A 48,107-nucleotide genomic window follows, 5' to 3' on the forward strand; every position below is an offset into this window, starting at 1 on the left:
ACGCATCCCACGTCGGAAACTGCGGGATGGGGACCATGAAGTTACGCCGGGCATAGCCCACGAGGCCCTCGACATTCCCCTTGTCATTGCCCTTTCCGGGACGGCCATAGCGATCCCGGATCAGATAATGGGACAGGAACCCGCTGAACAGTGTTGCCCGCTTGCGCGTGCCATCAGGCAGGATCTTCGCCACAAGGCAGCGGTCATTGTCGTAGACGATCGACTGCGGCACGGCCCCGAAGAAGGCGAACGCATGGACGTGGCCATCGACCCAGGCCTCGGCCACCGCCGCCGGATAAGCCCGCACGTAGCAGCCGTCGCTATGCGGAAGATCGAGCACGAAGAAACGGGCTTTCTGCTCGACACCGCCGATCACGACCGTCGCCTCACCGAAATCAGCCTGCGCATGGCCGGGCGGATGCGACAGCGGCACGAACACTTCCTGACGGCGCTGTTCCCGCTCCCGGATATAATCCTTGATGATCGTATAGCCGCCGGTGAACCCGCATTCGTCACGAAGCCGGTCGAAAACACGCTTGGCCGTATGGCGCTGTTTGCGAGGTACGTGTCTGTCTTCGTCCAACCAGTGGTCGATCGTCGAAACGAACGCATCCAGCTTCGGCCGCCGGACTGGTGATTGTCGCTGATAGCCAGGAGGCGTCGAATACGTCAGCATCTTCGCTACGCTGTCGCGGGATATGTTGAAGTGTTTGGCTGCCTGACGTCGGCTCATCCCTTCCGAGACGGCCAGACGAACCTTCAGATAAAGTTCCACGGTGTAGATCCTCTGTCCCTCCTGCGCTCAGTGCAGAAGGAAAATAGGTGGCCGGTTTTTACGCCGCCCGCGACCGAATTATTCCGCCGCTTCCGTGGCCGACTTTTGCACCGCCGTTCTCAGTCAGAGCCCTTGTTCCACGCCTAATCACAACCAGGCCCAATCAGGTTTGGGCAATGCGCCGTCCGAATTCACCGCTTCGGCATGCCCTTTGGACGCATGTGGCGCTTCTGGGCGGCGGTGCGGAACTGGGCGTTTGCCGCGCCGTAACCTCGGTATCCGTTTCGTCGCTCGACGATCTCGAAGAAGAAGCCTTCGCCGTAGATCGGACTGTAGAGCTGGAAATATTCCGCCTCGCCATCGCGATCGTAGAGAATGCTCGCGGCCTGGAGGCGGTCGAGGAAGTCCTCATCGAGGCCAAAGCGGGCATCTAGGTCGTCATAGTAATTCGGCGAGATGACGAGCGCTGTGAAGCCGTTCCTGGCCAGCGCCTCGGCCGTGGCGAAGATGTCGTCCGTCTCGAAGGCGAGATGCTGCATGGTCGATCCGAAGCTCTCAGCAAGAAAGTGACCGGCAAGCGTGCGGCGGTTCTCTACCCCGTTTAGCGTCACGCGCAGCGCGCCATCGGGTGTCTCGATGGCCTGGCTGTGGACCAGGCCGGCAGGATCGACGACGTCGACCATCGGCATTTTCACCATGTCGAAGATTGACGTGTAGAACAGCTGCCAAGTCAGCATCTCCTTGCTGTCCATCGTCTGGGCGATGTGGTCGATGCCTTTGAGACCGGCATCGTGCGGGATGGTATCATCGACCACCGGCTCGAACTCGATGTCCCAGACCCGCGCGAGATCGCTTTTGGCGTCGATGAAATGCATCAAACCGCCGCCAACGCCGCGTATGGCCGGGATATGCAGTTCACCCGGGCCGACGGGTTGCTCGAAAACCTCCGCACCCAGAACGCGGGCGCGTTCAACAGTGGCATGGGCATCGTCGACCTTCAGCCCGATGTCGCAGACCGATGTTCCGTGCAGGATATAAGCGGAATGGGCAAATCCCTGACGTTCGGTGTTGATGACGATGTTGATATCGCCCTGACACCACAACTCGACCTGCTTTGAAACGTGCCTGCCGGCGCGGGCAAAACCGAGCGTGTGCAGCATGCCTCCGAGTTCCTCTGCCTCGTCGCGGTTCGCGGCGAACTCGATGAACTCGACACCGCCTGCCGAAATCCGATCCGGCATTGACGGGACGTTAATGCGAATATCGGGTTCGTCGCGACGGACCCTGTCCATCAGGTAGACGAGGGAGCGATGGCCATCCACTGATATGGACTTCGGTGAACCGCCACGAAACTGGTCGTTGAAGATTTCCAGCGACAGCACCCCGTCATAGCCGGTAGCAGCGACCGCGCGCATGAACCCGGCGACGTTAAGGTCGCCTTCGCCCGGCATATTGCGGAAGTGGCGGCTCCAATAGAGCAGATCCATGTCAATCTTCGGCGCGTCGGCGAGCTGGACGAAGAAGATTCGGTCACCTGGGATCGAGCGGATCGTCTCCGGGTCGATCTTTCTCGCCAGCGTGTGGAAGGAATCGAGGATAAGACCGATATTGGGATGCTCGGCGCGGCGCACGACCTCCCAGGCGTCACGATGATCACTAACGTGGCGACCCCAGGCAAGCGCCTCGTAACCAACCCGGATCCCGTGTCGGGCTGCGAGCTCACCAAGTTGACGAAAATCCTCGGCAATCCTGTCGATTCCGCCGAGTGCAATCGGCGAGACACTGGAGCAGACGAGCATGAGGTCGGCCCCCAACTCGTTCATAAGCTCGAACTTGCGCTCGGCCCGGTCGAATGCGCGGGTACGCTGTGGTTCGGGCATGCCCTCGAAGTCGCGGAACGGCTGGAAAAGCGATATTTCCAGTCCGTGATCGCGCACCATCCGGCCGACTTCGCGCGGGCTTTCGTCGAAGGCAAGGAAATCGTTCTCGAATATCTCGACGCCATCAAAGCCGGTCGCTGCGATGGCGGCAAGCTTTTCACGCAAATCACCGCTGATTGAAACGGTCGCTATCGCGGTTTTCATGGGGGGCTCAACTATGTCCTGAAATTGGTCGAGGCACATAAGGCTCTTCGAGGTAGGCGATCTCCTCAGGCTCAAGCGACAGATCCACCGCAGCGAGAGCAGCCTCAAGATGGTGAGGTTTGGTGGCCCCAACGACAGGGGCGGAAATGCCGGGCTTATGGAGAAGCCAGCTCAGAGCAATTTGCGCGCGTGATCGTTCCCGGCGCGCGGCAAGTTCGCCGACTCTCGCAATGATCTCACTATCGGCTTCGCCGGCCTTCGCGTAATATCGCGCACCAACGTTATCAGCGGCATATCGCGCGCTTTCTCGATTGTCGTCTTGAGCGCGCGTCAGGCGACCGCGAGCCAGCGGGGACCAAGGGGTCACGCCAATCCCCTCCGACCGGCACAGAGGAAGCATTTCCCGTTCCTCTTCCCGGTACAAAAGGTTCACATGATTTTGCATCATGATGAATTGCGTCCACCCGTTCGCGCGTTGGAGCCCCAGGGCTTTCATGAATTGCCAGGCATGCATCGAGGATGCACCGAGATAGCGCGCCTTGCCCTGACGGACGACAACGTCCAGAGCCTCAAGCGTTTCCTCAATAGGCGTTTCGTGATCCCAACGATGGATCTGCAATACATCGACAAAATCGGTTCCAAGACGTCTTAGGCTGGCATCCACCTCGGCAAAGATTGCCTTGCGGGAGAGCCCACCGCCATTGACGTTGGCGCGCATCTTGCCATGCACTTTGGTACCCAGAACCACATCGTCCCGCACGGCGAAGTCTTTGATTGCTCGGCCCAAAACCTCTTCGCTGGCGCCATCAGAGTAGATATTGGCGGTGTCGAAAAAATTGATCCCGGCATCGAGGGCCGCTTTCAGGAACGGACGACCTTGCTGCTCGTCCAAGACCCACCCATGTTCTCCTTTAGAAGGGTCGCCATAACTCATGCAACCAAGGCAAATCTTCGAAACTTTCAGCCCCGTGGCTCCGAGATTGATGTACTTCATTAGTTCAAATCTCCACAAAATAGCTCCGGCGCCATCGCTTGCGGGGGGGTGGGAATCAAAGGTTCAAACCCCATTTGGTCCAGAACGTCCGTCTTAAGATCAATACCGGGGGCAATTTCCTTGAGAACCACGCCTTGCCGCGTAAATTCGAACACCGCACGTTCAGTGACCAAAATTGCGCTATGGCCGCGCTCAAGGGCGCTTTGGGCTGAATAAGTCACCTGCTCGACCTTATCGACAAGCTTGCGAACCGCGCCCGTGCGCTCCAGTTTCAGCGCGCCCCTGAGGATTTGCGACTTGCCGCCCTTGGCATCGAATGTGCCACAAAACACCACACGCTTCGCATTTTGGGCAATGTCCATAAACCCGCCAGGCCCGACCGTCAGCCCGCCCAGCTTGGAAACATTGATATTGCCTATGGCGTCGCACTCGCCGAAACCCAAAAACGCGATATCGAGCCCGCCACCGGAGTAAAAGTCAAACTGTGATGGACCATCGATCATGGCCGATGCGCCCCGCGCGTAACCAAATAGGTCCCCCACCATCAACGCGCCGCCGTACGTCCCGTGCTCGATGGTTTGGTAATAGCGGTCCTGCTCACCTTTTTCGGCAATCAGGCTGGCCACGCCTTCACCAATCCCCACGCCAAAGTTGATAACAGCCCCTTCGCGCAGTTCCTGGTAGGCGCGACGGGCAATTAAAGCGCGTACATCCTGGCCGAGCGATGGCAAAACGTGATCAGCGGGAGGACGGATTTCTCCCGACACGGCGGGGTCGTAGTCCAAGGCATAGCTCATTTTCTGGTCGGGATCGACAACGACAGCGTCGACGATGGCTCCGGGTACTCGCACGGCGCGCGCCGACAGGGAGTTGCGCGCCACTGCCGTTCTTACCTGAGCAATGACGATGCCCCCCGAATTGTGCGCCGCCAACGCGGCTGCGTAGACGTCTATGTTGGCCGCTTCCTGATCGAGAGAGATGTTGCCATCTGCGTCGGCGAACGAACCGCGAATGATTGCGACATCAATCCCGAAGGACTTGTACCAGAGCAACTCCGATCCCCCGACCTGGACGACCTCCACCAAATCATCCTTGGCGGCCTCATTCATCTTTCCTCCGTTTTGACGCGGATCGACAAACGTTCCCAAGCCGACATGGGTGAACAGCCCCGGACGCTTCGCGGCAATTTCCCGATAAAGCTGCATGACGCAACCGCTGGGCAAGACATAAGCCTCGATGGCGTTGTCCCGCGCCAGGCGCTGCATTTGAGGCGACCAGACCCAATGCCCGCCGATCACCCTTTTGACCATTCCCTGATGGGCAAAATGGTTCATGCCTTCGGTCTTTTTGTCGCCAATCCCCAGTGCGTGAACCACGGTCAAGGCTGCAGGGCGGCCTTCAGATTTGAACCTATGGGAGATAGCCCGAAACACCCTGTTCGGCTCCATCAACCCGCCGCCCCCGCCAATCAACGCCACAGTGGCGGCGTCGGGGATCATGGCTGCGGCTTGATCTGCGGTAACAAATTTGTCGCGCACCATTAATTCTCCTCCGACAGGAGTTCCGGGCGCCGGGGGACCATGAGGTGATGCTCGCCTTTCTGGACGACTTCGTCGCGCTGGTTAACCAGATCGACGGCAATGGCAAAAATGCCCATGTTCGGTCTGCTCTTTGATATCCGCTTGCTGATTATTTCGAGGCGAACGCGGACTGTATCGCCAGCGCGAATGGGAAGCTTGAATGTCCACGACCAGGACAAAGCAACGCCTACGCGAAATAACGTGGCCTGAACCTTGAGCCCGTCGGTCAAACTCAGGCCCAAGAGACCATGTGCGATCCGCCCACCGAAATCTGTGCTTCGCGCGAAGGTCTCATCGACATGCACGGGTGAGAAATCTCCGGTGATCCCTGCGTAATTCAGGATATGGGTTTCCGTCACAGTGATCCCTGGCGTCCAGTGGACAGAACCTTCATCGATGTCGTCAAAAAACTGTCCAGGCAACATGCCTTGAGCCTCATTCTCTGTCTGTCAAAAGTTACTAGTGAAGGATCTGACCCAGAAAATCGCGCAACCGCGGATTGTCCGGATCGTCGAAAAACTGGGGGGGAGGCGCATCAACAACGATTTCGCCATCGGCCATGAATATGACCCGGTCGGCAACGCTGCGCGCAAAGCCCATTTCATGGGTGACACAGAGCATGGTCATGCCTTCCTCCGCCAAGCCCACCATTGTGTCGAGCACTTCGCGGACCATTTCGGGGTCCAGCGCCGAAGTCGGTTCGTCAAACAGCATGATCTTGGGAGACATGCACAACGCGCGAGCGATTGCGACACGCTGTTGTTGCCCGCCGGAGAGCTCTGCGGGATACTTCCCAGCCTGTTCGGGAATTCGGACGCGCTCGAGAAATTTCATGGCGATCTCACGCGCTTCCGCATTGGTCTTCCTTCTCACCTTCAGGGGCGCCAACATACAGTTCTCAAGCACAGTAAGGTGGGGGAACAGATTGAACTGCTGGAAAACCATGCCCACTTCGGCACGGACGGCGTCGACGTTGCGAGCCACCGAGGTGAGTTCATTTCCGTCGACCGTGATCAGGCCTTTTTGAAAAACCTCAAGGTGATTGATACAGCGAATGAGCGTCGATTTGCCCGAACCCGACGGTCCGCAGATCACCAGTTTCTCGCGCTCGGCGACTTTGAGGTTGATATCCTTGAGGGCGTGAAAACTGCCGTAAAATTTATTGAGTGCCTCAATGGAGATGATGGTTTCGCCCGGCCCACCCAACTGGTGCCGGTCTCTGGTTAAGCTCTGATCTGCGCTAGTTTGCATGCTAAGCCTCAAAGGTTGGCTGCGGGGCGGCAGGTGTCCTCCCCGCAGTATGAAACGTTTGGGTTATTTGACGCTGATCGGAAGAGCGTCCGGGCCTTCGCCGGTGGTGGGCAAATCCGCAAGCTCGCCGCCAATCCATTGGCTATAGAGTTCAGCAAGCTCCCCGCTTTCGATCTTGCGAGCCACAAAGTCGCTGAGATAATCCGCCAGTTCCCGATCTTCGGGCCGAACGGCAAAAGCGTTGAAGGCTCGAGCGACGACGAACTTTTGATCGAACCGGTCGGGACCGGCAACCTGTTCGATATTGCCAAGCTGCGTAGATGCGCCGCCGATCACGTCGACTTGCCCGGACAACAGTGCCTGGACGGTTGTGGCATCATCATCAAAGCGTTGGATGACCGCGCCTTTAGGGCTGACTTTGGTCAGCCCTATGTCCTGCGGCGTGCCACGCGGAACTCCGACACGAAGCCCCGAAAGTTCGTCATAACCCGAAACATCTATATCGGCGCGGCCAATAAAGACAGTGTCGTTGTTGACGTAGGGGCGCGAGAACAGGACTACCTTTTGACGGTCCTCAAAAATGCCCATGACCGCAGCAAGAGCATCGACCTGACCGGTCAAAAGCGTCGCGACCCGGTTGGATGATGTGACCGGCGTCGTCTCGAGCTCCACCCCAAGATCTTCGGCCGCCATCCGCGATAGTTCAATGTCAAAGCCGGTAAGCGTGCCGGTCGCATCCGTGAAGCCCCAGGGCACCTGAGAAACCTGGGAGCCAATACGCAGCACGCCCGAGTCTTTTATCTCCTGCACCGTTTTTTGCGCCGCCGCTCCTGACGCTAGCCCCAGGGTCGCAATGCCGACAATGGCAAGTGAGACGACGTGAGGGCGCGCCTTTGCCCAAACGTTTTTAAAGATGCATGTAGTCATAGGCTTTTCCTCCAGTTTTGCGGATCATCCGCTTAAGAAGCTTGGTTGTACTTCTTGGCCAATCGGGCGCTGAAGTAGGACAACGGGAAGCACAATGCGAAATAGAAGATACCGGCCACGCCATAGGCGAGCAGAGGTTGGTAAGTGGTGTTTGAAACGATCTGGGCCGAACGCGTCAGATCAACAAACCCAATGATGGCTGCCAGAGACGTGCCCTTGATCAACTGAACCGAAAATCCCACGGTTGGCGCTAGTGACAACCGGATCGCCTGGGGCAACACCACGCTCTTGAGCCGATGGAAGTAGGACAACCCCAAAGCGGACGCCGCCTCTGATTGCCCCTTTGGCACTGCTTGGATCCCGCCACGCCAGATTTCCCCAAGATAGGCGCTCGCATGCAGCATCAAGCCTACCGTAACAGCGACCCAGGGGCTGACCCTTATGCCCAAGAGCGGTAGGCCGTAGTAGGCAAGAAAAAGCTGAAGCAGCAACGGCGTACCCTGAAAAAAATCGATATAGGCCGTCGCCAGTTTTTCGAGCAGTCTGGCACCACTGGTCCGCAGCAGGGCCACCACCAGCCCCATCAGTCCGCCAACGCCAAAGGCAATGAGCGAGAGTGCGATCGTTGACCACAGCCCAGAAAGGATAAGGAGGACCGCCGATGCATCGAATTTTTGAATGAAAACCATGCCTTGCGCCTCACTTTACGGGTACGAGAAGAATATTTTCGTTATAGCCTTGAATACAGAGGCGAAAACGTAGGATAGTCCGAAGTATAGAAGCGTGATCACGAGATATATTTCGAAGCTCCTGAATGTGACGGTGTCGATGGACTGGGCAACGGAGGTCAATTCCTCAGCCGATATTGAGGACGCGATGCTGGTCGTGAGCAGGGCGAGAATGAACTGGCCCGCCAGTGCAGGAAAGATGATCCGCAACGCGGGCTTGAGGACAATGAACTGGAAAATCTGGGGCGCGCTGAGTCCAAGCGCACGGCCGGCCTCCAATTGCCCGCGCGGGATAGCGGCAATGCCTTGTCGAATAATCTCGGAGGAAAACGCGCCACAATTCAAAGACAACGCCAAAACCGCCGCCGGCCAGGGATTGAGGCTGATACCAACGGACGGCAAGCCAAAGAAAATAAAGAATATCTGGAGCAGAAAAGGCGTATTGCGGATCAGCTCGACATAGCCGATCGCCAGCCACCGAAGCGGTGCAACCGAACTGTCGCGAATGACAGCCGTCAACAGCCCAACCAAAAAACCCGAGACAACCGATAAGGTCGCGAGCCACAACGTCATCAAGCAGCCCCAAAGGAGTTGGGGCCAATAGGGCCACAAGACCATAAAATCGAAGTGGTAATTCATTGCCGGGCCCCCATATGTTGCGCCTCATTCGTCAACCCGAAAAACGCGCTGTACATCTTGATCTGAGCATCCAGCATATGAACGCCGAGGTGGACGCCAAGCCCTCGTTCCCGCGCGCGCTTGAGCAGCGCGGTTTCGCGGGGCTTCATGATGACATCGGCCACCAAGCCTCTCTCAATCTGTTCAACCGGGATTGGCAACGGATCGTCGGGATCCAAACCGAGCGGGGTGGCATTGATGATCAGATCATAAGCCAAGGGACCGGATAATCCGTCCAACGCACGGACCGAAGTCGCGGTGTTCGAGAGCCGCTCGGCAAGCCTGCGACTCCTGTCGAGCTGGACGTCGAACAAGTCGATGGACTGCGGCTTTACGCCGAGCAAGCTAGCAGCGATCGAAGCGCCGGCGCCACCGCAACCCGCAATCAGGATTCGTTTGCCGGCAGAATGAAAATGGCTAGCTGCGAGCCCTTCGACAAAACCCGCACCATCGAAATTTTCTGCTTCCCAGCCTTGGCTGGTGCGGCGCAGGGCGTTCGCACACCCTGCCTTTTCCGCCGCTGAGCCGACCCTTGATACGTGGCGACAGACAGCAAATTTGTGGGGAATCGTGACAAGGATGCCATCAAGATTTTCCGAGCGCATCAAAGCTGGCAGCAGGTCGTCCAACTGAACCTGATCGACGTGCAGGGGAACCATGATGGCGTCGATCCCGGACTGGACGAATAAGGGGTTCAGGCGTTCGGGGGCCCGGACTTGGGTGACGGGATCTCCGATGACAACGTAAAGCCGCGTCCGCCCCGTCACCTCTCGGCCTTCTTGTGCCATCTTCAACCCTCCCTTAGAATCTGGAACATGTTCCAAATCACATATCATTTATCTTATGTCAAGCCACTTGCCGTTTTGTTCCAATTGAGACAATGTTCCACTAAACAAGGAGCGAACATGTCATCACGCGACCGTGCCCTATCCATCATCGAATTGTTGGCGTGCCACGCAGACGGGCTGCCTCTGGCGGACATATCCGGGCAGCTGACGATCGCCAGGAGCGCAACCCATCGGCTGCTCAATGATCTGCGTGAAATGGGTTATGTGCGCCAGGAGCACGAGCGCGGTCTCTACAGCCTAACAGTCAAACTGTCTTCGCTCGCGCTTATTCACCAGATTGGCACCGGCATAACCGATCTCATCTTGCCGATCTTGGACCGGCTCGCTGAGGAATCGGGAGAGCTCGCAATGCTATGTGTCGTGGAAGGAGAGCGGCTCATGCGAACCGCAAAAGCACGAGGATCACGCCGAGGACTGCAGTACAATCCTGAAGAAGAGCCCGAAGTATATCTGGGTGCTACCTCGAACGGGTTCGCATATCTTTCCACGATGCCGGAAGACCTGGCACTTCAGCAAGTTGCCAAGCAAGGTATTCGGCCTGGCCATGGTCCAAAAGCGCCAAAATCACTGGCAGAGGTAATGAATTATGTCGCAGACGCGCGGCGATTGGGGTACTCCGAGATACACGAGGTCTTTGAACCGGGAACTTCAGCAATAGCGGTCCCGGTTCTGCACGTATCGAGCAAGCAATGTATCGGTACTTTGAGCGTAGCGGGCCCCTCAGTGCGCATGACGAAAGCGCATATGGCAGAGCTGGCACCTGAGGTCAAAAAAGCGGCAGGCGACATTGGGATTGCAGCTCTACGCTCGCCTTTTTTTTACCATTCGATCAAGTTCGATTCAGTTTAGCAGGCTGTTGCAAAACGGTTGGGTTGGCTGTTTTGGTGGCGTATTCGGCTGGGAATTGCGTTTGATGCGGTTGCTGACTTCGGTCGCCTGTGTTGGCACTTGGTCCTTGGTGGCTGGGCGGCGGCCTATGCGGCGGCTAGTGCAAGAAGCTTCAGCAGTCTGACAAGGTTATAGGCCGCGATGGCGAATCCAAAGACGGCGGCGACTTTCGGCCTTCCCCGGACCTTTACTTTGGCGAAACCGGCCTGCGCCTTGATCCTGAACACCTCTTCGGTGCGCTTGCGGCAGCGCAGGCTTATGCCGTAGCCGAGATGGTGCATCGTGCGCTTGTCGACGGCGGTTTTACGGAGCTTGACGGTCCTGGAAATACTGCCGTTGATGGCGATATGCGGCGTGACCTTGCGGGCGCGCGAGCTCCCGACAACGGCTTCGACATCATAAGCCTTGTCGGTGGCAAGCGTGATGCGTCGGCTTTTTGTGCTTCGCCGGTCGAGCATGGCAAGGGCTGCCTCGCGCTCGGCCAGCCCGGTCGCCAGCGTCAGTTCGGCATCGACGACAAGCTTCGGCCACATCAGGCAACGCCGACGTGCTCACAACAGGTTCGGCTTAGCCTTGCAACTGTGCGTCGTGCGCTATCCCGGCCGGGTGCTGGCTTCGGGCGAACTGATACGGACCGAGGTGGTGGAGTTCATCGGAGCACAACTCTCCCTTGGTGCCGACGATCTCGTTGATTATGCCTCTCGTGAGGAAACGCGGCACGAGCATCTTGCCGAGTTGCGGTCGCTCTATGGATTCCGCTAGTTCTGCGGACACGGAGCACGCGAGTTGAAGGACTGACTGTTCCGGGAAGCCGAACTAGCGGTGTCAAATGAGGACATTGTTCGTCGCTTCATAGCCAAATGCCGGCGCGCCCGCACGGTTCTTCCCGCAACATCCACGACCGAGCGGCTTTGCGCCAGGCTCTGGTCGATGCCGAGCGTCAAATCGAGACACGGATTGCCGATCGGTTGCCCATGCCGATCCGGGAAAAGTTGCTTGCATTGCTCGAGGAGACAACTGACGATCGGGTGACGCCATTCGTGTGGCTGCGTCAGTTCGAGCTTGGTTCGAACTCTTTGTCGGCCAACCGTCTTCTTGAGCGGTTGGAATACCTGCAACATGTCGATCTTCCCGAGGATCTGCTGGCCGGTGTTCCTGACCATAGGATGACACGTCTGCGCAGGCAGGGAGAGCGGCATTATGCCGACGGCATGCGCGGTGTTTCGTCTCAACGCCTTTGAGAGCCGGATTTAAAAGTTATTGAGTGATATCAGAAGGATGTGATTCAACCACCTCTGCCAAGAACGTGGAGGATCGCATGCCCTGGACTGATATCACCCGCCTGCAGCATAACCGTGATCGCCTTCGCTATCCAACCGATTTGACGGATCGTGAGTGGGCTGTAATTGCTCCACTGATACCGTCGGCCAAGCCCGGTGGGCGGCCACGGAAAACGAACATGAGGGAGGTGGTGAACGCGATCCTTTATATTGCGGGCAGCGGCAGCCAATGGCGGGCCCTGCCGAAGGATTTTCCTCCGGTCTCCACGGTGCGAGGCTATTTCTATGGATGGCGCGATATCGGCCTTTGGCAGACCATCAACCATCTGCTTGTCTGCGCTACGCGCGAACTGGAGGGGCGTGAGGCCTCGCCCACGGCCGGTGTCATCGACAGCCAGAGCGTCAAGACCACCGAAAGTGGCGGGGTTTCGGGCTACGACGCCGGCAAGAAGATCAAGGGCCGCAAGCGCCACATCATCACCGATACGCTCGGTCTGATGCTGTTCGTGCTTGTCCATGCCGCTGATATCCAGGACCGTGACGGTGCGCCCGATGTCCTGAAAGCCATCCGCTACCGTTTCCCCTGGCTGCGCCATGTCTTCGCAGATGGCGGCTATGCCGGGCAAAAGTTGCGAAAGGCGCTGCGCGGATGCGGCCAATGGAACGTTGAGATCATCAAGCGCTCCGACACAGCGAAAGGCTTTGAGGTTCTGCCCCGCCGATGGGTGGTTGAGCGCACCTTCGGCTGGTTCGGTCGATGCCGTCGACTGGCCAAAGATTGGGAAAAGTCCATCGCAAGCGCCACAGCATGGGTCAACATCGCAAGCATCAGGGTAATGACCAGACGCCTCGCACGATATTGTTTCCCATCATGAACTTTTGAATCCGGCTCTTAGACAGATTTGGCTTAATGTATAAGGGAGCGTTTTGGCCCCTCTCCGGCTAACTTCGCGAAGATGCCATCAAACACACTCAGCCGGATCCAGCGGATGAAGCGATTATAGAACGTCTTGTATGGACCGTGACGGACGCCCGAAAGCTTCAGACCGTACCCATCCGCTCCACATTTGCCGCCACTGCCAAACACGCCGAAAGCGATCTGGCGGTGGCTGCGGCCATTTGCGGCAGGATCATCCATTCGAGCGACCAGGCCGCGCCGGAGCGCTCCTGTTCGTGAATCAGGGCCTGGTGCATGCCGGAAACCTGCACCGCGTTGAAGCGGGCCAGCGTCACCAGAAGCTCGGCCAGAACCGGGTTCTGCTTGTGCGGCATGGCCGAGGAACCGCCGCCACCGGAAAGCGCGATCTCATCGATGCCCTGCTGCGCCATCAGCGCGACATCCTGACCGATCTTTCCGAGCGTGCCCGACACGAGCGAGAGAAAGCCGGCATAGTCCACAATACCGTCGCGGCCCACCTGCCATGAGCGTGTCGTTGGATGAAGCCCGAGACTTGCGGCCACGTGATCGGTCACGACCTGCGCCTTTTCACCGAGCGCCCTGCGATCGCCGGCAGCGCCGCCGACCTGAACGCGCTCGACCCTCGGGCGTAGCGCGGCGAGGCGCTCGGCATGTTCGGCAAGCGGTTCGCGCCATGCGGATATCCTGTCGGCGACCGTGATTTCCCGTGCAGCCTGCATCCGGGTGCGGCCCATGAGAGGATTGCCGCCAAAGCGGGCCTCCAGTTCGCCAAGCGCATCAGAAAGCGCAGACATCTGGGCCGCGATCAGATCGGAGGTTTCCTTCAGCGCCAGCGCTAAGGCCGTGTCCATCACATCCTGCGAGGTTGAGCCGGTGTGGACTGCGGCGTCACCCGCCAAAGTTTTCAGCGCCCGCACCAGAGCAGGCACCGGCACGCCGTCTGCGGCCGTGCCGGCGCGAATGTCATCGTCATTGATCTTCGCCGCAAGAATGGCCGCCGCCGCCTTTTCGGCGATCTTGGCATCGGCCAGCCCGCAGGCGCCAAGCGCTCTCGCCCATGCGGCCTCGAAAGCCAGCATGTGCGAAAGCCGCCGTTCATGCGACCAGATCGCGGCGCTCTCGCCGTCGCCGAAGAGGCCCCCTAGCCAGGGGTCATCGAAAACACTTGCCGTCATGATCTCACCTTAGAGCGTCGACCGAAAAAGTGGAATCCGGTTTCGTCAACCCGACGCGGTACAACAAACAATCCGAAGCATCGGGCGATGCCGATTGATCGCCCGATGCTCTATCGCCCGTGAGGAACAGACGCATCCCTTAAGTTCTTCCGCCCCGCAAGGCCGCGAAACGACGGGAAGCGCAAGCGCCGATCGGCGTTTACATATCCAGAAACACCGTTTCGCCCTCGCCTTGAAGCCGGATATCGAAGCGGTATTTGCCCGCGCCCGTCTTCTTCGCGATCAGCGTCTCCACGCGCGGGCGAAACTCGATGCGGCCAAGGATCGGGTCTTCCGAATTGTCCTCGTCCTCGAAATAGATTCGCGTCTGCAGGCCGATATTGATGCCGCGCGCCACAATCCAGAGCGCAATATGCGGGGCCTGGAGCGCGCCGGAGCGGTGGCGGACGGGGCCAGGCTTGATCGTGCGCAGCATGAATTCCCCGCTCACGGCATCGGCGGCAAACCGGCAGAAGCCGGAAACCTTCGGATCCGCGCCATCTTGGCCGGCGAATTTGCCGTTGGCATCCGGCTGCCAGCTTTCGATCAGCGCATCGCGCAGCGCATAGCCGGTTCCATCATAGACCGAGCCGGAGATCTCGATGATCTCGCCTGCCGCACCCTCCTCGAAGGCTTCTGCACCGAACTCCTCGTCGTAATAACCGGCATTGCCCGCATGGGTCGGCATCATTCCGATATGGACATAGGGACCTGCGGTCTGGGACGCGGTTTCGCGCAGCCTGTTCAGTTTCTGGGTCATGTCACATTCCCTCCAGTCTGTTCTCGAACATGGTCTGGCGCCGGCCGCGCAGCACGATATCGAACTTGTAGGCGAGAAAATCGAGCGGTCGCGATGCGCCAAGGTCGAGTGGCGCAACAAGGCTGTCGAGCTGGCCGCGATCCTTTACGGTGTTGGCGATCGGACAGAGCGGAATCAGAGGGTCGCCCTCGAAATACAACTGGGTGATCAGCCGCTGGCCGAAGCTGTGGCCGAAGATCGACAAATGGATATGCATCGGCCGCCAGTCATTGCCGCGGTTCGGCCAGGGATAGGCGCCGGGGCGGATGGTGAGGAACTGGTAGTAGCCGTTCTCATCCGTCAGCGTGCGTCCGCAGCCGCCGAAATTGGGGTCGAGCGGCGCGAGGTAGCTGTCCTTCTTGTGGCGGTAGCGTCCGCCAGCATTGGCCTGCCAGATTTCGACAAGCGTGTGCGGCACAGCCTTCGCGTTTTCATCCAGCACATGGCCGTGAACGAGAATGCGCTCGCCGATCGCCGGCGCCTCGCCCTTGGTCCAGTTGAGGATCAGATTATTGTCGAGAGCGCCGAAACGGCCATGGCCGAAGACCGGGCCGGTTTCCTCCGTCGGGCCGCTTTCGAGCGAAAGCAGCGGCAGGTTGGGCGAGCGCGTGACCGAGGTCTTGTAGCCGGGGTCATAGGCGGGCGGATGCGCCGCACGGTCGCGCGGGATCAGCGGTCCCAGATCAGTCATCGGATGGATCCTCCATTTCCTTGTATGTCTCCTTGGCGAGTTTCAGCGCGTGGTTGGCGCGCGGAACGCCGGCATAGATCGCAACATGCTGAAACGCCTCCTGCACATCACGCTTGCTGGCTCCGGTGCGGGCGGTGGCGCGGATATGCATCGGGATTTCTGAAAAATTGCCGGTCGCGGCGAGCAGCGCCAGCGTCAGCATCGACCGCTCGCGCGGCGTAATACCGTCCGAGGCCCAGACCGTGCCCCAGGCGCCTTCGGTGATCAGGCGCTGAAACGGCGCGTCGAATTCGGTTCTGTCGGCTTCGGCGCGGTCGACATGGGCATCGCCCAGAACCGCGCGGCGCACCTGCATGCCCTTGTCGTAGCGTTCGTTCATCAACCGGTCCTTTTCAGAAAATCGGCGATCAGCCGCGCCGTCTCGGCGGGTTTTTCGACGCAGGGCAGATGGCCCGCGCCGGCAATGATTTGGAAGTCAGCATTGCAGAGTTCCGCGGTCTGGCGCACCAGATCGGGCGGCGTCGATCCATCCTGATCGCCTGCAAGCGCCAGCACCGGCAGCCTCAGCGCGCGTGTGGCTTCGGTATAATCCGCACCGCTGATCGCCGCGCAGCACCCGGCATAGCCTTCAGCCGGGGTGCGCAGCAGCATGTTGCGCCAGGCCGGAAATTCAGGGGAATCCGTGCGGAAACTCTCGGTAAACCAGCGCTGCAGCACGCCATCGGCCATCGTCTCTATGCCGGGCCCGAGCGCCGTCTCTATGCGGCTCTGCCACATATCTGCTGTGCCGATCTTCGCCGCTGTATCCATCAGCACCAGCGCCTTCACCAGGTCCGGTCGCAGGGCGGCGAGGCCCTGGCCGATCAGCCCGCCAATCGAAAGACCGATGAACGTGATTTCGGAAAGTCCGAGCGCCGCGCAGATGTTTTCCGCGTCGCCGACGAGATCTTCCATGGCGTAGGGGTGTGGCGGCGCATCCGACAGCCCGTGGCCGCGCTTGTCGAAACGCACCAGCCGCAAGCCCTGCGGCAACAGTGGCAGGAGGGCGTCGAACACCCGCATATCGGTGCCAAGCGAATTGGCAAACACCAGTACCCGGCCGGTCCTGGGGCCTTCATCGCGGACATTGATGTACGTATCACCGCTCGAAATCGTCAGCATTTCCAATCCTCCGATCGCAACTCTGCCATAGCCGAAATGGGAATAAAATTATAAAAGAACACAAAATATATAGCTTGAGGGTTATATGATGCTTCATCCACGCCTGCGCCTCCGGCATCTGAACTGCTTTCTGGAAACCGCCCGTCTGGGCAGTCTGTCAGCCGCCGCCGATGCCTTGAAGATCAGTCAGCCGGCGGCCTCGAAAACCATCCAGGAGCTTGAAGAGATGATGGGGACGGCGCTGTTCGACCGCAGCGGCAGACGACTGACGCTGCTGCCGAGCGGGCGGCTGCTCCAGCAATCGGCCGGCACGGCGCTTGCCGAACTGTCGCGCGCCCAGACGCTGCTGCAAGGCGGCGCTGCGAAGACCTTCCGGATCGCCGCCGGCGTGTTGCCGACAGCGGCGAGCGAATTGTTCCCTGATGCGGCCGAGGCGTTCCGCAAGCGCCACCCGGCCGCAACGCTCAGGGTTTCGACCGGCCCCAACTGGCTGCTGCTCTCGCAATTGCGAGAGGGCGCGCTCGACATTGTCGTGGGGCGCATGCCACCGACGGGTGGCGGCCACGGCCTCACCTTCCGGCAATTATACTGGGAGCGCGTCGTGCCGGTGATCCGGCCCGGCCATCCCCTGGACGGACGATCCTGGTCGGCGGAGGATTTTCTGCGCTTTCCGCTGATGCTGCCGCCGTCAGGCGCGGTGATCTACGCCTCGGTGCGCGCCTTCATACAATCGCTGGGGCTCGCCATGCCGACGCCCGCCTATGAGAATGTCTCCCATACCTTCGGCCGCCGCGTGGTCGAAACCTCCGATACGATATGGTTCATCTCGCAAGGTGTGGTCGCAGCCGAGCTTTCGGCGGGATCGCTGACGGTACTGCCGGTTCGCAACGAACTCCTCGGCGGTCCCGTCGGCATCTCGCTTCGGGCAAACGCTTCCGTTTCGCGCGAGCTCCATGTGCTGATCGAAGAGCTTGAAGCGATCGCGGGGCCTGTCGCAAATTTTCGTGCTTAACCTTATATTGACCATCGGAAGAGATTTTGACGCTCCAGATGTTGCGGAGCGTACCGATGATTTTGAATGCGATAGCGGAAAAGCTGAAGCGCCAGGCGAAGGATGATTTCAAGGGGTGGTATTTTGAGGCACGGTTGATCTTGCAGGCGGTTACCTGGGACCTGTGATATCCACTCAGCTATCGGGACCTGGAAGATATGTTCCGGGAGCGCGGTTTCGAGGTGGATCACAGCACAATAAATCGGTGGGTATTGGCCTCCGCGCCGATGATTGAGAAGCGGCTCGTCTGGGTTTCATCATGATCTTCATCCTTGCTGTTGAAACACAATAAAACGGATGTCTCCCAGGTCCCTACATTTCTACAGGCTGGTCGAAATGCCAGCCTTTTAACATTGTCATCTCCCAAAATCTCAAGAGATGATTATCGGTCGTCGGTTAGCGAAGAGTTTGCAACAGAACCTACTCGAAACCCATTGCCTTTAGAGCTTCAGAAGCAATCTCGATGTCCTCGTCCTCCGTCCCGCCTGATATGCCGATTCCGCCGATGACGTGTTCATCGGAGCAGACAGGAACTCCGCCGCCCCAGACCAAAAACCTCGGCCGCCCGGTCATGCCCATCGCCAGCGAAGGGGTGGATGTGATGTGTGCGTGGAAATCGCGTGTTGCCGCCCCGGTGACGGCAGCCGTGTAGGCCTTCTCAGAGCAGAAATCGACAATCGGTGCGCCAACCCCGTCCATTCGCAGAAGCGCCATGGGTGCACCTTCGGCATCGGTCACACAAACGCCCACAGAAAGCCCCCGTGCCCGCGCGGCTTCTATCGCCGCCCGGGCGAGTGCCTGCGCAGCTTCGGCAGTGATCGTGTGCTTGGCAAGGGAAACCTGCATTGTTTACTCCTTAAGGGTAGCGGGGGCTGGCGCCGTTTTTTCCCGGATCATATCTGCCGCCTTCTCCGCAATCATGATCGTTGGTGCATTGGTATTGCCGGACGTGATCGCGGGCATCACCGAGGCATCGACCACATACAGCCCTTCGGTCCCATGCACCTTCAAATTTGCATCAACCACGGCTTCAGGCCCCTCTCCCATGCGGCACGTGCCGACCGGATGATAGACCGTCTTGACATAGTCGCGAATGTAATCGGCAAGAACCGCATCGGGTGCATCGTCACCTGCATCAAGAATGAGTTCCCGCTCTATGAGTGCGGCCATCGCCGGCATTCTGGCAATCCTGCGTACAAGTTTCAGCCCGCGCACCAGCGTTGCAACGTCCCGATCATCGGCAAGCGCATTGGCAACGATCCTGACCTGTGCGGAAGGATCAGACGAACGCAGGAGAACCTCGCCGCGCGAATGAGGCCGGATGTCGCACGGTGCAATCGAGAAACCATGCCCCTCGGGCGGGGCGCGTTCATGATCGGGAACGAAGATCGGAAACGAATGGATCTGAACATCCGCGCGTCCGGCAGCGGTCGTGTCTGCAAAGGCAGCGACTTCACCAACATTGGATGTCAAGAGGCCGGTGCGCGTGAGCAGCCATTGCAGGCCATGACGCGCAGCCTTCAATCCCTTGTCCTGCCCGAGCAGGCTGATCGGTTCACGGGTGGCGTAATAATTGGGAGCCTGGAGGTGATCCTGATAGTTTCGACCGACCGGGAGGTCGCGCACAACGTCGATACCGTGCGCTGCAAGCTGCGCGGCGGGGCCGATCCCGGATAACATCAAGACCTTGGGCGATCCCATCGTGCCGGCGCTGATAATGACGGCCTTTGACGCCCGTGCCTGTTGCCGGCCACCCTTCTGCCAGACCACGCCGGCAGCGCGGCCATCCTCGATAACAACGCGCTCGACGGTCGCCTCAAGCTCCAGGCGAATCTGGCCACGCGACATCGCCGGCCGCAGAAACGCACGTGCCGTCGATGCGCGCTCGCCGCCGCGCTGTGTAACTTGAAACCAACCCACGCCGAGCTGCGTCTCTCCGTTAAAGTCGTGGTTATACGGCAACCCCGCCTGTTGGGCTGCCAGTACAAAGGCCGCGTTGATCGGATGCCGATGAGGGATATCGACCACCGATAGCGGCCCCTCCGTGCCGTGATAGCGATCCGAGAGCCTTTCATTCGCCTCCGAACGGATAAAATAGGGAAGCACGTCGGCATAGGACCAACCGGGTTGCTGCCAGTCGTCAAAATCCTGCCGATCGCCTCGAATATAGATCATTCCGTTGATAGACGATCCGCCACCCGGCATACGCCCCTGAGGCACATGGATCCGCCGCCCCTTGGCGCCTGGCTCCCGTTCGGAGACATAGGGAAAGGTTCTTGCCGTATCAAAAAGGCGAACAAACGCGGCGGGCGCACGGGTGGCAAAGACGCGTTCATCAGGGCCTGCCTCGGGCATCGTCAACTTAACGGAATGTGGAAGTTGATGTGTGAATAACGGGCCATGACAGGCCGTGATCCCCTTTATCGCCGCCACCGGTTTCCAGCCGAGGTGATTGCTCATGCCGTCTGGCTCTATCTTCGTTTTCCACTCAGTCTGCGCATGGTCGAAGACCTGCTGGCGGCGCGTGGGGTCATCGTTTCGCACCAGACCGTACGCCTCTGGGTGGAGAAATTCGGCAGGCATTTCGCCAATGATATCCGGAGGCGATCCGCCGGCAGGCTCGGCGACAAATGGTACCTCGATGAGGTCGTCATCTCCATTGGCGGCAAGAAACACTGGCTGTGGCGGGCTGTCGATCAGGATGGCTTCGTTCTCGACGTTCTGGTGCAAAGCCGCCGCAATGCCAAGGCCGCCAAACGCCTGATGCGAAAGCTTCTCAAAGGCCAGGGGCATGCGCCGAGCGTCATGATCACCGACAAACTGCGATCCTATGGCGCGGCAAAGCGCGATATCATGCCCGACGTCGAGCATCGCTCGCACAAAGGCCTGAACAACCGGGCGGAGAATTCCCATCAGCCGACACGACGGCGAGAACGGGTCATGAAGGGTTTCAAGTCAGCCCGACATCTCCAGCGGTTCGTTTCGATTCATGACCCCGTCGCAAATCTCTTTCACATTCCACGCCACAATATTCCATCCGATCATCACCGCGAACTGAGAGCCGCAGCCATGCAGATGTGGAATGAGATCGCACGCCTGCAGGCAGCATAAGCGAGAGCGGAGGGCGAAGCTTTTGACCGGGGTCTTTTAACTTTACGATGCCCGCCCGAGCCCTCCGGCAACAGCCCTACTCCTCCTCGCCATCGCCCACGGTCGCCATCGCTTCCTCCTGGACTGCGGTTCTGCTGAGCAACCCGGCATCCTCGAGCGCTTCGATATCCGGCAGATCGCGCAGCGTCTCCATCCCGAAAACGGAGAGGAAGTGCTTGGTCGTGACGTAGGTGTAAGGCGCTCCGGGGGTCGGGCTGCGGGGACCGGAGCCGATGAGGACGGCATTGCGGAGCGCGCCAATCGTGTCGCGGCTGACCTCCTTGCCGAAGATTTTGCTAAGTTCGGCGCGGGTGATGGGCTGGAAGTAGCCGACGGCCATCAGCACCATGGATTCGAACTCGGACAACATCGTTGCCGCGCCGCGTGTCGGAGCATTCGAAGCTTGTATCGCATCGGCGTAACGCGAATGCGTTCGGTGTTGCCAGCCGCCGGCGACCGGGACGATCTCGTAGGGCCGGCCAGTGAACTCCTGCTGGAGATCATCGATCAGCAGGTCGATGCTGCAGTCCTTGCCGACGACGCGGGCGAGCGTCTCGCGGGTGACTGGCTCGGCGGATGCGAAGATCACCGCCTCAACCCGGAGCATCCATTCGCGCCAACGCAGATCAGGCGGCAGGGCCTCGAGTTCCCGATCAAAGAGGCGCTCGCCTCCTGCCTTTCGATCTGCGGCATTCGCTTTCTTGCGGCGGGACGGCCTGTTATCTGCTGCTCCGGTCATGGTCACAATCCAAAAATCCGGAAGGAGGAACGGCCGGAGAGCTCACGCACGGCGCCAAAACCTTCGAGCCGTTCGAACAGGCGCGAGGCGGCCCAGCGGGAGAGATTGCTGCCGGGGGCGCTCGCCGGCATGGCGTCCTCCTCCAGCAGTTTCTGAATGACAGGCCCCGCGCCCTTGGTCCGCACCTTCGGGGCCACGGTCACAAGAACATCCGCCCGACGTGCGATCGCGTCTGCGGTCCGCAATGCAGCCCCGGCCCCGTCGGCAAGCGCCAGGCAGACGGCGCGGGGGAACGCCGGTTCACCCGGGCGCACGCGTCCCCTGCCCCCAATGGTCCGGAAGGACGAGCCGTAGCGCTCCGCCATCAACAGCGGCACGGGCCGGTCCCACTTCAGCAGGGTTGCGATCATCATGTCGGCCATCGCCCAAGCGAGCGGCTCGGCATCCGGGCGGACGGCAAGGATCGCGGTCACAAGGTCGGTGGCCACGAAGGGAACGGCCCGTCCGGTCTGACGCGCTGTATCCGCCAGCTCCGGGAGAGCGGCGAGCTGGTCGTCAAAGGCGAGCCCCATCAGATCGGCAAGATCGGCGACCTGTTTTACGGAAAAACCGGGTTTTCGGGTGGCGAGCCTTTTGTAGGCCAAAACCATCTTGCCAGCGGGGCCCGGATCGTCGCCGGCGGCGGTGAGTAGAACGGCGTCGCGCAGCGCCGCCTCGTCCTCGTTGCGTCCGATCAGGCGGATGGCGGATGCGGCGCATTTCAGGGCCTGACGGGAACGCCAGCAGCCGGCCCAAGCGGGTTCCGATCGGACAAGATCATCGAGCGATTTCAGGGCGATACCGGCGGAGAAGGCGGCATCGGCTTCGGTGGCATCGCGTCCGCGCGGACTCGTCCATCCCAGCATGGCCGCGGTGGGCGTGACGGTGTTGGCAGGTGTGGTTGCGCGCGAATCCATAGCACCGAAGCTACAGGATAAGAGCAGTTAATGCCATTGAATTCGACACAAACCGCACAGCTTGTCTTTTTCATATTATGATTGATAATCTTGCATTATCGTTCATAATGCTCATTATAAAGAAAAACCCCATTTTGAGGCCCTCGATGACCGAAAACGACGCCGATCCGCACGACAGCCCGTCTCTCGACACGGGCGCCGCCTATGAATTGCAGCCGGCGGGGACTTCGGGCGCGCTGACGGGGCATCTTGCGCCGCTGGTCGAACGCGCCCGCGGTTACGTCGACGCCTCGAGCGCGGCCAATACGCGGCGCGCCTATGCCGCCGACTGGGCGCATTTTTCAAGTTGGTGCCGGCGCAAGGAGCTTGCGACCCTGCCCCCCGATCCGCAAACCGTCGGGCTCTACATCACGGCGCTCGCCGCAGGCGAAGCGGCCCCGCGGGCAAAGCCGAGCGCGGTCTCCACCATCGAGCGGCGGCTATCGGCGATCGCGTGGAACTATGCGCAGCGCGGCCTCGTGCTCGATCGCCGCGACCGCCACATCGCCACGGTGCTCGCCGGCATTCGCAATCGCCATGCGGCCCCGCCGCGCCAGAAGGAGGCGATCCTGCCCGAGGAACTGATCGCCATGGTCGAAACGCTCGACCGCGGAACACTCCGGGGTCTGCGCGACCGCGCCATGCTGCTGATGGGGTTTGCCGGCGGGTTGCGCCGCTCGGAAATCGTCGCGCTCGATTGCGGCCGCGACCAGACGGAAGACGGCAACGGCTGGATCGAAATCCTCGACAAGGGGATGCTGGTAACGCTGCGCGGCAAGACCGGCTGGCGCGAGGTGGAAATCGGCCGCGGCTCCTCGGATCTCACCTGCCCGGTCGCCGCGGTCGAGACCTGGCTGAAACTCGGCAGGATCGGCCACGGCCCGCTGTTCCGCCGCGTCACCGGCAGGGGCAAGGCCGTCGGGGCGGACCGGCTGAAGGATCAGGAGATCGCCCGCCTCATCAAGAAGACCGTTCTTGCCGCCGGCATTCGCGGCGAACTGCCCGAGGCCGAACGGATCAAACTGTTCTCCGGTCACTCCTTGAGAGCGGGCCTCGCCTCCTCGGCCGAGGTCGACGAGCGCTACGTCCAGAAACAACTCGGCCATGCGTCGGCCGAGATGACGCGGCGATACCAGCGCAGGCGCGACCGGTTCAGGGTCAATCTCACAAAGGCGGCGGGGCTGTAGACGCCGTCTCTACTCCGGCGACGCTTGCGGTCCATAAGCCGGTGATTTATATAGTCATCATAATCATTCTGGTCAGGAGGCGCGCAATGCAGCCCGTATCGCACGATGAAAAGAACTGGACGGTCGCCAAAGCAAAAGCAAAGCTTTCAGAGGTGATTGAGCGTGCGCAATCCACGCCACAAACGATTACTCGCAACGGAAAACCAACAGTCGTTGTCGTCTCCGCCGAAGAATGGCAGCGGAAGGTCGCGCGCAAGGGGACGCTGGCCGAGTTTCTGATGGCCTCCCCGCTGCATGGCGCCGAGATTGATCTGGACCGCCAGGGCGACGAACCGCGCGATCTATCGCTGTGAAGCTCCTGCTCGACACCAATGTCCTCTCGGAAGTGACGAAACCGCGTCCGGAAAGCCGCGTTCTTGCGTGGCTCGATGAGATTGACGAGGATCGCTCCTTTATCAGCGTCGTGTCGCTTGCCGAAATCCGTCGTGGTGTCGCGCTCATGGACAGCGGGCGAAAGCGCGATGCTCTTGCAGATTGGCTTGCCAACGATCTGCCGCAACGTTTCGAACACCGCGTGCTTGCGGTGGACGAAGCCGTGGCTTTCGCCTGGGGCGACCTGATGGGGGACGCAAAGCGTCGTGGCCGCGCTATGTCATCGATAGACGGGCTGATCGCGGCCACGGCAAGAGCAAACGACCTCGTCCTTGCAACGCGTAACGTCAAGGATTTCAAGGACCGTGGCATCGACCTCATTAATCCTTGGGCTGGGTGATTTGCTATTCAAATTTCAGAATCCTTCAGCCCGGCCCTATTTCTTCAGAACAGACTGCTAGGCTTTTCGGTAACCTCTGCGTCTGATCCCCCGACTTGCGCAGCGAAAAACATGTCGATAAAATTACTTTCCATCGACATGTTTGACTGTTATGTCGATGACAGCGACATAACCGTTGCAATGTGTCGATCAGAACGGGAGCTCGCGACATGTCATTTCAACCGGACACGCCCTATAACGCGCTGCCTCCCCTTCCCCCGCGCGAAGACGTGGAGAGCAAGGCGGTGCTCAAGGCCTGCATCAACGCACGAGCGGCGCTTGCGGAGCTTCGCGTTTCCGGACAGCTCATCCCCAATCAGTCCGTGCTCATCAACTCGATCCCCTTGCTGGAAGCGCAGGCGAGTTCCGAGATCGAAAACATCGTCACCACAACAGACCGGCTGTTCCGCTTTGCCAACGAGCCGGCGGAGCGGGCCGATCCCGCCACCAAGGAGGCGCTCAGATATCGCACCGCGCTCAATGAGGGTTTTCAGTCTCTGAAGACCCGACCGGTCTCGACATCGACCGCCGTTGCCGTCTGCCGCACGATCAAGGGCGTCGATCTCGACATCCGCACCACGCCGGGCACGGCGCTGATGAACGAGGCGACTGGCGCCGTTATCTACACGCCGCCGGAAGGCCAGGCCCTGCTGCGCGACAAGCTCGCCAACTGGGAACGATACATCCACGATGCCGAGGAGATCGATCCGCTGATCCGGCTCGCCGTCATGCACTACCAGTTCGAGGCGATCCATCCCTTCATCGACGGCAATGGCCGCACAGGGCGCATCCTCAACCTGCTCTATCTGGTCGACAAGGGTCTTCTGGATATCCCGGTGCTTTATCTCAGCCGCTATATTATCGGCCACAAGCGCGCCTATTACGACCGGCTGCTGGCGGTGACCACGGATGGCGCATGGGAAGCGTGGATCCTCTACATGCTGCAGGCCGTGCGCGAGACGGCGGACTGGTCGACCGCGCGCATCCGCGCCATTCGCGATCTGCTCGACGAGACCGCCGCGCGTATCCGCCGCGATCTGCCGAAGATTTATTCGCGCGAGCTGGCCGAGGTGATCTTCGTCAATCCATATTGCAGGATCAGCGATCTCGTACAGGCCGGCATCGCCAAGCGCCAGGCCGCTTCGGTCTATCTGAAGGCGCTTGTCGAGGCGGGATTGCTGCAGGAGATGAAGGCCGGACGCGAAAACCTCTATATCAACCCCGCCCTGCTCACGCTTCTAAGCGACCGGACGCCGGTTGCGGGCGTCTGAACGCGCGCTGTCGCGGAGCGAACTGGCCGATTCAGGCTGGAAGTTTGCTCTATTGTTCGATCCGATAATTGGCGCGACATTCTATTTGGATTTTTCGTGCGAAGAGCGCGGCACACGTTGAGAACCGGAATGCCCTGCGCTGGCTTCTGAAAAAAAGCAAGTCACTTCGGCAAAGACTGAAACGGATCGTGAAACGGGACGCCGAGCGGCGCGAAATGGCGGATATTGCGGGTCAGGATCGTCAGCCCATGGGCCTTTGCCGTCGCGGCAATGGCGATATCGGCAAAGCCCGGCTGGTGCGCGCGGGCGGCATCCGTGATCTCGCCGGCCGCGTGGGCGCAGCGAAGATCGAAGGGCAGGATTTTGTGTCCGTAGAGATATTCAATGCTCTGCCACCACGCCTGCAAACGCTCGGCTCTCATCCGCGCATGCTCCCGCTCGGCCTTGGCAATACCGGCGCGCACCTCGGCAGCCGTCACTGCCGACAGAAAAAGATCGTCGCTCCTTCTGTCAAGCCACTCGATCAGCGCTGTTTCACGCCCGTGCCTGGAGGGTGCGAGCGCCGAGATGACATTGGTATCAACAAGATACATCAGAGCGCGGAGGTCCTGCCGGGCTTGTCACTGCGCTCGTCGAGCGTGTCTTCATCGCCCGGATAGGCAGCCAGAAGTCGGCCGAAACTGGGCACGTGGGCGAGCTTTTCGTATTCCTCATAGGACAGGATAACCACTTCCTTGCGCCCGCGCCGCGTAATTACCGACGGTGTGCCATGCACGGCCTGATCGACAACAGCGGAAAACGTCGCCTTGGCATCTCTGAGCTGAATTTCCTTCATCACTGCCACCTGGTTTGTAACCACTGTAGTCATATATAGTCTTCCCGCGGGCTTTTCACAAGCGACGCACCTCACTGTTTCACGTTTCGTGGCCTCATCGCGGCGGCTTTTTCATCGACCTTGCGAGTGCGGGTGAGACCGTTAGACCGCTGTCGCGACCGCCCTCCCCTGCGCTATCGTCATCGGGTTTTGGCGGCGGCGGGCTGTTTCCGGCCTCGATCCGGGCCCTCAACAGCGCCATCACCATCGGCCAGACGGAGAATTGGCCGTCCCTCGCCCGCTCCGTCAGGTTGCGCAGATAGCCGCCGGGGCTGATGATCTCGTTGCCGCGCTGATAGATCGCGGCAAGGGTGATCGCGGCCTGTTTGTCGCCCATGATTTCGGCCGCCTCCCGCCAGGCGCTGGGACTGACGCCTAACATTGGCCGGGCGATCTCGACGATGCCCAGAAACTCCCGCCAGTTGCGGATGGAGCCGTTCTTCGCCAGATCCCGCCAGCCTTCGCAAGCGTCCAGCACCAGTGCCAATGGCATTTCCCGCTTCGGCAGGCTGTGCAGGTTGTCGGTTTCGCCGGCGTTGCCGCTCGCTTCTGATTTATTTCCGGAGCCGTATTCAGATTCAAATTGTGAGTCTGGGTTTGAATTTTGTTTGTGGCGCTCAGCATGAGACTCATTGGCGCTCGTTTTTTGCGCATTTACGTGATTTTCCAATGTCTCACGCACTTCCTCATGCAGCAGAGCCAGGGCATCGCAAATATCCTCCGCGATCGCCAGGTCAGGGACGCGCGGAAGCCGGTAGATGATGTCGCGGTAAACACGGCCCATCTTCGCCCAGTCGCCCGGAACGCCCTCATCGAGCCCGGTCTCGATCATCTTGACGATATCGCGGCGCAGAAGCGTCAGCCGTTCCCTCGCGCATTTCAGCGCCCGCCGCTCCTCTGCGATCGTCTCGGCCATCGCGGCAAACTCCTCGGCCCGGGCAACCAGCGGCGACAGGTCGAAGCCATAGGCCTGCTCCACCTGCCCTCCCCTGCCCTTGCGGGCGAAGCGCTTGCCGTTGGGGCTGTCGCGACGGATGATCAGGCCGCATTCGACCAGGACCGCCAGATGACGGCGCAGCGTTGCCGGCGAAATGCCGTTGGCGCGGGCGATCAACTGCTCGTTGGAAGGCCAGACCACGAAGCCGGTTTCCTCCGAAAGCTCGTTTTCGGGATAGAAGGTCAAAAGCGCATTCAGGATCGCAAGACCGCGATCGCTGGCCCCGAGCGCAGCTCTGGCCTCGCGCACAGTATGAAACAGTTTCCATTTGTTGAGCCGCGCCCCTTTGGGGGCTTCCCGCGCCACTTTCTGGCTTGAAAGCATCGCGAGCGACATCGGCCGCCGCCCAAAGGGCGTCGTTGTCATCGCATTGTCCATGGTTCACCTCTCAAAAAGGCAAAAGAAATCCCATCCGCAGCTCACGGAATGAACTGCGCCACTTGACTGGGACGGCCGGAAATGCGAATCAGTAGGTGCTAGTTACAAATCGGCTTCCGGACGCTTGTCGTTTGGGGGCCTTTTTCTTTTGCGCGTTATCCTTTCTTCTGCTGACGTTGAAATTCTTCGTAAAGCTCTTCCAACTGGGCGGAAAGATAGGTACCAAAGGCATCCGCATCCGTGGCCTTGAGTGAAAGAGAAAAACCGTTTGCGGCGTGCTTTGTGGTCACGCTCATCTTGTTCTCGCCCAGCGACCATTTTCTTTCGCTGACATTCTTCGGCCTCGCCCGCCTTCCCTTGCGCTTCAGCTCCTCAAGCAGCGCCAGGCACCGCTCCGGTGAGCCGAGCTCCTGAAAACGACCCTCCCCCATGAACTGACGCGCCTGTTCCAGCTTCGCCGGCGGCAGCAGCAAACGTTTTAGCTCATCCCAACGATCGCGGCCGATCCCTTTGGCCGCCCCGATCTGTTCGAGAATGTCCGTCGGGATGCCTTCCACGATCGAAAGCATGCGCGAAAGCATGGCGTTATCAATGCTGAGCGCCTGACGGATGGCCTGCCTGTCGATGCCGGATTGCTGCAGCCGGCTGGCAAACAGAGCCTTTTCGATAAAGGAGAGATCCGCTCGCGCCGTGTTCTCCTGTCCCTGGGCCACCACATGCGCAAGCTCCTCGAGATCGCGAATAATCGCACGTACTTTGATGCCAAGCGTCTTCGCCGCCCGGGTGCGGCGATGACCATAGACTAGGATGAAGCGGCCGCTGACGTCAGGATTGGGGCGCACAAGAATCGGGGAAATCTGCCCAGCCTCACGGATGGCTTCAACGAGGACATTCAAAGCTTCGCCATCTTCCTCGATGCGATCGACATAGGGTGATGGATCGATATCGTTCGGGTCCAGCATGACGACCGTCTCGCCGTCCTGGACACGCAGCGAATTCTCCGCCATTTCCTCAAGCGATAGCAACATCGAGCGCGATGCGCCGCGCAAAGCATATGCGGAGCGCCCGTCTTGCCCAGCCTCGGGCTTATCGCTGGCCTCTTTCGGGTTTATGACATGGTTCAAAAGGTGCTTGCGTGCCATATCAGTCCCCCCGATCGCGTGACAAGTATTTGAAGATGCGACAAAAATCTTCTGTTCGTACGGCTGGCAACATCACTTGCGTCCCCATGCCTGGTGGATGAGTTCGGCAATCTCTCCATTGACGTCGTTTAGGCAGCCGATCGCACGGTCATAGGTCGTTCGCGTGAACTGTACACGCTCGACCTCGTAGAGCGTCTGCTTGGTAATGCCTGCATCGGAAATGGCCGTGGACTTGACCATGTGGTTCTTGAGCATCCTGCTCCCGAACATCGCCTGCATAAAGCCGACCATCTGTGCCTGCGGTCCGTCTGTGGGCTCATAGCGGGTCACCAAGTAGCGGAACCAGTTAAGCTTCACGCTGGCGCCTACGCCGCGAATTGAATCAAGAATGCCGCCCAGCATCAGCAGGAACTGGCTCATTGACAGAATATCGAGCATCTGCGGATGCACGGTAATCAACACCGAGGTGGACGCGGTCAGCGCCGTCAAGGTGAGGTAGCCCAGCTGGGGCGGACAATCGATCACCACGACATCATAATCTGCCTCAACCTCCTTCAGCGCCCTGGTGAGGCGGGTAAAAAAAAGTCGACCTTCCTGGGACGACCGGTCGGTGGCGGCAAGCGGTGTCTCATATTCATATTCCTGCAGCTCGAGATTGGCCGGTACGATATCGAGCCCGGGAAAGTTGGTAGGGCGGATGATCTCGCTGATCGGCTTGATCTGGTCATCATACCGCAACGCCTCAAATAGAGAGGGCGAATTGTCGAGCTCCGGCTGGATGCCGTGCAGCGCAGTCAGCGAAGCCTGCGGATCGAGATCAATCGCCAGAACGCGATGGCCGGTGAGGGCGAGATACTGGGCAAGGTGGGCCGTCGTGGTGGTCTTGCCGCTGCCGCCTTTGAAGTTGACCACAGAGAGAATTTGCAGATCGTCACCTGGTCGACGATGAGGCACATAAAACTTGTCGGAGCGACCGTTCTTGTCCAGAAACCGGCGCAGCTCCAGGATTTGCTCGGCCGAATACGAGCGGCGGCCGGAGGCTGAAACGACGGGCGAGGGGCCCTTGCCCTCCAGATGCAGTTTCTTGATATGGTTCTGGGTGACGCCGAGAAACTCCGCGACCTCGGCGATACCGAAGAGCCGCAGTCCCTTCTGTGCATTCGGCGGGAATTGCTCGATGCGCAGCAGATCGAGCTTATCCGAGATAAGCTTCCCCTGATCAAGGATCTCGTCGGCAAAATCGGTTTTGCCGGTGTTTGCAACAGATTGTGTCGTCAAGGAATCACTGCCATCGACTCGGTTAATTCTCTAAGAACGCTTTTTATACGAACAACGGTCAAAAAGCGTTATTAGTATGGACCGATTCGTTGAGCGTGCAAGGCATTTTTAGTTAACGAGAGGTTAATGCATTGCCGGGCCGGATACGGGGTGAGTACCAATTGGCTCAGCACCGCCCGTCACGGGTCGAACTATCTAAAATCCCCGTCAGACATACACCCGAAACAAAACGGCAGAATTCCTGTAACTCACTATTTTATATAGAGATAATCCGATTCCTTACGGCTGACAACTTCGCCATCCGATAGCAAACGCGAAGAAGCATAGCTTGAGCGAGCCTGACCGGCTGTGCTGCGTAAGGCCTGCACCGGGAGATACGGGAGCACTCGATACGTTGACCTCCCGGAAAGGCGGAGTCCGGCCGCGCATCAGCACCCCACGCCAAGGGCGTCGTGACAGTCAAACCCCTGTAGAGGTCAAGACGGCGTAGCACGTCCGCGGCGGGGGAGGGAGGGGGCCTTTGAGGGGGCTTCGGCCGTCCGGACCGGCCGCGATGGCTGGACAGAAGGATACTCTTCGCCAGCTCATCGCCCTGGACGTTCGAAGGCAGGGCTTCCAGATTTCTTGTCGCCGATGATACCGTCATCGGGATCTCGCGCGCCATGCTGGTTCACCGAGATTGGTTGAACGACAGCTGAAACCGGGCCTGCATGTCGCCTTCCCACCACATCGGGAAATTGGTGCCCCATTTGTTGTTGTAGAGGTTGAAGCGGATGCCGCGGTCGAAGCTTGAGGGTTGCTTCGAATAGGGCATGAATGGCTGGCCTAGCGGCGCGACGAGGGCGGTGTCGAGCGGAGTCAGCTCGACCTCCGTGCCGTTGGGGTGTCGGCTTCGGGCCGCGAATATCGCCTGGAGTTGGCCGCCGCCATTTTCCGCTGTGCGTCCGGCTTCGTGCCACAACCCGGTTTTGAGGAACGACCATTGGTCGAAGCCGCCGAGTGCGAAAGCGAGAAAGCCGGCTTCCGGCATGCGGTTGGCAGGTTTTTCGCGTAGAACGAGCGAGAAATGAAGTGACTGACCGTCGCCCCACACACGAAGTTCGGTGATTTTCGGCGCGCCAAGGTCAACGTGCGCATCGAGCGGCATTTCGTGATGGATGACAACCCGGTCGCCGTCCGTTTCCAGCCCGAGATATCGGGGCGAAAAGACAGCCGAGCGCGCTGTCTTCGCGTGTGACAGGCCCGGCTTGTCGTGATCAAGGATCGCCCATTCCTCGCGATGCGTGAGGTAGGTGTCCATATGCGCGACGACGTCGCCCGCGTCATAGCTTTCGTGGCGGTAGCCGATCAGGGTGTTCTCCGCCAGTATCCGGCCGTCAGGAGCAGTGAGGCGGATGATATCACCGGTCTGAGGGTTGAGCTCCCCTGACCAGCCGGCGACTGTAAACGTGTTTGCGGGGGCTATTGACGGCGTCGATTTGAGCTGCGGCGGGGCGGCATCGGCAAGCGCGCCGTCGGCGCGTATCCGGTCTTCGCCGGCAAGGTTTTCAACGGCCTTATCGATATAGCCGCGCTGCTCCGCCCAAGAGGCCTCGCTGTAGATGAAACGATAATCTGCCTTGCGCGCCGCCTCGAAATCGGTTCGGTCCCAGGCAAGGTCGTCGCGCAGATAGGTCTTTATGTCCACGCCGCATGTGTGTTCCGCAAGCATCGCGAGATCCCGCCCGAATGCGGCGCGCGTTTCCGTCAGTCCCTCCGTCTCGAAGGCGTCGTAGAGACGCTGGAGGCTGCGAAACCGGGCCATCTTTACAGGGTCTGCGCCGGCGCCGTGGATCCAGCTGTCACCCGGCTCGATCTCGACCACGGGCAGGCTTTCCCTGTGCTCCCAAAGGATTGCGCCATAGGTCTCCAGCGTCGCGGCGCGAATGTCGGCGTCGGGATAGTCGTGGCGGAGCGCGCGGTAGACCTCGGTCGTCTGCGACACCGTCTGCGGCCCGATATTGTCGTGGGTGTGGGCAAAGCCCAATCCTTCCGACAGACCGTCCGGGAACTGAACCCCGCCATAGGAATCCTCGTACATCACCACGATTTCCGATCCGTCCGGCGCGCGCCAGCGCGAAAGCGGCGGAAAGGCGGGGACGGGCGAGGCGGTGTTGACGCCGATGTGGAAAAAGCGAATGCCGGCCGCCGCCATCAGCGGCACGATCCCGAGCGTATGGCCCGGCACATCGGTCATCTTGGCGGCATGCGTCTCGACCCCGAAACGGGCGTCGAGCATTTGCGAATAGGACAGGCCAGCGCGAAAAAGTGCCGGCGACATCAGCTCCGAATGGGTCGTGAAGGGCAGGCCGTGCCAGCGTATCAGGCCGTTCCTGATTGCGCGCTCCAGCCGCTCGATTTCGGCAACCGAACGGGTCGTCAGGTGATCCCAGATCAGCCAGGCCCCGGTGGTCCAGACAAAGGCCGGGCGCTCCGGGTCTTCGCGGTGGAAATGCTCCGCCGTCGTCAGCGCCTGGGGAATGAAGACCTCGTGGTACTGGCGGCGCACCCTTTCGGCATGGTCGGTGAAACCGATATCGAGATGGGTCTTGAAGACAAGGTGAATGGTCGGCTGGCGCATCGGGTGGGCTTTTCTGAGTTTTGGGGGAGGGGCTTTTCAGCCGACAGTGCCGCGCACCACGAGGCGCGTGCGGATGGTCTCGGACATGGTAGGCGCTGCCGGGTCGTCCAGCCGCCGCAGGATCAGGCGTATGATCGTCGCGACGCGCTCCGAAAGGTCGACCTTGACGGTCGTGAGGTTGTAGCTCCGCCAGGCCGACTGGTCGATGTCATCGAAGCCGACGACCTTGACATCCTCGGGTACCCGGAGGCCCACTTCGTGGCGCAGCGCATCGATAGCGCCGAAGGCGCTGACGTCGTTGGCGGCGAAAATGGCATCGACGTCGCTGCCGAAGCGGAACAGGTCGATCGTGGCCGCAAAGGCTGTCTCGTAGGTGAAATCGCCGGGGATGATGACGGGCTCACCCAGCCCCCTTGAATGCAGAATTTCGACAAAGGTCTGGCTGCGCTCGGCATTGGCCAGCGTATTGCTGTCGCCGGCGAGATAGGCGAACCGCTTTCCACCATAGCCCTGCACAAGCGCCACCGCCTTTTCGATCCCGTCGCGCTGCAAGACCTCGACACGGTCGAAATGGGCCTTGCTTTCGCGAAACGGGGGCGGCAGTTCGCCGTCCTCGCGGGGATAGCTGAGATAGATCGGGACCGCCCGGTCGAGATAGCGCGCCAGCGTATCGGGCCTGACGTTTTCGGCAAAGGCGACGATCGAGTCGAGGTTGAAACCCTTCATATAGGTAAGCAGCCGGCTATCCATGGCCCGGTCGGCACGCGTCTTGAACAGCAGGGTGGCAAAGCCCTTGTCCTGCAATGCCGTCGTCAGCGCATCGATTTCCTGGCTTTCCCAGGGGCTGCACACCGCGGGCACGATAACGCCCACGAGATGCGAGCGACGCGTCACCAGCGCGCGGGCCGCCATGTCGGGCGTGTAGTTCAGCTCCTGTGCGATCTTGAGAATACGCTGGCGCTTTTCGGGCTTCAGTGAGGCATTCGGGTTGAAGGCGCGGGAGACCGCCGCGCGCGAGACATTCGCCGCCTCGGCCACCATGTTGGCCGTTGCTCTTTCCCCGTTTCTGATCGGTCGATCCGACAAGTCGATGCCTCACAAATATGAAAGCGTTTGCAATAATATCTGCAGAATTTATCCCCGGACCTTGGGGAGAAGTCAAGCTCGACTTCGCTGCGATTGTCATAAAACCCCATTAAATCAGTGGTAGTAGAGGTTCTTGTGTCAGCCAGCCAAGGAAGGGGAGATGAATTTCGATGAGTCATGTTGACGAGAAAATGAAAACGTGTTCATTCTTGATGCAGCGGTGCGTGGAGGTATCCGCGCAGTTCGTAACATGCGCCGGGGAGTCGGCAACATTCAAACAGGGAGGAGTTTCGTGATGGTCGGACGTTTGAAAACCCTAATGATCGCCCTTGCCGGCGCCAGTGCCATGGCCGCACCGGCGTTTGCGACCGATCTCAGCATTACATGCCGCTGCGTTGAAGGCGGCGCCAACAGCCAGATGGCCGAGTGGATCAAGCAGAGCGTTATTCCCGGCTTCGAGAAGATGAAGTCGGAAAGCGGCGAGGACGTCACCGTCACGCTGAAGGAATTTGCCGGACAGGACGAGCAGCTCACGCAGCAGCAAGCGCTCGATTTCTCGACCGGCGCCGGCGCCGATGTCAACGGTTTCGATGGCTTTCTTATTCCGAGCTTTGTGGAAGCCGGCCTTTTGAAGCCGCTTGACGAACTTGCTGGCCCGGCCGTCGATGAGTGGGAAGGCTGGGACCATATTTCCGAGGGCTCCAAGCAGCTGATGTCGTTTGACGGCAAGGTCTACGGGATCGCGCTCGGCACTGATGTGCGCATGATCTTTATCCGCAAGGACCTGTTCGAACAGGCCGGCATCGATGCCGACAGCTGGCAGCCGACCTCCTGGGACGATCTGCTGGACGCTGCGCGCAAGATCAAGGAAGCCGTGCCGGATTCCGCGCCGCTGCAGATCAATGCCGGCGTTTCTATGGGCGAGGCGACCACGATGCAGGGCTACTACATGCTCGTGCTCGGCGCTGGTTCCGGACTCAAGGATGAAAATGGCAAGTGGATCGTTTCCAGCCCCGGCATCCTCGACACGCTGAATTTCTACAAGACGGTCTATCTCGACGAAGAACTCGGCGACCGCCGCGCCCAGCTTCTGGGCGATGGCCGCAACCGCACCTTCGCAAACTTCCGTGATGGCAAGACCGCCATGCTGGTGGAGGGCGACTGGTTCTACCGCTCGGTCACGGCCCCCGGCTCGGAATTCGAGCTGAAGGATCGCGACAATCTGATGACCTGGAAGAAGATGCCGGCGCGTGAACCGGGCGCCGGTTTCAGCGGCCAGGATTTCGTGACGATTTCCGGCGGCACGGGCTTTGTGCTCAATCCGAACACAGATGCGCCCGAGCAAGCGTGGGACCTGCTTGCCTATATGAACAGCAAGGAGCAGCTTGAAGCTTTCCAGACCTACCAAGCCCGTATTCGCCTGCGCGATGATGTCGGCATTCCGGATTCTCCGTTCCTGTCGGAAACCTCGCAGGAGCTTCTGCCGCTGACGACGGCCCGTCCGAACGATGCCGACTACAACAAGGTTTCCGCCGAGGTTCAGCGCATGACCGAGGCCGTCGTTTCTGGCGAAATGTCGCCCGAGGAAGCGATGGAGCAGTACAAGACCGCGGTGACCGAGATTGTCGGCGCCGAAAACACCGTAAGCCTTCAGTAAGTCTTCCGGGGATGCCGCATGGCTTTGGTCATGCGGCATCCGCATACCCGCGCGGAGCCAAAAATTGAAAAAGTTCACGCTTCTATCCAACAGGGCGGGGTCGCTGTTCATGGCGCCCGCGGCGGCGCTTGTCGGCGCCTTCGTGATCGCGCCGTTCTTCTGGATCATCTTCGTTTCGTTCACGAACCGCACGCTGCTTGGCAAGACGGCGGTCAATCCGGAATTCGTGGGCCTCGATAACTATATCGCGCTGTTCGATCCCTCGAACTTCTTCACCCGCGGCCAGTTCGGCTTCTCGCTGATCCTGACGATCCAGTTCGTGTTGTTCTCCGCCATCATCGGCCAGGCCGTGCTTGGCCTGCTGCTGGCGTGGCTGATGCAGGCGGTTCCAAAGCCGGTGAAGAGCCTGACGGAAACCACGGTCATCGGGGCGTGGATCCTGCCGGAAGTGGTGATCGGCTTCGCGTGGTTCGCCTTTCTCGACTATGACAACGGCACGATGAACGAGATCCTGACGAGCCTTGGCCTGCCGCGCGGCGACTGGCTGCTCGACTATCCGTTCTGGGTGATCGTGTTCTTCAACACATGGCGCGGCGCCGCCTTCTCGATGATGCTGTTCAACTCGGCCTTCTCGTCGATCCCGCCAAGCTATTTCCAGGCGGCCGACGTCGCCGGCGCATCCTCGTGGCAGAAATTCCGCGATATCGCGCTTCCGCTGGTGCGCGGCCATGTGGTCACCGATCTGATCCTGATCACGATGTGGACCTTCAACGTGTTCACGCCCTACTTGCTTACCAAGGGCGGGCCGTCCTACCGGACCGAGGTTCTGTCGATCTACACCTATCGCATCGCCTTCCGCGATTTCGAATTCGGCAAGGGGGCCGCCGTCGGCGTGGTCATCATGTTCATCAATCTTGCCTTCGCGCTGATCTACCTGCGCGTTGCACGCAAGAAGGCTGCGGGAGAAGCGCAATGAAGCTCGGTTTCCGCCAGTATGTCTCCCGCATCGGGTTCTCCGCTTTCGCGGCCATTCTCGGCGCTGTCTTCGCGCTGCCGCTGATCTGGTTCCTGTTTGCGCCGTTCAATGCGCGCGCCGAGCTCGGGTTGGCCATTCCCGACCCGTTCACGCTGCAGAATTTCGCGACGGTTTTCGAAAACAGTTTCGCCATCCGCGCGCTCCTCAATTCGTTGATCCAGAGCGTTGGTGGCGTTGTGCTGGTCGGCGGCGCGGCGACACTTGCGGCCTATGCACTCTCCCGTTCGGCCATGCCCGGCAAGGGCGCGGTCACCTACGTGCTGTTGCTGTTTTCCTCGGTGGTTTCGGGTTCGGCCGCCATGGTGCCGATCTTCCTGATCATCTCCGCGATGGGTCTGATCGACAGCCATCTCGCCGTGATCCTCGTCTTCGCAGGTGGGCTGCTGCCGACGGGGATGTTCATTCTGCGCGACTTCATCGATGGCATCCCGCGCTCCTACGAGGAAAGCGCAATGGTCGCCGGCGCATCGCCGGTGCAGGCCTTCTTCGATGTCGCGCTGCCGGTTATCCGGCCCGGCATCGTCGTCGTGGTCGTCTGGGCCTTCGTCAATATCTGGGGCAGCTTCCTGATTCCCTTCATCCTGCTTCGCTCGGAGGATCTGATGCCGGCATCCGTCGCGATCTATTCCTTCTATTCGGAAGCGGGGACGCCTGTCGTCACATTGCTTGCAGCCTATGCGCTGATCTACTCGCTTCCTGTCATCGCCCTTTACCTGTTCGTCAGCTGGAAGTTCGGCTTCCGGTTCTTCGGCGGGATCAAGGCCTAAACGGACCAAAGTTACATGGCATCGGTTGAATTCAAGAACGTAACCAAGAAGTTCGGCGCCTTCACGGCCGCCGCGGACCTCAATATCGAAATCGGCGATGGTGAATTCGTCTGCCTGCTCGGCCCGTCCGGCTGCGGCAAGACCACCAGCCTCAGAATGATGGCGGGGCTGGAGTTTCCGACCTCCGGCCAGGTGCTGATCGATGGCAAGGACGTCACCTATCTCCACCCCAAGGACCGGCAGATATCGATGGTGTTCCAGGATTATGCGCTCTATCCGCATATGAACCTCGAGGACAATATCGCCTATCCGTTGAAGGTGCGGGGCGAGGCCACCGACAAGCGCCATGCCCGCGCCAAGGAAGTGGCGGATGTGCTGAAGATCGGCGATCTGATGAAGCGCCTGCCAAGCCAGATTTCCGGTGGCCAGCAGCAGCGCACATCGCTTGCCCGCGCGCTGGTCTACCCAAGCCAGGTCTATCTGTTCGACGAGCCGCTCTCCAACCTCGACGCCAAGCTGCGGCTTGAGGCGCGCGGTTTCCTGAACCATCTCCAGCACGATCTCGGCATGACGGCGGTCTATGTAACGCACGACCAGGCCGAGGCCATGGCGCTTGCGACCCGCGTTGCGGTGATGGACCGGGGACAGATCGTGCAATATGCGCCGCCGATCGAGATCTATCGTCGTCCGGCCAATACCTTCGTCGCCAATTTCGTCGGAAATCCGCCGATGAACCTTTTGCCGGTGGAGGCGATGATTGACGACGGAAAGCTGCATCTCAGCGCCGATGGGATCGCCATCGAACCGCTTGCCGTTCACGCCTCCTTCGCCGAGGCGCTGAAGAGCGGCAATCGCCTGACGCTTGGGGTTCGACCCGAGCATCTCGCCATCGGCGACACCGGACCTAACACGATTACCGGCGAATTGTTCGCCAATGAGAACATGGGCCCGGAAAAACTCGTGACGCTCGAACGTGACGACGCGGCGCGTTTCACCGCCCGCATCTTCACCGATGACGAGATCATGCTGGGCAAGACCGTGACGCTCAACATGAAGGCCGAGCACATCACGATGTTCGACGCCGAAGGTTATCGGCTGAAGCATGATGACGAAACGGCATGACATGCAGGACATTTCGCTGACGCTGACACCCGCCGACCAGGCGCGCTCGCCCTATGCCTATGTGCCATTCGATGTTCCTGAAGGAACGACGCGCATCGATGTGACGCTCGACTATCCCAAGGCCGAGAACTGCATCATCGATCTCGGCTGCGTCGACCCGCGGATAACACCGTTTCCGGCGGATCAGGGTTTTCGCGGCTGGAGCGGCGGCGCGCGGGACCGTTTCTTCATCGCGACCGACGACGCAACGCCTGGCTATATCCACGGCGAAATTCCGCCGGGGCGGTGGCAGGTCATGCTCGGTCTTTACAAGCTGCCGGTTTCAGGTGCGGATGTCAGGATCACGGTCAGCCTCGACGATACCGCGCGTCCGCTCGCACCGCAGCCCGAGCGACGCGTCCCCATGCGCGAGGGATCAGGCTGGTATCGCGGCGACCTGCATTGCCATACGTTTCACTCCGATGCGCGCGGCGCGCCGGAAGTGCTTCACGCGGCAGCCCGCCAGGCCGGGCTCGATTTTCTCGCTGTCGCCGACCACAACACCATTACCCAGCGGCGCTATTTCCATCGCGAAAGCTCGCCGGACCTCGTTTTCGTCCGCGCCATGGAAGTCACCACTGCGATCGGCCACGCCAATGTCTTCGGCGTCGACGACTGGATCGATTTCCGGATGGAAAAGCCGGAGGATGCCCACAAGATGGCCGAAGCCGTGCATCGGCGCGGTGGCCTGCTGTCCATCAACCACGACAAGCCGACGATCCCGTGGGATTACCCGCTGCCGCAAGTGGAGTTGATGGAAGTCTGGCAATCGGCATGGCCGCTGTGGAACTGGATCTCGCTTTCGCGCTGGCAGGAACGGCTGGCATCCGGGCTGCGGATATCGGCGATCGGCGGCAGCGATTATCATCAGCCGAAGCGGCTTCTGCCGGAAGGGCCGTTGGTGCTTGCCCGCCCGACCACGGTGCTCTGGATGGATGGGCTCTCTGAAGCCAACATCCTGGCAGCCATGAAGGCGGGGCGGGGCTATGTCACCGAAAGCCCGACCGGGCCGCATCTCGAAATCACGATCGGCGACACGCCGATGGGCGGCACGGTGCTGGAGCGTTCATTCGACGCCGAGGCCATTGTCCGTGGCGCTAAGGGCGATTGCCTCGTCTGGTATGACGCCACAGGCGAGATTGCGCGTCAGGCGATTGCAGCCGATGAATGGCGGGGCAGCTATAGCGGGTGCGCCAACGGTTTCGTGCGCGCGGAAATCATAGCGGAGGAAAGCAGGCCGGATCTGATGGAGGCCTTCAGGCAGGCCGTCGGCGAGAAACCGTGGCCGGGCGGCGTCGACGAAGCGGCGATCGCGGCAGAGCCTTTCCGCCGCGCATTGTCCAATCCGATCTATATGGGCACAGCCGGACGTTCCGGCACACGCTGATTAGACGGCTTTTGATCTGGATTAGTGGATTTATTCCGGCGGTCGGGCCGGATGCGGGAGGTCGCGATGAAAGAATTCTCCAAACTCATGCATTTCGTGGAGATACTGCGCGATCGCATTTTCGTGGCGACGGAGACCACTGTCGACTTCGTCTTCAAACAGGCGCCGCCGGCAGACCGGGCCGCGATGCTCGCGGGGCCGGAAACGGACTGGGCGCCGGTTGACGCCGACACGGTCTGGGGCGAGCCGCAAAGCTATTTCTGGTTCCACGGCAGCGTTTCCATCCCGTCGGAGCTTGAGGGCAAAAGGGTCTATCTCGGCATCAAGGCAATGTTCGGTCAGGTCATGGGGCGTTCCGACCCGCAATGCCTGGTGCGGATCAATGGCGAGATCGTGCAGGGCGCGGACTATAACCATCGCGAGATCCTGCTGACGAAGGCGGCACGCGCCGGCGAGACCTTCGAGATCATGATCGAGGCGGGCACCATCGAGGACCGCCGCCAGCTCGGTTTCGGCGCGCGGCTTCTCATCCATGACATCGAGGCCGAGGCGCTCTATTACGACCTCAGAACGCCGCTCGACGTGGCGAAATATCTCGACGTCAACGACCATAGACGCGACTTCATTCTGAAGACCGTCCGCGAGGCCATCAAGGCCGTCGATTACCGTCCCGGAAACGAGCGGCGGTATAGCGAAAGCCTCAGCCGCGCCCGTGCGATCGCAGCCCGCATCTACGAGGCCGCCGATACCGAGCTTGCCCCGCATATCACCGTCACGGGCCACACCCATATCGATGTCGCCTGGCTTTGGCGCGTTCGCGAAACCCGGCAGAAGATGGCGCGCTCGATGGCGACCGCGCTTCATCTGATGTCGGAATATCCCGAATACCGTTTCATGTATAATCAGGGTATTCTGCTTGACTATCTTGAGCAGGATTATCCTGTGTTGTTCGAAAGGATCAGGGACCAGCATCGCGCCGGCACGTTCGAGATCGAGGGCGCGCTCTGGCTGGAACCGGATGCCAACATTACGGGCGGGGAATCGCTGGTGCGCCACGTCCTGCGCGGCGTCCGCTACCATCAGCAGAAATTCGGCGTCCGCCCTCGGGTATTGTGGCTTCCCGATACGTTCGGCTATAGCGCCGCGTTCCCGCAGATCATGAAGCTTGCAGGCCTTTCGGTGTTCGTCACCCACAAGATGTCGTGGAGCGACACCAACAGGATGCCGAGCGAGACCTTCTTCTGGCAGGGGATCGACGGCACACGGGCGCCGACCTATTTCCTCACCACCCAGCCCGCCGACGCCACCACGATCGAGACCTCGTACTGCCCGGATCTGAGGGCCAGCGACGTGATGGGCACATGGCGGCGCTATGCGAAGAAGGAAACCAATGACGAACTGTTTCTCGTCTACGGTTTTGGCGATGGCGGCGGCGGACCGACGCGTGAGATGCTGGAGCATATCCGGCGGATGGAACGCGGCATACCGGGCTGCCCGCGCGTGTCGCAGGGCTTCATGGGGCCGACGCTTGAGCGGATCGTCTCGCGCATGCATGAGGACCCGTCTGCCTTTCAGGTCTGGGTCGGCGAGCTCTATCTGGAATTCCACCGCGGCACCTTCACCTCGGTCGCCAAGGTCAAACGCAACAATCGCCGTGCCGAGGCGATACTGCGTGAACTCGAATTGCTCGCAAGCCTTGCCTGGCTCGATGCCGGACAGGCTTACCCGGCCGAAGAACTTGCCGCGCTCTGGGATATCGCGCTGCTGAACCAGTTCCACGATATTCTGCCCGGCTCCTCCATCGGCCTCGTCTATGACGACAGCGACAAGGATTACGCGACCTTTTTCGCGCGCGCGGAAGTGCTGCGGCGGAGCATCGTCGAGGGTCTTGCCGGCGCGGGAGAAGTGCTGGTGGTCAATCCCTTCGCGCAAGCGACGGCCGGGCTGGTGCATTTCGACAGGGACGCAGCCATTGCAATTGCCGGCCGCACCTCGCAGACCCTTATTCTCCCCGATGGCTCGCACCGGCAGGCGGCCCCGATTGCCGACGTGCCGGGCCTGGGCGCCGTTCGCCTTGCGGTGTCGGGGGAGGGCGAATTGCCGCAAGCGCTTTCGGCACTCACCGTACGCGCCGACCGACTGGAAAACGATCACATCCGTGCGCGCTTCGATGAAGCAGGCCGGCTTGTCTCACTCTACGACAAGACGGCGGAACGCGAATGCCTCAAGCACACCGGCAACCGCCTCCAGGCGTTCCGCGATCTGCCAGAGGCCTTCGATGCCTGGGATATCGACCGGACATTCGAGGATCAGGTCTTCGAGATCGACCACCTGGTGAGCGCCGAAGTCGTTGAAACCGGTCCATGGCGAGCGGCGATCCGTTTTGAATGGGTCTATGAAGCGTCGCGTATCGTGCAGGTCGTCTCGCTGGAAACCGAGGGGCACTTGCTGGAGTTCGACACCTTCATCGACTGGCGCGAACACAATACCATGGTGAAGGCGGCGTTCCCGCTTGCCGTCCATGCATCGTCAACCGAGGCCGAAATCCAGTTCGGCCACGTCAGCCGCCCTTCGCACGTCAACACGAGCTGGGATGAAGCGCGGTTCGAAAGCCCGATGCATCGCTGGGTTTCGATGTCCGAGCCTGGCTTCGGCGTCGCCTTCCTCAACGATTGCAAATATGGCTATGACGCGCGCGACACCACGGTGCGCCTCACATTGTTGCGCTCGCCAACCTATCCCTGGCCGGAGGCCGATCAGGGCGAGCATCGCTTCCGCTATGCCATCGCGCCGCATGCGGGGCTAGATACGTCCTCAGTTTCGGCGATGGCCGAGCGTTTCAATCATCCGCTCGTGGCCCTCGAAGGCGAGGGCGCTAAGGCATCGCATACGCTATCACCACCGCTAGTTATCGACAATCCGGCGATCGCTGTCGAAGCGGTCAAGCGCGCCGAAGACGGCAATGGGCTGATCGTGCGGCTGTGGGAGCGTCTTGGCGCGCGCCAGCGGGCGCGGCTCAAAATCGCTCCGGGCCTCTCAGCCGTTGCCGAAACTGATCTTCTCGAAGAGCCGATCGTGGCGCTGAAACCGCAAGGCGATGAGGTTGAACTCGCGTTTTCGGCGTTCGAGATCAAGACGCTGAGGCTTGTACCCACGTCTTGAAGGGGTTGAGCAGGGATTTACCGTCATGGACAAGTGGCAGGTGACCTGCCACGGGTTGGAATAGAGAGCAGCCCATTGAGGACGGACTTATAAAAACCTGAGATTGCGGTGCAAAAATTGGCCACGGAAGCGGGCGCGTGCTCGCGTCGGCTAACGGAGTTTGAGGGAAGGGGCCTTGGATACGTCCCTCATATTCTCCAGACCGACCTCAATGTCCGGGCAGGTGTGATCCACCACTTTTGACCGCGAAAGCTTGATTTTATTGGACAATGGGAATTGCCAATGGGGAGGAACAGCAGCACCCCTTTGCGATCAAGCCTGATGGCGTCCGACACCGCGACTGCAGATGCACGTTTAACCGCATTGATGTGGGTCCCGCTCGAACTGGTAGTCAGGTGCGTGCTCGTAGCTCAACGTTGGATCCTTGAGGCGATCACGTGAAAGCTCCCTCAGAAGATCCTTCTCTAGCAGAAAGTCATCCTCGGCAGGGTAGATCTGGTTGAGAACCGGTTCGTCGGGATGAAATCCCGTATTGACTATGAAACGCCCGGCGGCACGATCTTGCTTGCTGCTCATCACGGAATTGAATCGACCGCGCCGCTTCGAGCCAGATTTCGCCGAGATCGGCGGCGATCATCGCCTCTTGTGCCGCGGACTACTGATCAGACTCTTATTGATGCGTCCCGGATCTCCATCCACTTCCACGCCGATCGTGCGGAGGCCGTACAGGGTTTTCCGTTCATGCCGCCTTCAGGTCTCCGATTGCAGAAAATCGGAAACGACAAGGTTGAAGATGTCGGACTTTTCCATATGCACATTATGCGCGCAACCGGGCACAACAGCGAGGCGGCAGCCGGGGATAGTCTTCCACAGCGTTTGCGGTTGGCTCCAGCCATAGGAGCGGTCGCCATCGCCCCAGATGACGAGCGTCGGCATCGGGAAATTTCGAAGCGCCGCCGTGCCGTCCCAGTGCTCCCACGCCGTGAGGCTGGCAAGGGCTGCCTGCAAGCTGGCGCGTGAGCCCTCGGCAAGGCAGGCGGCGTAGCCTTTAGCGTCAGCCCCCTTCATGAACCAAGTGGCCGCGATCCGAGCGGCGGTGGCCTCAAGCCCTTCGGACCGGATACGCTGGCGCGAGGTTTCGATCGTCTCGAAGCGCTTCGGCAGAACGCCGACCGGCCCGGTGCCGTAAAGCACGAGCTTTTTGATCCGCTCCGGCACCATCGCCGCCATCTGCTGGACCACCATGCCGCCCATGGAATGGCCGAGCAGGTGGAAGGTTTCGATGCCGAGCCCGTCCAGCGCCGCGAACACCAGCCGGGCATGGCCCTCGATGCTTTCGGGCGCTTCGAGATGGCTGCTCGCGCCAAAGCCTGCCAGATTTGGTGCTATGCAGCGGAAGCGGTCGGAAAAGGCCGCAAACTGGCCGTCCCACATGCCGGCGCCGCCAAGATAGCCGTGGACCAGCACCAGCGCCGGGCCTTCGCCCTCGTCCCGGCAGATGAGCGGGCCCATCGCGTTCACTCCACGACCGAGAGGTCGAAATTCTCGCCGGGGAAATATTTCGCCAGCCGGATATCAGCGGTGCGGGCGTGGCCTTCCATGCCCTCGAGCCGCGAGATCCGCGCGGTGGAGAGCGCCACCGGCTTTGAAGCTTCGCGGCTGGCGCGCTGCCAGGTCACCACCTTCATGAACTTGTGCACCGAAAGCCCGCCGGTATAGCGCGCGGCTCCCGATGTCGGCAGCACGTGGTTGGTGCCCGAAGCCTTGTCGCCATAAGCCACCGTGGTTTCCTCGCCGAGGAACAGCGAGCCGTAGCATTTCAGCCGGGCGAGCCACCAATCGAGGTCTTCGGCCTGCACGCTCAGATGTTCCGGCGCGAAGTCGTCGGCGGTCGCGGCGACCTCCTCGCGGGTATCGCAGACGATCACCTCGGCATAGTCGCGCCATGCGGCCTCGGCGCTTGCGCGGTTCGGCTCCGGCAGACTGTCGATGAGGTTCGGCACGATCGCCATCACCTGTTCCCCGAGCACAGCGCTGTCGGTCACCAGCCAGACCGGGGAGTTGTAGCCGTGCTCTGCCTGACCGACGAGGTCTGCGGCGACGATTTCGGGGTCCGCGCCGGCATCCGCGATCACCAGGCTGTCGGTCGGACCGGCGAACATGTCGATGCCGACGCGGCCGAACAGGATGCGCTTGGCCTCGGCCACGAACTGGTTGCCCGGGCCGACGAGAATGTCGGCTTTCGGCTGGCCGAACAGACCGAAGGCCATTGATGCCACGCCCTGCACGCCGCCCATGGCGAGAATGCTGTCTGCGCCGCAGAGATCGGCGGTGTAGAGGATCGCCGGATGTACGCCGGTTTCGGGTCGGGGCGGCGAGGCGACCGTGACATGGTCGCAGCCTGCGACCTTGGCCGTCGTCACCGTCATGATCGCCGAGGCGACATGGCTGTAGCGCCCGCCCGGCACATAGCAGCCGGCGGCCTGGCAGGGGATGATCTTCTGGCCGGCGAAGAAGCCAGGGGCGATTTCGATTTCGGTTTCGCCGATCGTCGCCTTCTGGGCCTCGGCGAACCGGCGGATATTGTCATGGGCGAAGCGGATATCGTCCTTGAGCTTTTGCGGCAGGCTGGCAGCCGCCGCCTCGATCTCCGTGCGGGTGACGACGATATTGCCCTCGTAACGGTCGAATTTTGCGGCATAGGCTCTTGCCGTTTCCTCGCCGCCGGCTTCTATCTCGTCAAGAATGCCCCGGACGATCCCGGTGACGGAGGCCGCATCGCTTTCAGCGGTCTTGAGAGACTTTTTCAGATATGTACGCGGCACGAAACACCCCCTTCACTTCGGGATAATGCAGGAAACGGAAAGCGGGCAGACGGTCTACGCCTTGCCCTTCCACGGCACCAGCTTGCGCTCGAGAAAGCGCATCAGCATGTCGAAGGCATAGGCGATCGCGGCAATCACGATGATGCCCATGATCACCGTCGGGGTCTGCAGGAACTGCGAGGCCGACAGAACCATGTAGCCGATGCCCTTGGTGGCGGCGACCATTTCGGCGGCCACCAGCGTCGTCCAGCCAAAGCCGATGCCGATGCGCATGGCGGTCAGGATTTCCGGCAGAGCGGAAGGCAGGATCACGTAGCGCATCACCTTCCAGCGGCTCGCGCCGAAGGAATAGGCGGCGTGGATCTGCTCGATCGCGGCCGATTTCACGCCCGAGCGGGCGCCGAGCGCCACCGGTGCAAACACCGACAGGAAGATCAGCAGCACCTTCGAGGTTTCGCCAATGCCGAACCAGATGATCATCAGCGGCAGATAGGCAAGCGGCGGGATCGGGCGGTAGAACTCGATCGGCGGATCGAAAATGCCGCGCACCATGGGGCTCATGCCCATGGCAAGCCCGAGCGGAATGCCGATCAGGCAGGCCAGCAGAAAGGCGCTGAACACGCGCGCCGCCGAAATCAGGATATGGACGTAAAGCGGCGTACCGGTGAAGCCGTTCTGCATCGTGTCGAAGAACTTCGCCACGATCGCCACGGGCGAGGGTACGAATAGCGGCTTGACCAGCCCGAGCGCGGTCACAGCCCACCAGATCGCGATCAGAAGGACGATGGTGACGACGCTGAGGATCATGGTATCGCCATAACCCGGCACGCCGTAGGTCTCGCCGGGCCGCGTCGCCCGGCCCTTGGAAAGGCGCGAGAGGAGGCCGCCGCTTTTCCTGCGCGGCGCGGGTGTTTCGGTCTCCGCCGGCTTGGTCTTGGTGATATCGCTCATGCCGCGTCTTCCTCGTCGGCGAAGATGATGGACAGCACCTCCTCGCGCAGTTTGATGAATTCCGGCGAAGCCTTGACCTCGCGTGCTTTGGCACCCTCGATGAACTGGCGTGAAAAGGGCAGGTCGAAGCGGTGGGTGATGCGGCCGGGGCGCGGCGACATCACGATCAGCTTCGTGCCCATGAAGAGCGCTTCCTCGACGCTGTGGGTAATGAAGAACACAGTCTTCCTGGTGTTGTCCCAGATTTTCAGAATGAGTTCCTGGGCCTTTTCGCGGGTGAGGGCATCGAGCGCGCCCAGCGGCTCGTCCATCAGCAGCACGCGCGGGTCGCAGGTCAGCGCCCGGGCAATGCCGATGCGCTGCTGCATGCCGCCCGAAAGCGCATAGATCGGCGAATCCTCGAAACCCGTCAGGCCGAGAAGCGCGATGAACTTCTCGGCGATCTCATCGCGCTCGGCCTTGGGGCGGCCCTGCAGCTTCAGCCCGAAGGCGACGTTTTCGCGCACCGTCAGCCAGGGCATCAGCGCGTGTTTTTGAAACACCACCGAGCGGTCGGCGCCGGGGCCCTCGACCTTGTGGCCGTCGAGCAGGATCTCGCCGCTGGTCGGCAACAGAAAGCCCGCAATGAGATTGAGGAGCGTCGATTTTCCGCAGCCGGAAGCGCCGAGCGCCACGACGAAATCGCCCTCGTCGAGCGAGAGATCGATCTGCCGGAGCGCCTCGACCGGCGCGTTTCCGCTGGCGGATGGATAGACGACGGAGGCC

Annotated in this window: 46 protein-coding genes and 3 pseudogenes; 18 read left to right on the forward strand and 31 right to left on the reverse strand. The window is 60.5% G+C overall.

Annotated elements, in window-relative coordinates; all coding sequences use genetic code 11:
* The 10 genes from istA to V6766_RS21455 form a co-directional block, all read right to left on the reverse strand.
* Positions 1 to 775, reverse strand: a 775-nt coding sequence (gene istA / locus V6766_RS21410) for an IS21 family transposase (protein ID WP_448470010.1), incomplete at its 3' end; no start/stop codon positions are given.
* 191 nt (positions 776 to 966) lie between these two features.
* The gene (locus V6766_RS21415; RefSeq protein ID WP_448470012.1) at positions 967 to 2,859 is read right to left on the reverse strand and encodes a bifunctional sugar phosphate isomerase/epimerase/4-hydroxyphenylpyruvate dioxygenase family protein; all 1,893 of its coding nucleotides are present in this window, start codon (positions 2,857 to 2,859) and stop codon (positions 967 to 969) included.
* Positions 2,860 to 2,866: 7 nt separating this feature from the next.
* Complete coding sequence (locus V6766_RS21420; RefSeq protein WP_448470014.1) at positions 2,867 to 3,853, reverse strand: aldo/keto reductase; 987 nt, start codon at positions 3,851 to 3,853, stop codon at positions 2,867 to 2,869.
* Positions 3,853 to 5,394 (reverse strand): acyl CoA:acetate/3-ketoacid CoA transferase, encoded by a 1,542-nt coding sequence (locus V6766_RS21425; RefSeq protein ID WP_448470016.1) that lies wholly within the window; start codon positions 5,392 to 5,394, stop codon positions 3,853 to 3,855. Before V6766_RS21425 ends, V6766_RS21420 begins: the two co-directional genes overlap by 1 nt.
* Positions 5,394 to 5,858 carry a MaoC family dehydratase gene (locus V6766_RS21430; protein WP_448470018.1) on the reverse strand — a complete coding sequence of 155 codons (465 nt, stop codon included), beginning with the start codon at positions 5,856 to 5,858 and terminating at the stop codon, positions 5,394 to 5,396. The genes V6766_RS21425 and V6766_RS21430 overlap by 1 nt, the downstream gene beginning before the upstream one ends.
* Before the next feature lie 34 nt (positions 5,859 to 5,892).
* Positions 5,893 to 6,684: an amino acid ABC transporter ATP-binding protein gene (locus V6766_RS21435; protein WP_448470020.1), complete on the reverse strand. Its 792-nt coding sequence runs from the start codon at positions 6,682 to 6,684 to the stop codon at positions 5,893 to 5,895.
* A 63-nt stretch (positions 6,685 to 6,747) separates the two neighbouring features.
* Entirely contained in the window at positions 6,748 to 7,611 is an 864-nt protein-coding gene (locus V6766_RS21440) for a transporter substrate-binding domain-containing protein (protein WP_448470022.1), read from the reverse strand.
* Between the two features lie 32 nt (positions 7,612 to 7,643).
* Entirely contained in the window at positions 7,644 to 8,300 is a 657-nt protein-coding gene (locus V6766_RS21445) for an amino acid ABC transporter permease (protein WP_448470024.1), read from the reverse strand.
* Between the two features lie 15 nt (positions 8,301 to 8,315).
* On the reverse strand, positions 8,316 to 8,978 hold the full coding sequence (locus V6766_RS21450) for an amino acid ABC transporter permease (protein WP_448470026.1): 663 nt from the start codon (positions 8,976 to 8,978) through the stop codon (positions 8,316 to 8,318).
* On the reverse strand, positions 8,975 to 9,805 hold the full coding sequence (locus V6766_RS21455) for a shikimate dehydrogenase family protein (protein ID WP_448470028.1): 831 nt from the start codon (positions 9,803 to 9,805) through the stop codon (positions 8,975 to 8,977). Before V6766_RS21455 ends, V6766_RS21450 begins: the two co-directional genes overlap by 4 nt.
* Before the next feature lie 117 nt (positions 9,806 to 9,922).
* On the opposite strand from V6766_RS21455, the gene V6766_RS21460 reads away from it, so the two are divergent.
* Positions 9,923 to 10,714, forward strand: a complete 792-nt coding sequence (locus V6766_RS21460) for an IclR family transcriptional regulator (RefSeq protein ID WP_448470030.1) — start codon at positions 9,923 to 9,925, stop codon at positions 10,712 to 10,714.
* A gap of 125 nt (positions 10,715 to 10,839) precedes the next feature.
* Here V6766_RS21460 and V6766_RS21465 read toward each other — a convergent pair.
* Positions 10,840 to 11,274: pseudogene (locus V6766_RS21465) on the reverse strand (transposase); the annotation flags it as partial.
* Between V6766_RS21465 and V6766_RS21470 the strand changes: the two are divergent.
* From V6766_RS21470 to V6766_RS21480, 3 genes are all read left to right on the forward strand, one after another.
* Positions 11,210 to 11,515 carry a DUF4158 domain-containing protein gene (locus tag V6766_RS21470; protein ID WP_448470032.1) on the forward strand — a complete coding sequence of 102 codons (306 nt, stop codon included), beginning with the start codon at positions 11,210 to 11,212 and terminating at the stop codon, positions 11,513 to 11,515. The pseudogene V6766_RS21465 and the gene V6766_RS21470 sit on opposite strands and share 65 nt — an antisense overlap.
* Before the next feature lie 98 nt (positions 11,516 to 11,613).
* Complete coding sequence (locus tag V6766_RS21475; protein WP_448470034.1) at positions 11,614 to 11,994, forward strand: hypothetical protein; 381 nt, start codon at positions 11,614 to 11,616, stop codon at positions 11,992 to 11,994.
* Between the two features lie 77 nt (positions 11,995 to 12,071).
* A complete protein-coding gene (locus V6766_RS21480) occupies positions 12,072 to 12,908 on the forward strand; it encodes an IS5 family transposase (protein ID WP_448470036.1) in 837 nt (278 codons plus the stop codon).
* Positions 12,909 to 13,074: 166 nt separating this feature from the next.
* On the opposite strand, the gene V6766_RS21485 is transcribed toward V6766_RS21480, so the two are convergent.
* The 5 genes from V6766_RS21485 to pcaD form a co-directional block, all read right to left on the reverse strand.
* A complete protein-coding gene (locus V6766_RS21485; protein WP_448470038.1) occupies positions 13,075 to 14,127 on the reverse strand; it encodes a 3-carboxy-cis,cis-muconate cycloisomerase in 1,053 nt (350 codons plus the stop codon).
* Between the two features lie 199 nt (positions 14,128 to 14,326).
* Positions 14,327 to 14,926, reverse strand: coding sequence for a protocatechuate 3,4-dioxygenase subunit alpha (gene pcaG / locus V6766_RS21490; protein WP_448470040.1), 600 nt, complete (start codon positions 14,924 to 14,926; stop codon positions 14,327 to 14,329).
* A 1-nt stretch (position 14,927) separates the two neighbouring features.
* Entirely contained in the window at positions 14,928 to 15,656 is a 729-nt protein-coding gene (gene pcaH / locus V6766_RS21495) for a protocatechuate 3,4-dioxygenase subunit beta (RefSeq protein ID WP_448470042.1), read from the reverse strand.
* On the reverse strand, positions 15,649 to 16,035 hold the full coding sequence (gene pcaC / locus V6766_RS21500) for a 4-carboxymuconolactone decarboxylase (protein WP_448470044.1): 387 nt from the start codon (positions 16,033 to 16,035) through the stop codon (positions 15,649 to 15,651). Before pcaC ends, pcaH begins: the two co-directional genes overlap by 8 nt.
* A complete protein-coding gene (pcaD, locus tag V6766_RS21505) occupies positions 16,035 to 16,817 on the reverse strand; it encodes a 3-oxoadipate enol-lactonase (protein ID WP_448470046.1) in 783 nt (260 codons plus the stop codon). Before pcaD ends, pcaC begins: the two co-directional genes overlap by 1 nt.
* An 85-nt stretch (positions 16,818 to 16,902) precedes the next feature.
* Between pcaD and V6766_RS21510 the strand changes: the two genes are divergently transcribed.
* Both V6766_RS21510 and V6766_RS21515 read left to right on the forward strand, forming a co-directional pair.
* Positions 16,903 to 17,829, forward strand: a complete 927-nt coding sequence (locus tag V6766_RS21510; RefSeq protein WP_448470048.1) for a LysR substrate-binding domain-containing protein — start codon at positions 16,903 to 16,905, stop codon at positions 17,827 to 17,829.
* A gap of 56 nt (positions 17,830 to 17,885) precedes the next feature.
* A pseudogene (locus tag V6766_RS21515) lies at positions 17,886 to 18,113 on the forward strand (IS6 family transposase); the annotation flags it as partial.
* A gap of 175 nt (positions 18,114 to 18,288) precedes the next feature.
* Here the strand turns inward: V6766_RS21515 and V6766_RS21520 are convergent.
* Both V6766_RS21520 and V6766_RS21525 read right to left on the reverse strand, forming a co-directional pair.
* Positions 18,289 to 18,714 (reverse strand): GlcG/HbpS family heme-binding protein, encoded by a 426-nt coding sequence (locus V6766_RS21520; protein ID WP_448470050.1) that lies wholly within the window; start codon positions 18,712 to 18,714, stop codon positions 18,289 to 18,291.
* A 3-nt stretch (positions 18,715 to 18,717) separates the two neighbouring features.
* Positions 18,718 to 20,328, reverse strand: a complete 1,611-nt coding sequence (locus V6766_RS21525; RefSeq protein ID WP_448470052.1) for a GMC family oxidoreductase — start codon at positions 20,326 to 20,328, stop codon at positions 18,718 to 18,720.
* Between V6766_RS21525 and V6766_RS21530 the strand changes: the two genes are divergently transcribed.
* Positions 20,269 to 20,979: an IS6 family transposase gene (locus tag V6766_RS21530; RefSeq protein ID WP_448470054.1), complete on the forward strand. Its 711-nt coding sequence runs from the start codon at positions 20,269 to 20,271 to the stop codon at positions 20,977 to 20,979. The two genes, V6766_RS21525 and V6766_RS21530, sit on opposite strands and share 60 nt — an antisense overlap.
* Before the next feature lie 76 nt (positions 20,980 to 21,055).
* Here the strand turns inward: V6766_RS21530 and scpB are convergent, their stop codons facing one another.
* Together scpB and V6766_RS21540 are read right to left on the reverse strand one after the other, a co-directional pair.
* Positions 21,056 to 21,757, reverse strand: coding sequence for an SMC-Scp complex subunit ScpB (gene scpB / locus V6766_RS21535; RefSeq protein WP_448470095.1), 702 nt, complete (start codon positions 21,755 to 21,757; stop codon positions 21,056 to 21,058).
* 2 nt (positions 21,758 to 21,759) lie between these two features.
* Entirely contained in the window at positions 21,760 to 22,713 is a 954-nt protein-coding gene (locus V6766_RS21540) for a DUF1403 family protein (protein ID WP_448470056.1), read from the reverse strand.
* 146 nt (positions 22,714 to 22,859) lie between these two features.
* Here V6766_RS21540 and V6766_RS21545 point away from each other — a divergent pair, with 146 nt between their 5' ends.
* The 4 genes from V6766_RS21545 (at position 22,860) to fic (ending at position 26,021) form a co-directional block, all read left to right on the forward strand.
* Positions 22,860 to 23,939 carry a tyrosine-type recombinase/integrase gene (locus tag V6766_RS21545; RefSeq protein WP_448470058.1) on the forward strand — a complete coding sequence of 360 codons (1,080 nt, stop codon included), beginning with the start codon at positions 22,860 to 22,862 and terminating at the stop codon, positions 23,937 to 23,939.
* 86 nt (positions 23,940 to 24,025) lie between these two features.
* Positions 24,026 to 24,292, forward strand: a complete 267-nt coding sequence (locus V6766_RS21550; RefSeq protein ID WP_448470060.1) for a type II toxin-antitoxin system Phd/YefM family antitoxin — start codon at positions 24,026 to 24,028, stop codon at positions 24,290 to 24,292.
* Positions 24,289 to 24,711 (forward strand): PIN domain-containing protein, encoded by a 423-nt coding sequence (locus V6766_RS21555; RefSeq protein WP_448470062.1) that lies wholly within the window; start codon positions 24,289 to 24,291, stop codon positions 24,709 to 24,711. Before V6766_RS21550 ends, V6766_RS21555 begins: the two co-directional genes overlap by 4 nt.
* Positions 24,712 to 24,920: 209 nt before the next feature.
* Positions 24,921 to 26,021 carry a protein adenylyltransferase Fic gene (fic, locus tag V6766_RS21560; RefSeq protein ID WP_448470064.1) on the forward strand — a complete coding sequence of 367 codons (1,101 nt, stop codon included), beginning with the start codon at positions 24,921 to 24,923 and terminating at the stop codon, positions 26,019 to 26,021.
* A 161-nt stretch (positions 26,022 to 26,182) separates the two neighbouring features.
* Here the strand turns inward: fic and V6766_RS21565 are convergent, their stop codons facing one another.
* From V6766_RS21565 to V6766_RS21595, 7 genes are all read right to left on the reverse strand, one after another.
* Positions 26,183 to 26,614, reverse strand: a complete 432-nt coding sequence (locus V6766_RS21565; protein ID WP_448470066.1) for a PIN domain-containing protein — start codon at positions 26,612 to 26,614, stop codon at positions 26,183 to 26,185.
* Positions 26,614 to 26,856, reverse strand: coding sequence for a type II toxin-antitoxin system Phd/YefM family antitoxin (locus V6766_RS21570; RefSeq protein WP_448470097.1), 243 nt, complete (start codon positions 26,854 to 26,856; stop codon positions 26,614 to 26,616). Before V6766_RS21570 ends, V6766_RS21565 begins: the two co-directional genes overlap by 1 nt.
* A gap of 94 nt (positions 26,857 to 26,950) precedes the next feature.
* Positions 26,951 to 28,270 (reverse strand): plasmid replication protein RepC, encoded by a 1,320-nt coding sequence (gene repC, locus V6766_RS21575; RefSeq protein ID WP_448470068.1) that lies wholly within the window; start codon positions 28,268 to 28,270, stop codon positions 26,951 to 26,953.
* Positions 28,271 to 28,425: 155 nt separating this feature from the next.
* Positions 28,426 to 29,412: a plasmid partitioning protein RepB gene (gene repB / locus V6766_RS21580; protein WP_448470070.1), complete on the reverse strand. Its 987-nt coding sequence runs from the start codon at positions 29,410 to 29,412 to the stop codon at positions 28,426 to 28,428.
* Positions 29,413 to 29,484: 72 nt separating this feature from the next.
* Positions 29,485 to 30,690: a plasmid partitioning protein RepA gene (repA, locus tag V6766_RS21585; RefSeq protein WP_230721708.1), complete on the reverse strand. Its 1,206-nt coding sequence runs from the start codon at positions 30,688 to 30,690 to the stop codon at positions 29,485 to 29,487.
* Positions 30,691 to 31,360: 670 nt separating this feature from the next.
* Entirely contained in the window at positions 31,361 to 33,310 is a 1,950-nt protein-coding gene (locus V6766_RS21590) for a DUF5054 domain-containing protein (RefSeq protein ID WP_448470073.1), read from the reverse strand.
* Positions 33,311 to 33,346: 36 nt separating this feature from the next.
* On the reverse strand, positions 33,347 to 34,396 hold the full coding sequence (locus V6766_RS21595; RefSeq protein ID WP_448470075.1) for a LacI family DNA-binding transcriptional regulator: 1,050 nt from the start codon (positions 34,394 to 34,396) through the stop codon (positions 33,347 to 33,349).
* 295 nt (positions 34,397 to 34,691) lie between these two features.
* Here V6766_RS21595 and V6766_RS21600 point away from each other — a divergent pair, with 295 nt between their 5' ends.
* From V6766_RS21600 to V6766_RS21630, 7 genes and pseudogenes are all read left to right on the forward strand, one after another.
* On the forward strand, positions 34,692 to 36,053 hold the full coding sequence (locus tag V6766_RS21600; RefSeq protein ID WP_448470077.1) for an extracellular solute-binding protein: 1,362 nt from the start codon (positions 34,692 to 34,694) through the stop codon (positions 36,051 to 36,053).
* Positions 36,054 to 36,117: 64 nt separating this feature from the next.
* The gene (locus V6766_RS21605; RefSeq protein WP_448470079.1) at positions 36,118 to 37,029 is read left to right on the forward strand and encodes a carbohydrate ABC transporter permease; all 912 of its coding nucleotides are present in this window, start codon (positions 36,118 to 36,120) and stop codon (positions 37,027 to 37,029) included.
* Complete coding sequence (locus V6766_RS21610) at positions 37,026 to 37,856, forward strand: carbohydrate ABC transporter permease (RefSeq protein ID WP_230721713.1); 831 nt, start codon at positions 37,026 to 37,028, stop codon at positions 37,854 to 37,856. Before V6766_RS21605 ends, V6766_RS21610 begins: the two co-directional genes overlap by 4 nt.
* 15 nt (positions 37,857 to 37,871) lie before the next feature.
* On the forward strand, positions 37,872 to 38,978 hold the full coding sequence (locus V6766_RS21615; RefSeq protein WP_448470081.1) for an ABC transporter ATP-binding protein: 1,107 nt from the start codon (positions 37,872 to 37,874) through the stop codon (positions 38,976 to 38,978).
* Positions 38,962 to 40,404 carry a CehA/McbA family metallohydrolase gene (locus tag V6766_RS21620; protein WP_448470083.1) on the forward strand — a complete coding sequence of 481 codons (1,443 nt, stop codon included), beginning with the start codon at positions 38,962 to 38,964 and terminating at the stop codon, positions 40,402 to 40,404. The genes V6766_RS21615 and V6766_RS21620 overlap by 17 nt, the downstream gene beginning before the upstream one ends.
* 66 nt (positions 40,405 to 40,470) lie before the next feature.
* On the forward strand, positions 40,471 to 43,566 hold the full coding sequence (locus V6766_RS21625; protein ID WP_448470085.1) for an alpha-mannosidase: 3,096 nt from the start codon (positions 40,471 to 40,473) through the stop codon (positions 43,564 to 43,566).
* A gap of 480 nt (positions 43,567 to 44,046) precedes the next feature.
* Positions 44,047 to 44,175 (forward strand): annotated as a pseudogene (locus tag V6766_RS21630) (argininosuccinate synthase); the annotation flags it as partial.
* 141 nt (positions 44,176 to 44,316) lie between these two features.
* On the opposite strand, the gene V6766_RS21635 reads toward V6766_RS21630, so the two are convergent.
* From V6766_RS21635 to V6766_RS21650, 4 genes are all read right to left on the reverse strand, one after another.
* Positions 44,317 to 45,078, reverse strand: a complete 762-nt coding sequence (locus tag V6766_RS21635) for an alpha/beta fold hydrolase (protein WP_448470087.1) — start codon at positions 45,076 to 45,078, stop codon at positions 44,317 to 44,319.
* A gap of 5 nt (positions 45,079 to 45,083) precedes the next feature.
* Positions 45,084 to 46,391: a histidinol dehydrogenase gene (gene hisD / locus V6766_RS21640; RefSeq protein WP_448470089.1), complete on the reverse strand. Its 1,308-nt coding sequence runs from the start codon at positions 46,389 to 46,391 to the stop codon at positions 45,084 to 45,086.
* Between the two features lie 54 nt (positions 46,392 to 46,445).
* Entirely contained in the window at positions 46,446 to 47,342 is an 897-nt protein-coding gene (locus V6766_RS21645; protein WP_448470091.1) for an ABC transporter permease subunit, read from the reverse strand.
* On the reverse strand, positions 47,339 to 48,107 hold a 769-nt coding region (locus V6766_RS21650; RefSeq protein WP_448470093.1), incomplete at its 5' end, for a taurine ABC transporter ATP-binding protein. The genes V6766_RS21650 and V6766_RS21645, both read right to left, overlap by 4 nt.

The sequence above is a fragment of the Martelella sp. AMO21009 genome (genome assembly GCF_053484295.1).

What these genes read in the sequence shown, in the direction of transcription:
- V6766_RS21435 (WP_448470020.1), bottom strand. Translation starts at nt 6,684, where the DNA reads ATGCAAACTAGCGCAGATCAGAGCTTAACCAGAGACCGGCACCAGTTG.
- pcaC (WP_448470044.1), bottom strand. Translation starts at nt 16,035, where the DNA reads ATGAACGAACGCTACGACAAGGGCATGCAGGTGCGCCGCGCGGTTCTG.
- V6766_RS21510 (WP_448470048.1), top strand. Translation starts at nt 16,903, where the DNA reads ATGATGCTTCATCCACGCCTGCGCCTCCGGCATCTGAACTGCTTTCTG.
- V6766_RS21425 (WP_448470016.1), bottom strand. Translation starts at nt 5,394, where the DNA reads ATGGTGCGCGACAAATTTGTTACCGCAGATCAAGCCGCAGCCATGATC.
- V6766_RS21540 (WP_448470056.1), bottom strand. Translation starts at nt 22,713, where the DNA reads ATGGATTCGCGCGCAACCACACCTGCCAACACCGTCACGCCCACCGCG.
- V6766_RS21485 (WP_448470038.1), bottom strand. Translation starts at nt 14,127, where the DNA reads ATGACGGCAAGTGTTTTCGATGACCCCTGGCTAGGGGGCCTCTTCGGC.
- V6766_RS21570 (WP_448470097.1), bottom strand. Translation starts at nt 26,856, where the DNA reads ATGAAGGAAATTCAGCTCAGAGATGCCAAGGCGACGTTTTCCGCTGTT.
- pcaG (WP_448470040.1), bottom strand. Translation starts at nt 14,926, where the DNA reads ATGACCCAGAAACTGAACAGGCTGCGCGAAACCGCGTCCCAGACCGCA.
- V6766_RS21530 (WP_448470054.1), top strand. Translation starts at nt 20,269, where the DNA reads ATGACAGGCCGTGATCCCCTTTATCGCCGCCACCGGTTTCCAGCCGAG.
- V6766_RS21635 (WP_448470087.1), bottom strand. Translation starts at nt 45,078, where the DNA reads ATGGGCCCGCTCATCTGCCGGGACGAGGGCGAAGGCCCGGCGCTGGTG.
- V6766_RS21470 (WP_448470032.1), top strand. Translation starts at nt 11,210, where the DNA reads ATGGCAAGGGCTGCCTCGCGCTCGGCCAGCCCGGTCGCCAGCGTCAGT.
- V6766_RS21565 (WP_448470066.1), bottom strand. Translation starts at nt 26,614, where the DNA reads ATGTATCTTGTTGATACCAATGTCATCTCGGCGCTCGCACCCTCCAGG.
- V6766_RS21525 (WP_448470052.1), bottom strand. Translation starts at nt 20,328, where the DNA reads ATGAGCAATCACCTCGGCTGGAAACCGGTGGCGGCGATAAAGGGGATC.
- pcaH (WP_448470042.1), bottom strand. Translation starts at nt 15,656, where the DNA reads ATGACTGATCTGGGACCGCTGATCCCGCGCGACCGTGCGGCGCATCCG.
- V6766_RS21420 (WP_448470014.1), bottom strand. Translation starts at nt 3,853, where the DNA reads ATGAAGTACATCAATCTCGGAGCCACGGGGCTGAAAGTTTCGAAGATT.
- V6766_RS21620 (WP_448470083.1), top strand. Translation starts at nt 38,962, where the DNA reads ATGACGAAACGGCATGACATGCAGGACATTTCGCTGACGCTGACACCC.
- pcaD (WP_448470046.1), bottom strand. Translation starts at nt 16,817, where the DNA reads ATGCTGACGATTTCGAGCGGTGATACGTACATCAATGTCCGCGATGAA.
- V6766_RS21450 (WP_448470026.1), bottom strand. Translation starts at nt 8,978, where the DNA reads ATGAATTACCACTTCGATTTTATGGTCTTGTGGCCCTATTGGCCCCAA.
- V6766_RS21590 (WP_448470073.1), bottom strand. Translation starts at nt 33,310, where the DNA reads ATGCGCCAGCCGACCATTCACCTTGTCTTCAAGACCCATCTCGATATC.
- V6766_RS21550 (WP_448470060.1), top strand. Translation starts at nt 24,026, where the DNA reads ATGCAGCCCGTATCGCACGATGAAAAGAACTGGACGGTCGCCAAAGCA.
- V6766_RS21455 (WP_448470028.1), bottom strand. Translation starts at nt 9,805, where the DNA reads ATGGCACAAGAAGGCCGAGAGGTGACGGGGCGGACGCGGCTTTACGTT.
- V6766_RS21475 (WP_448470034.1), top strand. Translation starts at nt 11,614, where the DNA reads ATGCCGGCGCGCCCGCACGGTTCTTCCCGCAACATCCACGACCGAGCG.
- scpB (WP_448470095.1), bottom strand. Translation starts at nt 21,757, where the DNA reads ATGACCGGAGCAGCAGATAACAGGCCGTCCCGCCGCAAGAAAGCGAAT.
- fic (WP_448470064.1), top strand. Translation starts at nt 24,921, where the DNA reads ATGTCATTTCAACCGGACACGCCCTATAACGCGCTGCCTCCCCTTCCC.
- V6766_RS21545 (WP_448470058.1), top strand. Translation starts at nt 22,860, where the DNA reads ATGACCGAAAACGACGCCGATCCGCACGACAGCCCGTCTCTCGACACG.
- V6766_RS21615 (WP_448470081.1), top strand. Translation starts at nt 37,872, where the DNA reads ATGGCATCGGTTGAATTCAAGAACGTAACCAAGAAGTTCGGCGCCTTC.
- V6766_RS21645 (WP_448470091.1), bottom strand. Translation starts at nt 47,342, where the DNA reads ATGAGCGATATCACCAAGACCAAGCCGGCGGAGACCGAAACACCCGCG.
- V6766_RS21480 (WP_448470036.1), top strand. Translation starts at nt 12,072, where the DNA reads ATGCCCTGGACTGATATCACCCGCCTGCAGCATAACCGTGATCGCCTT.
- repC (WP_448470068.1), bottom strand. Translation starts at nt 28,270, where the DNA reads ATGGACAATGCGATGACAACGACGCCCTTTGGGCGGCGGCCGATGTCG.
- V6766_RS21610 (WP_230721713.1), top strand. Translation starts at nt 37,026, where the DNA reads ATGAAGCTCGGTTTCCGCCAGTATGTCTCCCGCATCGGGTTCTCCGCT.
- V6766_RS21520 (WP_448470050.1), bottom strand. Translation starts at nt 18,714, where the DNA reads ATGCAGGTTTCCCTTGCCAAGCACACGATCACTGCCGAAGCTGCGCAG.
- V6766_RS21600 (WP_448470077.1), top strand. Translation starts at nt 34,692, where the DNA reads ATGGTCGGACGTTTGAAAACCCTAATGATCGCCCTTGCCGGCGCCAGT.
- repB (WP_448470070.1), bottom strand. Translation starts at nt 29,412, where the DNA reads ATGGCACGCAAGCACCTTTTGAACCATGTCATAAACCCGAAAGAGGCC.
- V6766_RS21445 (WP_448470024.1), bottom strand. Translation starts at nt 8,300, where the DNA reads ATGGTTTTCATTCAAAAATTCGATGCATCGGCGGTCCTCCTTATCCTT.
- V6766_RS21460 (WP_448470030.1), top strand. Translation starts at nt 9,923, where the DNA reads ATGTCATCACGCGACCGTGCCCTATCCATCATCGAATTGTTGGCGTGC.
- V6766_RS21430 (WP_448470018.1), bottom strand. Translation starts at nt 5,858, where the DNA reads ATGTTGCCTGGACAGTTTTTTGACGACATCGATGAAGGTTCTGTCCAC.
- V6766_RS21415 (WP_448470012.1), bottom strand. Translation starts at nt 2,859, where the DNA reads ATGAAAACCGCGATAGCGACCGTTTCAATCAGCGGTGATTTGCGTGAA.
- V6766_RS21625 (WP_448470085.1), top strand. Translation starts at nt 40,471, where the DNA reads ATGAAAGAATTCTCCAAACTCATGCATTTCGTGGAGATACTGCGCGAT.
- V6766_RS21440 (WP_448470022.1), bottom strand. Translation starts at nt 7,611, where the DNA reads ATGACTACATGCATCTTTAAAAACGTTTGGGCAAAGGCGCGCCCTCAC.